The 57,671-nt window shown below is 46.8% G+C and carries 50 protein-coding genes (2 of these 50 cut by a window edge); 9 read left to right on the top strand and 41 right to left on the bottom strand.

The window, feature by feature from the left end; all coding sequences use genetic code 11:
- From kdpA to ytxJ, 3 genes are all read right to left on the bottom strand, one after another.
- On the bottom strand, positions 1-79 hold the start of the coding sequence (gene kdpA, locus gpAD87_RS23575; protein WP_063566450.1) for a potassium-transporting ATPase subunit KdpA. 1,601 nt of this gene lie to the left of the window's left edge; the window shows 79 of its 1,680 coding nt (coding positions 1-79); it begins with the start codon at positions 77-79; the stop codon falls past the left edge of the window.
- Positions 80-142: 63 nt separating this feature from the next.
- Positions 143-205, bottom strand: coding sequence for a potassium-transporting ATPase subunit F (locus tag gpAD87_RS31585; protein ID WP_231952816.1), 63 nt, complete (start codon positions 203-205; stop codon positions 143-145).
- A gap of 309 nt (positions 206-514) precedes the next feature.
- On the bottom strand, positions 515-1,054 hold the full coding sequence (ytxJ, locus tag gpAD87_RS23570; RefSeq protein WP_177031293.1) for a bacillithiol system redox-active protein YtxJ: 540 nt from the start codon (positions 1,052-1,054) through the stop codon (positions 515-517).
- A 369-nt stretch (positions 1,055-1,423) separates the two neighbouring features.
- Here ytxJ and gpAD87_RS23565 point away from each other — a divergent pair, with 369 nt between their 5' ends.
- Entirely contained in the window at positions 1,424-2,302 is an 879-nt protein-coding gene (locus gpAD87_RS23565) for a hypothetical protein (protein ID WP_064641273.1), read from the top strand.
- Between the two features lie 122 nt (positions 2,303-2,424).
- Here gpAD87_RS23565 and gpAD87_RS23560 read toward each other — a convergent pair whose 3' ends face one another.
- The 30 genes from gpAD87_RS23560 to gpAD87_RS23420 all read right to left on the bottom strand — a co-directional run bounded on the left by gpAD87_RS23560 (position 2,425) and on the right by gpAD87_RS23420 (position 37,385).
- The gene (locus tag gpAD87_RS23560) at positions 2,425-2,856 is read right to left on the bottom strand and encodes a VOC family protein (RefSeq protein ID WP_064641272.1); all 432 of its coding nucleotides are present in this window, start codon (positions 2,854-2,856) and stop codon (positions 2,425-2,427) included.
- Between the two features lie 216 nt (positions 2,857-3,072).
- The gene (locus tag gpAD87_RS23555; protein ID WP_064641270.1) at positions 3,073-3,639 is read right to left on the bottom strand and encodes a hypothetical protein; all 567 of its coding nucleotides are present in this window, start codon (positions 3,637-3,639) and stop codon (positions 3,073-3,075) included.
- A 79-nt stretch (positions 3,640-3,718) separates the two neighbouring features.
- The gene (locus gpAD87_RS23550; protein WP_053782996.1) at positions 3,719-3,946 is read right to left on the bottom strand and encodes a hypothetical protein; all 228 of its coding nucleotides are present in this window, start codon (positions 3,944-3,946) and stop codon (positions 3,719-3,721) included.
- Positions 3,947-4,129: 183 nt separating this feature from the next.
- Positions 4,130-4,564, bottom strand: a complete 435-nt coding sequence (locus tag gpAD87_RS23545) for a DUF3995 domain-containing protein (protein WP_064641268.1) — start codon at positions 4,562-4,564, stop codon at positions 4,130-4,132.
- Between the two features lie 12 nt (positions 4,565-4,576).
- Positions 4,577-5,131, bottom strand: a complete 555-nt coding sequence (locus gpAD87_RS23540) for a TetR/AcrR family transcriptional regulator (RefSeq protein WP_064641266.1) — start codon at positions 5,129-5,131, stop codon at positions 4,577-4,579.
- A 138-nt stretch (positions 5,132-5,269) separates the two neighbouring features.
- Positions 5,270-6,142 (bottom strand): sugar phosphate isomerase/epimerase family protein, encoded by an 873-nt coding sequence (locus tag gpAD87_RS23535; protein ID WP_064641264.1) that lies wholly within the window; start codon positions 6,140-6,142, stop codon positions 5,270-5,272.
- A gap of 12 nt (positions 6,143-6,154) precedes the next feature.
- Complete coding sequence (locus gpAD87_RS23530) at positions 6,155-7,030, bottom strand: sugar phosphate isomerase/epimerase family protein (RefSeq protein WP_064641263.1); 876 nt, start codon at positions 7,028-7,030, stop codon at positions 6,155-6,157.
- 139 nt (positions 7,031-7,169) lie between these two features.
- On the bottom strand, positions 7,170-10,271 hold the full coding sequence (locus tag gpAD87_RS23525) for an alpha-mannosidase (RefSeq protein ID WP_064641261.1): 3,102 nt from the start codon (positions 10,269-10,271) through the stop codon (positions 7,170-7,172).
- Positions 10,268-12,580 (bottom strand): glycoside hydrolase family 3 N-terminal domain-containing protein, encoded by a 2,313-nt coding sequence (locus gpAD87_RS23520; RefSeq protein WP_064641259.1) that lies wholly within the window; start codon positions 12,578-12,580, stop codon positions 10,268-10,270. The genes gpAD87_RS23525 and gpAD87_RS23520 overlap by 4 nt, the downstream gene beginning before the upstream one ends.
- A gap of 44 nt (positions 12,581-12,624) precedes the next feature.
- Positions 12,625-14,847 carry a helix-turn-helix domain-containing protein gene (locus gpAD87_RS23515; protein WP_064641257.1) on the bottom strand — a complete coding sequence of 741 codons (2,223 nt, stop codon included), beginning with the start codon at positions 14,845-14,847 and terminating at the stop codon, positions 12,625-12,627.
- A gap of 196 nt (positions 14,848-15,043) precedes the next feature.
- Positions 15,044-16,681, bottom strand: a complete 1,638-nt coding sequence (locus tag gpAD87_RS23510) for an extracellular solute-binding protein (protein ID WP_082935321.1) — start codon at positions 16,679-16,681, stop codon at positions 15,044-15,046.
- 125 nt (positions 16,682-16,806) lie between these two features.
- Positions 16,807-17,715 carry a carbohydrate ABC transporter permease gene (locus gpAD87_RS23505; RefSeq protein ID WP_231952803.1) on the bottom strand — a complete coding sequence of 303 codons (909 nt, stop codon included), beginning with the start codon at positions 17,713-17,715 and terminating at the stop codon, positions 16,807-16,809.
- Between the two features lie 15 nt (positions 17,716-17,730).
- Positions 17,731-18,711 carry an ABC transporter permease gene (locus gpAD87_RS23500; protein WP_024629462.1) on the bottom strand — a complete coding sequence of 327 codons (981 nt, stop codon included), beginning with the start codon at positions 18,709-18,711 and terminating at the stop codon, positions 17,731-17,733.
- Positions 18,712-19,024: 313 nt separating this feature from the next.
- Entirely contained in the window at positions 19,025-20,437 is a 1,413-nt protein-coding gene (locus gpAD87_RS23495; RefSeq protein ID WP_064641253.1) for an alpha-L-fucosidase, read from the bottom strand.
- Between the two features lie 297 nt (positions 20,438-20,734).
- Complete coding sequence (locus tag gpAD87_RS23490) at positions 20,735-21,793, bottom strand: Gfo/Idh/MocA family protein (RefSeq protein WP_063566462.1); 1,059 nt, start codon at positions 21,791-21,793, stop codon at positions 20,735-20,737.
- A gap of 260 nt (positions 21,794-22,053) precedes the next feature.
- Positions 22,054-22,920 carry a sugar phosphate isomerase/epimerase family protein gene (locus gpAD87_RS23485; RefSeq protein ID WP_064641251.1) on the bottom strand — a complete coding sequence of 289 codons (867 nt, stop codon included), beginning with the start codon at positions 22,918-22,920 and terminating at the stop codon, positions 22,054-22,056.
- A gap of 142 nt (positions 22,921-23,062) precedes the next feature.
- A complete protein-coding gene (locus gpAD87_RS23480; RefSeq protein ID WP_082935331.1) occupies positions 23,063-24,451 on the bottom strand; it encodes an alpha-L-fucosidase in 1,389 nt (462 codons plus the stop codon).
- A 170-nt stretch (positions 24,452-24,621) separates the two neighbouring features.
- Complete coding sequence (locus tag gpAD87_RS31945; RefSeq protein WP_157258557.1) at positions 24,622-24,792, bottom strand: hypothetical protein; 171 nt, start codon at positions 24,790-24,792, stop codon at positions 24,622-24,624.
- Positions 24,793-24,979: 187 nt separating this feature from the next.
- Positions 24,980-25,168: a hypothetical protein gene (locus tag gpAD87_RS23475; protein WP_024629467.1), complete on the bottom strand. Its 189-nt coding sequence runs from the start codon at positions 25,166-25,168 to the stop codon at positions 24,980-24,982.
- Between the two features lie 101 nt (positions 25,169-25,269).
- Positions 25,270-28,056, bottom strand: a complete 2,787-nt coding sequence (locus gpAD87_RS23470) for a glycoside hydrolase family 3 C-terminal domain-containing protein (protein WP_064641247.1) — start codon at positions 28,054-28,056, stop codon at positions 25,270-25,272.
- 421 nt (positions 28,057-28,477) lie between these two features.
- Entirely contained in the window at positions 28,478-29,566 is a 1,089-nt protein-coding gene (locus tag gpAD87_RS23465; protein ID WP_064641241.1) for a low temperature requirement protein A, read from the bottom strand.
- A gap of 58 nt (positions 29,567-29,624) precedes the next feature.
- Positions 29,625-30,587, bottom strand: coding sequence for a ring-cleaving dioxygenase (locus gpAD87_RS23460; protein ID WP_064641240.1), 963 nt, complete (start codon positions 30,585-30,587; stop codon positions 29,625-29,627).
- Positions 30,588-30,655: 68 nt separating this feature from the next.
- Positions 30,656-30,883 (bottom strand): DUF896 domain-containing protein, encoded by a 228-nt coding sequence (locus tag gpAD87_RS23455; protein ID WP_063566529.1) that lies wholly within the window; start codon positions 30,881-30,883, stop codon positions 30,656-30,658.
- A 201-nt stretch (positions 30,884-31,084) separates the two neighbouring features.
- On the bottom strand, positions 31,085-32,101 hold the full coding sequence (locus tag gpAD87_RS23450; protein WP_063566468.1) for an SPFH domain-containing protein: 1,017 nt from the start codon (positions 32,099-32,101) through the stop codon (positions 31,085-31,087).
- A 39-nt stretch (positions 32,102-32,140) separates the two neighbouring features.
- The gene (locus gpAD87_RS23445) at positions 32,141-32,917 is read right to left on the bottom strand and encodes a TPM domain-containing protein (RefSeq protein WP_064641317.1); all 777 of its coding nucleotides are present in this window, start codon (positions 32,915-32,917) and stop codon (positions 32,141-32,143) included.
- 23 nt (positions 32,918-32,940) lie between these two features.
- Positions 32,941-33,972, bottom strand: coding sequence for a TFIIB-type zinc ribbon-containing protein (locus gpAD87_RS23440; RefSeq protein WP_064641238.1), 1,032 nt, complete (start codon positions 33,970-33,972; stop codon positions 32,941-32,943).
- A 46-nt stretch (positions 33,973-34,018) separates the two neighbouring features.
- Positions 34,019-34,723, bottom strand: coding sequence for a PspA/IM30 family protein (locus tag gpAD87_RS23435; protein WP_197521508.1), 705 nt, complete (start codon positions 34,721-34,723; stop codon positions 34,019-34,021).
- Positions 34,724-34,927: 204 nt separating this feature from the next.
- Complete coding sequence (locus gpAD87_RS23430; protein ID WP_064641235.1) at positions 34,928-35,881, bottom strand: alpha/beta fold hydrolase; 954 nt, start codon at positions 35,879-35,881, stop codon at positions 34,928-34,930.
- Positions 35,882-36,079: 198 nt separating this feature from the next.
- Positions 36,080-36,934, bottom strand: a complete 855-nt coding sequence (locus gpAD87_RS23425; protein WP_064641233.1) for a class I SAM-dependent methyltransferase — start codon at positions 36,932-36,934, stop codon at positions 36,080-36,082.
- Complete coding sequence (locus gpAD87_RS23420; protein WP_064641231.1) at positions 36,918-37,385, bottom strand: MarR family winged helix-turn-helix transcriptional regulator; 468 nt, start codon at positions 37,383-37,385, stop codon at positions 36,918-36,920. The genes gpAD87_RS23425 and gpAD87_RS23420 overlap by 17 nt, the downstream gene beginning before the upstream one ends.
- A gap of 174 nt (positions 37,386-37,559) precedes the next feature.
- Between gpAD87_RS23420 and gpAD87_RS23415 the strand changes: the two genes are divergently transcribed.
- From gpAD87_RS23415 to gpAD87_RS23395, 5 genes are all read left to right on the top strand, one after another.
- Positions 37,560-39,269 carry a sigma-54-dependent transcriptional regulator gene (locus gpAD87_RS23415; protein WP_231952801.1) on the top strand — a complete coding sequence of 570 codons (1,710 nt, stop codon included), beginning with the start codon at positions 37,560-37,562 and terminating at the stop codon, positions 39,267-39,269.
- 166 nt (positions 39,270-39,435) lie between these two features.
- Entirely contained in the window at positions 39,436-40,422 is a 987-nt protein-coding gene (locus gpAD87_RS23410) for a 2-keto-3-deoxygluconate permease (protein ID WP_064641229.1), read from the top strand.
- 62 nt (positions 40,423-40,484) lie between these two features.
- Positions 40,485-41,780: a four-carbon acid sugar kinase family protein gene (locus tag gpAD87_RS23405; protein WP_064641227.1), complete on the top strand. Its 1,296-nt coding sequence runs from the start codon at positions 40,485-40,487 to the stop codon at positions 41,778-41,780.
- Positions 41,777-42,778 (top strand): 4-hydroxythreonine-4-phosphate dehydrogenase PdxA, encoded by a 1,002-nt coding sequence (gene pdxA / locus gpAD87_RS23400; protein ID WP_064641225.1) that lies wholly within the window; start codon positions 41,777-41,779, stop codon positions 42,776-42,778. Before gpAD87_RS23405 ends, pdxA begins: the two co-directional genes overlap by 4 nt.
- 184 nt (positions 42,779-42,962) lie before the next feature.
- Positions 42,963-44,606 (top strand): sulfatase-like hydrolase/transferase, encoded by a 1,644-nt coding sequence (locus gpAD87_RS23395; protein ID WP_064641313.1) that lies wholly within the window; start codon positions 42,963-42,965, stop codon positions 44,604-44,606.
- A gap of 201 nt (positions 44,607-44,807) precedes the next feature.
- On the opposite strand, the gene gpAD87_RS23390 is transcribed toward gpAD87_RS23395, so the two are convergent.
- The 6 genes from gpAD87_RS23390 to gpAD87_RS23365 form a co-directional block, all read right to left on the bottom strand.
- Entirely contained in the window at positions 44,808-45,935 is a 1,128-nt protein-coding gene (locus tag gpAD87_RS23390; RefSeq protein WP_064641223.1) for a glycoside hydrolase family 88 protein, read from the bottom strand.
- A 33-nt stretch (positions 45,936-45,968) separates the two neighbouring features.
- Positions 45,969-48,302, bottom strand: a complete 2,334-nt coding sequence (locus tag gpAD87_RS23385; RefSeq protein WP_064641221.1) for a helix-turn-helix domain-containing protein — start codon at positions 48,300-48,302, stop codon at positions 45,969-45,971.
- A 49-nt stretch (positions 48,303-48,351) separates the two neighbouring features.
- The gene (locus tag gpAD87_RS23380; protein ID WP_064641220.1) at positions 48,352-49,236 is read right to left on the bottom strand and encodes a carbohydrate ABC transporter permease; all 885 of its coding nucleotides are present in this window, start codon (positions 49,234-49,236) and stop codon (positions 48,352-48,354) included.
- A 31-nt stretch (positions 49,237-49,267) separates the two neighbouring features.
- Positions 49,268-50,194, bottom strand: coding sequence for an ABC transporter permease (locus gpAD87_RS23375; RefSeq protein WP_064641218.1), 927 nt, complete (start codon positions 50,192-50,194; stop codon positions 49,268-49,270).
- 81 nt (positions 50,195-50,275) lie between these two features.
- On the bottom strand, positions 50,276-51,964 hold the full coding sequence (locus gpAD87_RS23370; RefSeq protein ID WP_197521506.1) for an extracellular solute-binding protein: 1,689 nt from the start codon (positions 51,962-51,964) through the stop codon (positions 50,276-50,278).
- Positions 51,965-52,188: 224 nt separating this feature from the next.
- Entirely contained in the window at positions 52,189-53,043 is an 855-nt protein-coding gene (locus gpAD87_RS23365; RefSeq protein WP_064641215.1) for an aldo/keto reductase, read from the bottom strand.
- Positions 53,044-53,239: 196 nt separating this feature from the next.
- Here gpAD87_RS23365 and gpAD87_RS23360 point away from each other — a divergent pair, with 196 nt between their 5' ends.
- The gene (locus gpAD87_RS23360) at positions 53,240-53,566 is read left to right on the top strand and encodes a helix-turn-helix domain-containing protein (protein ID WP_064636170.1); all 327 of its coding nucleotides are present in this window, start codon (positions 53,240-53,242) and stop codon (positions 53,564-53,566) included.
- Positions 53,554-54,390 (top strand): IS3 family transposase, encoded by an 837-nt coding sequence (locus gpAD87_RS23355; protein ID WP_064636168.1) that lies wholly within the window; start codon positions 53,554-53,556, stop codon positions 54,388-54,390. Before gpAD87_RS23360 ends, gpAD87_RS23355 begins: the two co-directional genes overlap by 13 nt.
- A gap of 89 nt (positions 54,391-54,479) precedes the next feature.
- Here gpAD87_RS23355 and gpAD87_RS23350 read toward each other — a convergent pair whose 3' ends face one another.
- Positions 54,480-55,730, bottom strand: coding sequence for a macrolide family glycosyltransferase (locus tag gpAD87_RS23350; RefSeq protein WP_064641213.1), 1,251 nt, complete (start codon positions 55,728-55,730; stop codon positions 54,480-54,482).
- 226 nt (positions 55,731-55,956) lie between these two features.
- Positions 55,957-57,210, bottom strand: a complete 1,254-nt coding sequence (locus tag gpAD87_RS23345; protein ID WP_064641211.1) for a mechanosensitive ion channel family protein — start codon at positions 57,208-57,210, stop codon at positions 55,957-55,959.
- Between the two features lie 243 nt (positions 57,211-57,453).
- Here gpAD87_RS23345 and gpAD87_RS23340 point away from each other — a divergent pair, with 243 nt between their 5' ends.
- On the top strand, positions 57,454-57,671 hold the start of the coding sequence (locus tag gpAD87_RS23340; protein ID WP_372829537.1) for a hypothetical protein. Its footprint extends 463 nt past the window's final position; 218 of the gene's 681 nt are visible here — the first part of the coding sequence; its start codon is at positions 57,454-57,456; the stop codon falls past the right edge of the window.

Below are 57,671 nucleotides of genomic sequence, written 5' to 3'. Positions count from 1 at the left end.
CCAGATAACTCCCCACTGGCTTCACCAGTAGTATGATGATCAGCAGCGTCACCGCCACTTGTAATAAACCGCTACTCATATCCGCATTTCCTCCCTAAAATCGACGATCCGAGTGCTTCTGGTTTCGTGCCCCAAGCGACCATCAGAACTTCTCCGGCCTCACTAGCACGTAACCAAGATAGACTACCAGTGCGAGCACTATCATGCCGATGACGATCATACGGCTTCTCCCCTTTCATGCCCTATGCATTCATGCTTTCTCACAAAATTTCACAAAGCCCCAGAACACCACAAACAACAGCACGACCAGCCCAATGATCGTGGCATCATTCACCATGTGCTCCCCTCCCTCTCTCTACCGTTCTTGCAACCTTCTACATATGAAATCGTAATACGAAACGCTGTAAAAAGGGGGTAAAGAAATACCCGCCAGGGTGTAAAAAAAGCGTAAAAAAAGACCCGTTCCCCTCAGCGATCAGCTGAAGGAAACGGGTCTATGTATGTTGGATGCCCTTTATCCAAACGGATTCTGGGCCCATTGCAGCAGTCTCTTCCGGGTAATTTTCCCGTGTGACGTATGTTGAATAACTTGGCCGCCGTCCAGCAGCAGGACTTGAGGCGATTCATGGTGAACCTCGGTGTCTTCCGCAATGCGGCGGGAAAGCGAGCGGCTTTCGATGACTTTGACGATCCGGTACTCCATCTTCTGTGCGGGATCTGATGCATTTGAGCCCACAAAGGCCATAAACTCCCTGTATGCTCTCGCACTGACTGGACAAGTCGTACTGTGTTTCAGAAGCAGGACCGGATGATCCTGCGACCGCTCAAGTACCTCTTCCCATTCCTCCTGCTTATACAATTCCTTGACATGTTCACTCAGCATATCATCCAGCCCCGAGCCTGCACGTTTGCTAACGACAGATCCAACCACGACGCCCATTGCCACACCAAAGGCAACCCCCAGAGCGATCTGGTTTGTTGCCACGCCAATACTCGTTCCAATGGCAATACCCACCCCAAGCCAAAGAGTTTGAGGATTCACTTTTTTGTCCATGGAGATCATCCTCCTTGAAGATATTTATAAAAAAATATTAACTTTAATGTAGGAACAGCACTCATTTGCCTGTATAAAATGGCTATGGTAACATAAGAATAGACAACATGGAGAGGTGAAATCCTCTTACGGCGCGCGTCTGCTCAGATGCAGAGCAAATCCCACCGCAGGCGGTCAACCTGTTTAACGGTGGGTTTTTGTTTATGACTTCATTACGGTAATGCCCACCCGTTGTCTACCAAAATTATACCATAGGCGCCTACGCAGGCGCTTTTATATTCCTCATCGAAGGGTCCACTTTTGTGATACACTGAGTGTAATTTGGCAACGATGAACATGAAGATATGATTGGAAAGGCGGAAATTCGTTATGGCATATGCTTTTATGATCGAACCGCAGTATTATACCGCTTTGGAGAACGAAGACGAGTTGATTGAGAAGTGCCAGGAATGGGGCTTGCTTTCGGAAAAAGCAACGAAGGTCAAAACGTTCTATTATAAAGGGAATGGGCTGAATATGCCTTGCACCATCATTGGCTTTGTCGATCATATGGCAGCAGTCATTCAATTGGACAATAACCAGAAACACTGCATTCATCCGTCTTATCTGAAAGAAATGCAGGCGTCCAGCTATAATGTAAAAAGTCCGGTTGGAGCGGGCACGGCAAAGGACAAATCTAATGAACCAGTCGCTACAACCAACTTAGAAGAGCTCCCTAGCTCTGATGCTGCACAAGATCCTGTTACTGCTTCCTATTCGGATAAGATTCCATCCAGTATGAGTGACTTTGATTCCGAACTGGATGTGGACACGGATGACGATGATACCTCCTCCGAGCTAAAAGGTGACCCTGATGGTCTGGTGGAAGAGTATGTTGGACCCGCTAACGCAACAAGCAGTGCTGCTAAACCAAAGGCAAAAACCGCAGGTAAAGCTAAATCGCTTAAGATTGAATTGCCGGAGGGTAAAGTGAAAATGTCCGCTGTTGTGAAGGAATTTACGACCGTGCCGAACCATTTCTCCGACAATGATGATGAAGTCATTATCTATGAAGCTCTTACGATCACCGAGCCCGAAGTTATTGACGTTGGCGAAGCCTGGTCCAGCCACAGTGCCACGATCAAGAAGCAGGAGCTTGAGGTTGGCGATGTGCTTACTTTTGAAGCAAAAATTATCAAGAAAAAGCTGACCAAGAACCCTGTTCCCTACAAAATCAACAATCCTTCCAAGATTCAGAAAGAAGTCTAATTTTCAGATTAGCAAGTATACACACTCCTTGCAGGAGTCACAAAAAAAACCTCCAGACACGTTACTCATGTCCTGGAGGTTTTGTAGTTTTATCTTTTATGTTAGAGACACTAGCTTACATTTTACTGATGGTTGGCTGCTGTACAGCTGATCTGGAACTGAACGCCAAATTTATCGATAACCATGCCGTAGGCTGGACTCCAAAATGTTTCCTGGATCGGCATTTTCACTTCGCCACCGTCTTGCAACTGGTTGAAAATTGCTTTGGCTTCATCCGCAGTATCCGTGTTCACCGTGACATTCACATGATTACCCACAATATAAGGCATGCCAGGGAATGTATCGGATAACATCAGTACAGAACTGCCAATCTGCAAAGAAGCATGCATGATGCGGTCTTTCGCTTCGGGAGGTACGGGGTGATCTGGGTTGGAAGGACCATCGCCAAATGTCTGGAGAGCCAGCACTTCCGCTCCAAATGCCTTTTTATAAAATTCTACTGCTTCACGTCCGTTACCATCCGTTACAAGATACACATTCAAGCTAATCGCCATTCGTGCTTCATCTCCTTGATATCATGTAATTGAACCATTCCTGCCACTTGCGACAAGAGTATATACGAATAGGTTGTCCATTGACAAGAAGGTATTTCCACAAACTCCTCTAAGAACAAATTCCCCCTCTCCAAAGGGGCTCTGACCACTATTCATTCCACTTCCAGCAGTACTGGGGCACAAAAATCATCCAGTGGTAGGATTGTCCTGTATTCCTTATTTTATCCCCGGTTTGTGCGAGCGAAATGAAAGAATTGTTAGGATAATCCCCGGTACCAGCGCAGCAAAACTGGCAGAGATGAGACACCATTTCAGCAGAGTAAAAATCGGAGTCAATTCCGCTACCACGGGAGTATGTACAGGATAACGATACATCGTCAAGGAGGCACCTGCATTTTCAAGCATATCTAAGGCCCATCCTCCAACTGGAAGCAAATTAAGCCTTCGCCAGCGATTCTCTGGCGGAATCACTCGATACAGAATAGACAACAAAACCAACAACAGGAACAGATAAACGAGCGGCCAGACGAGATCAAATGTAAAACGTGCCTGGATATAAGCGCTACGCCCTTCTTCCCCATATTGTTCAGCCATCTGGTAGAGATCATTTGACGAATACAGGAAGGATGTATCCGGTGATTCTCCACTTCCTGTTACTTCTTCCGACTTCGCCGCCTGCCAGGGAAGAATGAATGCAATAAAGCATGCAAAAATAACAACTGAAGCCACCACCCATTTCCAATTCACCCAATGGTATAGCCCTCTCGAGAGTTTGCTCAGCATGGTCTGTTCCTCCTATCTCCAAAAAAAAACCACTCTCCCGAATCCTGTCGGTAAAATGGCTGCGGTCGATCCTATGAGGTTAGCGCGTTTTTACGATGCTATCTATTTCACTTTTCAACAAGAGGTATCGGTGAACACTTCTCATGATCGGGACCTTAGTTAGTTTATTCTTGTCTACATAAAGTTTCATCTGATCTTTGGTCAGACCGAGCAAACTCCCTGCTTCAGATACCGTCAATACAACCTCGGGATTCGTAGCATTAAACGTTTTTTTCACTTTCTGGTTCCAGTCCTCGAATACCTGCATAGATCAGTGATCTCCCCTATCCATAGCCAGTCATTTTCCAGGCTGAATAGATCTATTATACCATACTTGTGATGATCGTAACTTAATCCTTATGGAGAACCAATTAATGTTAGAAATGGATTCATTCCTGGCATTGCGTTAACTGGAGAGTTCACTCTGTCAGCAGGATGGATATCCGATGATCTAGTCTGTGCGAAGGAACATGATTATCAAGGTCGCTGAAGTCAGAAAAAGACATAGCGGAGAGAACAGAATGCTATCCCATTTTGCAAACGTCGTCCCCTTCTTTCTCTTAAAAAAACCAACCCATCTAAAGTCCCCTACAGCACGAATCATAAATAGAATGGACAGGACCCATGCCCCATAGGACAAGAGAGAGAGGGAGAACAGCACTCGCACCACTCCGCCCAGCTCCAGAACGAACCACGCCGCCAAAGCCAACAGTAACGCAATAACCAATGTACCTATCTTCCCCGGCTCAAAGAGTCTGTCTTTCCCCGTGTGTGGGATGGCTGCTTCACGCCCCCACGTTCCTCCAAGCACCCAATAGACATGCAAACCACTCAGTATTGCAAAAATAACACCCACCATCCAGGTCAGAGTCAGAATCGCCAACATGTCACTCTCCCCCTAACTGAAAATCCATTCCTTGTAGATCACTTCAACATGTCGCTGAACCCCTTCATCACTCAACGTCTCCTGCTTGTGGCGCTCATACCAACCCAAGTAGTAATGGTACAACATCCATGATTTCTGATAGGCCTGCTCCGATTGAAAACCTCTTTGGACCAGCAGTTGCTGCATAAACTCCATTCTCAGCTGCTCCACTTCATTCAGGATCGATCGATAAGCATCATCCTTCAATGACAGTTTCCGCAGATAAAAAAGAAAATCTCCCCGCCCGGTTGTTCCAAACATCCGGCTCAACACCACAATAATTCGTTCATCTGCAGTCGCATGGACATTGGAATCTGCAATTATCTGCTGGGTGGTTCGTTCTCTCCACTTCTCAATAATCTGTTGAATAAAGATAGCTCGACTACTGAAATACCAATAAAAGCTGCTTTTGCTGCATCCCAACGAAACTGCCATTTTCTCTATAACGAGCTCTTCTACCCCGCCTTGTGCAAATCGTTCAATACCTTGCTGGACCCATTGTTCCTCGGTAACGATAATTTTAGGCATACTCATCCTCCCCTCTTATGTACGGTACCGTCTAGATAATTATGATTCTACAATGATTCGTAGTCTATGTACACCTATGGATGTGAGGCATATCAAAAAAACCACCTTACAGAAAGGTGGTCTCGTCGTTGTTATGCCCTAAGCCTCTTCCCAGAAGCGGCGCAGGTTGCTCATGGCGATTTTGGAAGCAGATTTGCATTCCTCCATGCCCTCAAACTCAATCGTAATGTTACCATCATAACCGGAGTCTTTGATCAGCCTCACAATTTTGCGAATTGGAATATCCCCTTGCCCAACAATGGCACCGCGCAGGAAGTTGCCGTAAGCGGTTGTGAACCATTCCCCTTCACCGGGATGCTCATCATAAGGGCGGAAATAGAAGTCCTTGAAGTGAACCAGAGAAGCGTACGGCAGATTTTTCATGACCCCGATAATCGGATTCTCATCCACGCACATGAAGTTGCCGATATCGAGTGTCGTTTTGAAGTTGGGACGATCTACGGCATGAAGCACACGCTGCACACGGTCACTGGCCTGCACACTGAAGCCGTGATTCTCAATGGTTGTTGTAATGCCAAACTGTGCAGCATAATCAGCAATGATTTGGCTTCCTTTCACCATCAGCGACAAATTTTCCTCAAACCAGGCAATGGTCATTTTCTCCTTAGGCAAAGTAAACGCCGTTACGTCATGACGCATATGCTTTACACCCATCCGGTGTACAACATCGACATGTCTTTTGACCCGAGCTATCTCTTCTTCAAAAGCTTCTTCCGTCTCCTGCACGAAATTCGCAGGCATCGAATAGTTGGACAGCTCAATACCCGCAGAAGCAGCCCGCTCCCGAATGGCGTCGGCGAGATCAGGATTGTCCTCCACGGTGTAGCCATACGGAACCATCTCCATATGCTCGCCACCATTTGCAGCAATCCAGTCGATGATATCCAGAACCGTCATTTCACCCGAATTCAGATCGTTCAACAAGCTATAAGTACTCAGGCCCACTTTCATCTGCTCAGCTCCCTATCGGTATTGTTGGATAAATTTAACCGCTTTGCGAATGTCCTGTTCCGGCTGGTCGCCTACCTCGCGTTCAATCGTCAGATAACCTTTGTAGCCAATATCCCGAAGGGCTGCAAAGTATGCGTCAAAATCCACACTGCCCTCGCCCAGCGGTACCTCACGGAAGAACGTTCCGGAAGAGACCATTTCGGCAATTTTCTCATGATCCATAGGGGCATATCCCACTGCACCGTATACGTCCCTCGGGTCTACTTCCTTCAGGCGCACACCATCTTTCACATGGGTATGCACAATATAATCCTTGAGCAGATGAACACCTCGTGCAGGGTCATCTCCAGTAACCATCACCATGTTCGCCGGGTCAAAATTCACCGAAACCCCGTTAGTCGACAGGGTATCCAAAAACCCTTTCAGGTCTGCAGCCGTTTCCGGTCCCGTCTCAATCGCGAAGTAGGCTCCTGCGCTTTTAGCATATTGACCCAGTTCCTCACATGCGGTATGCAGTGTGGCATACACTTCGGAGGAAGGATCGTGCGGAACAATACCGATATGTGTTGTGACGATATTTGTACCTAGATCCAGAGCAAGATCCACGATGCGCTTGGACTTCTCTACTTTCCACGGATTATCTTCCTTGACCTGGAACCCGTGACCGCCCAAATCGCCAACCAGGGCAGAAATTTCAAGACCAAGAGAATCGATATAACTTCTTAACTCCTTGCGGGCCGCCGGAGAGAGGTTCTCGGGGTCCATCTCTCCATGGACTGCATAGATCTGTACGCCTTCTGCACCTACATCCTTCGCTTTGCTTAATCCTTCACGTACACCTACACCGAAGCTATCCACGATCACGCCAATCTTGTTTGTTAATTTCATGCCATACCCTCCCGTTAAATCGGTATTTGATTTTTCATTCCTGGTGAGCCTTCATGATGAACGGAATGCTCTATTAAATTTTCGACCCCTACCCGGTCACTCCTTTTTCTCCGATCATTTCTTATCCGGTTTCTTGAGACTAATCTGCTGAGACCAGCTTCACAGTTTGAATTTCATATGGCTTGAACGTCAGCTCAAACTTCCCTTCATGACAAGCTAGTGGTCTAATATCATCCTCCAACAGATTGACTACAGACGTCTGTATACGCGCGTCAGCCCATTGAATCTCAACCGTTTCTCTTCCACCAGATGACTCATAGAAACGAAGTACCGTTCCCGTACCGTCTTCGGAAGCCTTAATCGTATCCAGAATGACATGTTCACTATGGAAATGAACCCAGCTGTGCTCTGCTGGCAATGTGCCAGAGTGTCGTTCACTTGCAACAACCCGAACCGGGTGGTTCAGTTCCATCGCACGTCGTACCACACCCGCTTCCCGCCAATCTCCCTGATGCGGTAGCAGGGAATACGTGAATTCATGCTCACCCTGGTCAGCATGTTCATCCGGCCATTTAGGAGCACGGAGCAGGGAAAGACGGATCGTCTGATCCTTGATGTCATATCCATATTTACAATCGTTCAGCAGGCTTACACCACTGTTGCCCTCGGAGATATCCGCCCAGCGGTGACCACACACTTCAAACTGGGCTTGCTCCCAACTGGTGTTGTTATGAGTAGGGCGCTCCAGCGCACCAAACGGAATTTCATAGGCTGCTTTCGCTGATACCAAATTAACGGGAAAAGCCACTTTAAGCAGCTTATGGCTCTCCGCCCAGTTCACCTTTGTCTTGAAATCAACACGTCGTTGATAACGATATAGAATGATATCCTGGTGAATCTCCGACTCGTTTAACTTCCAGTGAAACCGAAGGATATCCTGCGTTACTCCACGCTGTACTACTTCTCTGGAGATCAGCTCTGCCACTCCTGCTCGCTGCGATTCAAACCGCGGATCAATATCCCAAGCATCCCAATACGTTGGCCTGTCATGGAAAAACTGTAACTCATTCGCTTTATCGCCCGGCTTCAGCCACTCCCGTTGCATGGATTTGTCATACCATCTGGTGATCTCTCCTACATCGTTAAATTCAAGCGTGTAAAAGTCCGTTTCCCAGACAGAATGAAAGGATTCATCCTGCTTCAATGTAGGAAGATTGGCATCCGGTTCATGGCGTAGCCATAACGTGGCATACCCAAAGGCCGGAATAGACGGGACATAGACGGACAAGGTCAGCACGTCTCCATTTGCCTCAAGGTCACTCGGCAGACGATTACCCTGATGGTCGAACGCTGCTAGACCGCTCAGTTTCTCGTCGCCTGTAATCGTAACGACTTCTCCCCGTTCCCAGCCTAGGCTATTAAATACAACATAGGGCAGACCGTCGAAGCCATCTGTCGCAATGCGGTCCTCAATACGGCCAAGAGTACCATCCATTGCCGATGTCCCCAGAGCGAATACTTTCGTATACTCTTCCATAGATGTTACGTATACTTCGGGAATGGACGTGCCCGGGATAATATCATGGAATTGATTCAGCATAATCAGCTTCCAGCCTTCATCCAGATCACTTTTCGCCTGTGCTGCTTCAACTCCGGCAAACTGCCCCCAGATTTCCGCTTCCCGATACAACACCTCCGCTTTGCGATTGCTCCGTTTGTTGCGCGCATGAGTTGTATAGGTTCCACGATGCAGTTCCAGATATAAGTCGCCATGCCATTTTGGCAGCTTAGGATTGTTGTTCGAAATTTCTTCGAAAAACGCGCCAGCTGTACTGAAATTGCTGATGGGCTGCCCAACCATGAAATGGGATCGCTCTGCGAACGCAACCATTTCGTTCGTTACCCCGCCTCCACCATCGCCATTCCCATACAGCAGCATTTGCTCGGGGTGTACATCCTTCTGCTTGTAGGATTGCCAGTGCTCATCGACATCCTTGGGCCGGGTATGTTCATTCACTCCATGATTGAGATACGCAAGCACCGAGGTGCCGTCAATGCCCACCCAGTGGAACAGATCATACGGGAAAACGTTGGTATCATTCCAATTGAGCTTGGTGGTCATAAAATAAGGAATGTCAGCCAGCTTGAGCAGTTGTGGCAGCGAAGCAGAGTAGCCAAACGTGTCAGGAAGCCACTCGATGTTTGAACGCTTGCCGAACTCCTCCTGATAAAAGTTCTGCCCGTATAAGATCTGCCGCACCAGCGACTCGCCACTCGGAATGTTCAGATCAGGCTCTACCCACATGCCACCAACTAGTTCCCAGCGGCCTTCGGCAATTCGGGCTTTGATTCGTTCGTACAGCTCTGGATAGTGCTCTTTCACGAATGCATACAGCTGTGGTTGACTCTGCGAATACACGAACTCCGGATACTCATCCATCAAAGTACACATCGTGGAGAAGGTGCGGCTGGACTTGCGCACGGTCTCACGCACAGGCCACAGCCAAGCAATATCGATATGGGACTGCCCAACCAGATGCATGAATCCGTCCCGGTACTCTTCCGGGTCTTCCTCCTGCACCGACTGTGCGAGCCATTCTTCCAAATGCTGCACCCACGCCGCTTCACTCCAGCGCTCCGGCTCATTGTACATCTTATCCATCACCTGATGAACATCCCGAATAAGACGGGTGCGTTTTAAGTCTTTCTCCGGCAATGCTCTGAGTGATTCTGCAAGTACCGTAATGCTATACATTAGACTCTGTAAAGGCGAATTAACACGAACCAAAGCGGCTCGGATGCCCTGAATTGGCGGCTGGATGACCGCCTGTCGATTCAAGGGGTCATGTGGTTCCGGTATGGGATCATATAGCTCAATCTCCAGCAAAGGCGTAGTTCCCACACGGATCTTCGGTAACGGTACATACCCATGATTGCGGTCCAGTCCGTGATAAGGCATGCCATTTACCTTCAGCAGACCTTCACCCCCGGCCTGGAAGATCAATCCGACCACATCTTCCTCCCAATTAGCCGGAATCTCTACGGTTTTGCTCAGAAAATAAGTCGTTCCATGGTTGCTATGGAGCGGATTCAAGCTTTGAACAGCCGCATTCTCCTGTTCATACTCATATTCCCCTGGCCGGATATACTTGGCCTTCTGCATCTGCCACTCTGGAAGCTCAAGGGTATCCTTCCATTGCTGCTGAGCCAGATCCTGAATGAATCTCTGAATTCGAATCATACCTCCACCCCCACCTTCTGGATGTGTAAACTACAAGCAGTCCAGTCTCTGGAGCTGCTACCAACCATCAGGCTGAATTCACCAGGCTCCACAACAGGCTGAAGACGGGAGTCGATCAGCTCCAGATGTTCTTTTTGCACAGGGAACGTCACCGTCTGGGTCTGTCCCGGCTCCAGATGAATTTTACGGAATCCCTTCAGTGAAATTTCGGCTCGGGTGACCGAAGCCGATGCATCCGTAATATACAGCTGCACCACCTCATTTCCCGGAACCACTCCCGTATTTGTGACCTCTACCTGCACCTCTGCTTCATCGTCTGGTCCGATCACTTCCGGCACAACTCTTACATTCTCGTACTTAAATTCCGTATAACTCAGCCCAAAGCCGAACGGATATTGTGGTACCAGATCGATCTCCAGATATCGCTTACCCCGAGTGCGTTTGGCATTGTAGCTGACCGGAAGCTGACCTACATGCTTGGGAATGGAGACGGTAAGACGACCAGATGGATTCACATCACCGAACAGAATATCTGCAATAGCGTTGCCTCCCTCCTGCCCCGGATACCACGCTTCCACAATGGCATGGGCATGCTCATCAATCCATGATTCAGCAATCGGCCGGCCGTTAATATATACGACAATAACCGGTTTCCCCAGCTTATGTACTTCCTGCACCAGTTCCAATTGAACACCCATCAGGTTCAGAGACGAGCGGTCTATCCCCTCGCCGCACTCCATATCGTTCCATGGATCATCCGTAACAACGGATGCCCCCGTCCGCAGATCAATGGTCCCTTCGCCAAAATCCCGGCTACTTGACCCTCCCATCACCATAATGATGGTATCTGCTTCTTCAGCACAGGCGAGCGCTTGCGCAAAGCCCTCTCTGGAATCCCCTTTGATCCGGCAGCCGGGTGCGTACAGCACCTTTCCGGTGTCAGCACCAAGCTTGCGCGTAATCCCATCCAGCACCGTAACGATCTGTCCTCTCGGCTGCGGCGAGGTGTAGTCGCCAAGCTGGTTGTAGACGTGGTTCGCATTCGGTCCAATGACCGCCAGTTTTGTACCTGTTTTACCGAGCGGAAGGGTGTTGTCTTCATTTTTGAGTAAAATGATTCCCTCTTGCGCGACTTTTCTCGCCAGCTGAATATGTTCTTCACATCCGATGACCTGCTCTGCAAAGTCAGGATCAACGAAAGGTTGTTCGAATAAGCCCAGTCTGAACTTCATCTCCAGCACCCGCCTTACCGCTGTATCCAGATCCTGCTCTTCAATTAATCCTTGCGACAGGGCCTGCCCGAGATGCTTACGGTACATGTACCCGGACATTTCCATATCCACCCCTGCCTTAAGCGACTGAGCGACGGCCTGCTCCCCGTTCTCCGCGGTGTTGTGTCCATTAACGAGCATCTGAATTGCACCAAAGTCAGTAATGACAAATCCGTCAAAACCCCATTGCTCGCGCAGGAGATCATTCAGCAGATACGAACTCGACGTACAAGGCACACCATCAATCTCGTTATACGCCGTCATGACAGAACATGCTCCGGCTTCCACTGCTTTCTTGAACGGCAGCAGATCCACCTCGTGCAGCTCTCGCAGTCCCATATGCACCGGAGCAGCATTGCGCCCACCCTCCGAGCTGCCATAGGCTGCAAAATGTTTGAGTGTCGCCACAATCGTCCGATTAGAATCGAGCCGGTCACCCTGTAAACCTTTTATCGCTTCAACCGCCAGTTCACCGATCAGGTATGGATCTTCGGCAAAACATTCCTCCGTCCGTCCCCATCTCGGGTCCCGTACTACATCAAGCACAGGCGAATATGTTGCCGCTCCTCCCTGGCTCCGAGTCTCCACAGCAATCGCTTCACACATCTTGCGGTACAATTCCGTGTTCCAAGCACTTCCTACTGCTAACGGCACCGGGAATACGGTTGCCCCAATGGCCATATGCCCGTGAGAACACTCTTCCCCGAACAATATGGGAATTCCAAGCCGGGAGTTCTCCATGGCATACCGCTGAATTTCATTGGTGGCAACAGCTCCCTGCCTAGGCGTCAGGCCAGTCTCCAGCGTCACTTCCGTCCAGGGATCAGCACGAAGTGCTCCATACAACGACCCAATCCCGCCCTCTGCGATGTCCTTTTTAAACTCATCTGTAACCTGAACCGTACTATCTGCTTCCTTAACATAAGTCTTCCACCCCATCGGCTGGATCAGCTGCCCTATCTTCTCCTCCGTGGTCATCCGCCCGAGCAGATCTTGGGTCCGCTCCTGAACGGGAAGTGAAGCATCTTTATAGTCCATATGCACATTCTCCTTATGAGTTCGGCTTAGTCTGGTGCATGGGCTCACATGGCTTTTCGGTAGTCGCTAGGCGCTACACCCACCACATTCTTGAACGCCCGATTGAAGGAATTGTAATTCGTATACCCAACTTCCTCACTGATCTCCTGAATGGCCTTATCCGTCTCCAGCATGAGCTGCTTCGCCTTCTCAATACGGTGACTAATCAGAAGATCCACGAACTTCTCACCAATTTCGTCCTTAAACAGCTTGCTTAAATATTTCGGATTGATATCAAATAGATCACTTAGATAATTCAGCGACAGCTCGGGGTTGTTGTAGTTCTGTTCAATATACTTGCGAATTTCAAGAATATGAGATCTATGTTTTCTGGAGCGTTGAAGCGTCTGCATCTCATCAGCCAGCTCACGGAAGCCTTCCCAGCACAGCGCGCGTAAATCATCCAACGTCTCCCAACCTTCCAACCTGGGAAGAAGTGGTGTAAATACAGATGCCACTCGCTCCTGATACTCTCGTGGAAGTTCTGCGAACTCCCGGTTATAGTGCTGGAACAGCAATTGGACCGTATTCATAATCTCCTGGCGCGAGAGCACGGATTCATGGATCTGTTCGAACAAGCGGTCAAAATGCTTCTCCCACACATCTTCCGAGAGTCGCATCGCCTGCACCAGCAAAGAGATCGTCTTCAGGAATTCATACACATCATTCGTTGAGTTCGGTACCTCCCCGCATGGAATGATCCGATTCATGCCGAGCACAGCCTTATATTCCAAGGCATGCACCGCCTCCTTCAGCGAAGCTCTCAGACCACGGACATCCACTGCCACTCTTCCAATACCAATGGTTACGGTGAAGTTCAAATACTGCCCAACCCTGTCCAGATAACCGGAGAGCAGTCTCTGCTCGGTCTCCTCACCTTTCTCCATTTCGGGAATCCAGAGTATGGCATACAGACGCAGATCCGATATCCACTCAGCCCACACTTCGGTGCCCTCGTGCCTTGCACTCTCCTGCAGAATGCTGGATAACACGAATTTCAGGAGGGATTGATCCTGATTGTGGTACTCCTCCATGAACCGGGAATACTGATCGATCTCCACCACCATTACAGCCCATCGATCCTCTAACTGCGGGAGCTTGAACCTGCTCATCTCCGCTGTAAGTTCACTACTGGTAAAGTCCCGCGTACCCTCCAGCAGCTCCTGAAAGAAGTATTTCTTCTGCAAAATCAGGTTCTCTTCATGCTCCTCCTGATATTGCTTGGTTTGATCAATCATTCGCTCCAGCGTAGTCTGGATAAAACGGAACTCGTTATCCTTCGTATAACCCGCCCCTGGCTGTTTCTGCGAAGCCACCGTTTCAATTAACGTGACAATCTGCTGAATGGGCTTGTAATTTCTCCGTGTCACATAGATCACCCACACCACACCAATCAGGACAACGGCAACGGCAAAAACGAACCAGATATTATAAAATTTCAGAGCGAATTTGACGATCTTGCCATTGTTCAGTCCCGTCTGTACCTTCCAGCCGCTGTAGCTGGATGTAAATTCGGAGAACACTTCACCTGAAGCTGTTTTGGGAGAAACTGCTGTAATGCCATCCTGCATTCCTCCGTCCCACAGATTGCCGCCCGAGCGATTGAAGATATTCACGAAGGTGAATTCAGGGTCATACATCTGCATAATGGATTTCTGCAAGGTCGGCAGATCGACGTTAACAACCACGAGACCTGTGCCGTTTCCAACACCACGAATGAGTGTAATGACCTGTTTTCCTTCCTCTGTCGGGAATGCCTTAAAGGATCTCGCCCCCACCCACTTTTGCGTTGCCGCAGCACGACTGTCTTTAATAAACGGTGCATCCGGAAATTCCTCAATCGGCACTGCCTTGCCGTTGCTGAATACCGTATCGTCGTTGTATCTCACCAGGTATATGGAATCAATCAGCGGATACTCTATTTTTAATTCATCAATAACCTGGACTGCTTGAATTCCGGCATACACATCCTCGCTTCCGGTTACCGAATAATAATTTTTCAGGTTGGGATTGGTCAAAATATCACGCAGCACCTTGAAGTCAATGGAACGTAGTGAATTGTCCAAATATTGTGTTACCTGTGACGCCAGAAATTCATTGGCCTTGAGTGCTTCTCTCCGGTTCTGTTCATTAAATACCTGAAAGAAGATAATAAACAGGATTGTGGTCACGATAAAAAAAACAGGCAAATACGATAGCAGCAAACGTCTAAACCAACTGTTGTTCATCTCCGAGGCCCCCCACCACTGTTTATACGCATGAGCATTTTGCATAAGCTGGAATGACAACCGTGCCAATCTGGTCGCTAATTTTCCATAAATATTCAGTAAATTATATCGGATGAAGTGGGGTTGTCAAAAGGAGAAGACCGTCCCGATTCCTGTGTTGGCATCGGGACAGCCTCATTCATGAATCCATTAATCTTTATTGATTCTTCTCAATCGCACGCTGGTAAATCTCAAGGTAATTGCTGAGTCCCAGACCATCAAAACCTTTCACGTACGCGTCCCATTCCTTATCGATGCTCTTGCTGCCGATAATGAATTGAGCCATATTGGTCATCACGTAATCCTTGACGGCTGTCGTGAGCTGTGCAGCGGTTTCTGTATCTTCAGGACGGATAAATACGTTCGCAGGGTAGACTTCTTTTGGTGCATAAGGTTCATATACATTGGTTGCTTGCGCCAGACGTGTACCGTAACCCTCCGCTTCCAGTGGGTTCTGACCTTCTGCAAACAGATTACGGAACGTATTGGACAAGTCATGTGCTCCGATCTGTGACCAACTCTCGTTGACTACTACATTTGGGTCACGCTCAGGCAGGTTGTAGTAGCTGTATTTGGCAGGCTCACCATTAATGTTTTTCTCATCGGCATCCGCCTTCTTCCAGCCCTTGCCTTCTGTCGGTCCGTACTCTGCATACAGGGCACCTTCTTCACTGAACATGTAATCTACAATTTTGATCGCTGCGATCTGTTGTGCTTCGGTCGCTTTATTGGTGATGGCGAACTCAAACTCACCTACGCTTTGCGTAGCACCTGTCGTCTGCACACCATCCGGCCCTTTCAGCGGAGACACGATGTCCCAGTGCTGGTGGCGGGTGATATCTTTGTCATACGTGTTCACGAGGTAGCTGACCAGCGCTGTCGTTATAGAGCCGACCACCTCATCCCCTTCCTTGTTACCCAACTGCCCGATTGCCTGATCGTTCTGTGTAAAGGAAGCCGGATCAATCAGGCCTTCTGCATACAGCTTATGCATGTACTCCAGCCCTTTTTTCCACTCTTCCTTATTCGCTGCAAAATCAACCTTTCCATCATTCACAATCAAATATTTATCGTTGTCATTATAGATAAAGCTGTTCATCAAATAGGCATCAATGTTGCCGTTCCATACGTACTTGTTGGGTGCACCTGTGAGTGGAATCTCATCGGCTTTGCCGTTGCCATTCGGGTCTTGTTCCTTGAATGCCTTCAGAACCGTGTAAAGTTCATCGGTCGTGGTAGGCATTTGGAGACCCAAATTGTCCAGCCACTCGGTGTTAATCCAGTATTTCTGAGCGTACGTACAGTGGTAACATTCATTGAAAATCGGCAGAGCGTAGATGTTGCCATCCGGCGCAGTTACCGCTTCTTTGAAGTACGGCTTCTCCTCCATCATCTTGGACAGATTCGGACCGTACTGCTTGATCAGATCCTGCAGCGGGAGGAACACGCCCTGTTTTCCGTACGTTTGAAGGTCTGAGGTCGTGAACTTGCCATGGAGGAACACTTCGGGATAATCCCCACTCGCCAGCAGCAACTGTCTGCGGTCTTGCAGAGCGTCCGTCGGGGCCAGATCCCATTTCAGGGTAACATCGAACTTGTCTTCGATAAATTTGGTGAACTCATTTTCTTCCATGGACGCTTTACCTTGTGGGGCAAAGAAGGTCATCGTTACCGGGCCACCGCTCTCCCCGCTACCGTCGCTCCCTGTACCCGCATCCTCGGATGAACCACATGCGGACAACAAAGCCATCGAAGCAAAGACCAGAAACAACATCGAAATCCAAGATTTTTTCAATCTGACTCCTCCTTTTTGTTGAAAACGGCATAACATTCTGATTACGTACTCGTGTTAAACCTTATCCCGGAAGCCGGAGTGTTCCCACCTCCTTTCAAATGGCTTATGGGCGCAGGTTACAAAGATCATCCTTTGAGCGAGCCAACCATAACCCCTTTAACAAAATGCTTCTGCACAAACGGGTACATGATGAGAATAGGAATGCTGGCGACTACGATGAGTGCGTATTTCAGTACCTGCTCGAACCCCTGATCTCTCAGCTGCTGGCTCGTATTGGCCAACATTGCCGGGTCTGCGGCGTTTAGAATTAGCAGATTGCGCAGCACATATTGGAGTGGGAACAGCTTCTCGGAACGAAGATAGATCAGAGCATCAAAGTATGCATTCCAGTGACCCACCGCATACATCAGGGTCATGACCGCCAGAATCGGCTTCGATAAGGGAAGAACCACGCTGATCAAATACCGGATGTCCCGACATCCGTCCATTTCCGCCGCCTCCCCCAGCTCTTCCGGGATGGAAGATTGGAAGAAGGTTCTCGCTACGATCACCTGAAACACGGCGAGCGCCCCTGGCAGCCACATCGCCCAGCGTGTATCCAGCAGATGAAGGTCTTTCATCAAGAGATAGGTTGGAATCAGACCGCCATCAAAGAACATCGTGATCATCATGAAAATAATGATGGCACCCCGTCCGTAAAACGACTTGCGCGATAGCGGATACGCGAGCATGACCGTTAGCGCCACATTGATAAATGTGCCTACAACGGTATAGATGATCGTGTTGTAGAAACCGAGCATGAGCTGCTGGCTTTTGAAAATAGAAATGTAGGCTTTGATGTTAAAGTCTACCGGGAACAGCCACACCTGACCGGATGTAACGGCACGCGAGGAGCTGAACGAAGAACTGATGATATACAAGAGCGGGTAAAACACCGTTAGAAGTATGGCGAACAGAAAGATATAGTTGAATGTCATGAAGATACGGTCACCGAGCGGGTCCTTGATCCGGTTACGATTCATCAGGTTAAACATGGATGAGCTCCTCCTTTACCACAAGCTGTTCTGGGATACTTTGCGGGAAATGCCGTTGACGATAACCAGCAGGATCAGGTTGATAACGGAGTTGAACAATCCTACCGCCGAGGAGAAGCTGAAGTTGGCCCCGATCAGACCGACCTTGTACACATACGTGGAGATGACTTCCGAAGCACTCGTGTTGAGCGGATTCTGCATTAGATATATTTTTTCAAAGCCCACGCCCATAATGCTGCCCAGACTTAGAATCAGCATGATGACGGTAACCGGCACGAGCGTTGGAAGATCGATATGCCAAATTTTTCGAAGCCTTGAAGCGCCGTCCATCTTCGCTGCCTCATAGAGAGATGGATCAACCCCAGCGAGAGCCGCGATATAAATGATTGATGAATAGCCCATGCCCTGCCATACACCCGACCACACATAGATGGATTTGAAGTATTCGGGAATACCCATAAAGTTGGTCATCGGGAAACCCAGGAAGGTAAATAGCTTGTCTACAACACCCACATGCGGTGACAGCATCAGAATGATAATGGATACCATGACGACTGTGGAGATAAAATGCGGAGCGTACGTGACCATCTGGACGGTCTTTTTAAAGTAACCTGTTCGGATTTCATTCAGCGCGAGCGCCAGCAGGATCGGAATGGGAAATCCGGCGAGTAACGAGTAGAAACTGATACCAATCGTATTTTTGATCAGCAGCCAGAAGTTCGGGGATTCAAAAAAGGCTTCAAAGTGTTTCAGTCCAACCCATGGGCTGCCCCAGATTCCTTTGACGACACTGAAGTCTTTGAAGGCAATCTGTACACCGACCATTGGAATGTACTTGAAGATCAATAGATACAATACGGGAGGAAGCACCAGTAGATAGAGCTCCCAATGCTTTTTGAGGCTTCTGATAAATGGATGCTGTCGCTTGGGTTCTGCGTAATTCCTTCCTTGCTGGAGCTCCACCGGTGCAGGTATGCTTTCCGTAGCTCGACTCATTCGCGTCACTCCTTCTACACCTTAAGTGTAATAATACATTACATTTACATCCCTTAAACATCCTTTTCTTTGACTCATTTTTCTGTATTAGCGTCATCCGTGTGAGTAATAATGTCAGGTAACGCTTTCTTAAATCGATACTACCTTGAGCGGTGTTCTTTTATCAATTTGCAATTTTCCCCCACCTCTCCTTATTCCCAAAACCCTTGCCGGACAAGGGAAAATCGTCCTTTAGCACAGGTATTTCGCAAAAATCACCAACCAAAAAAATCCCGAAGGACTGTAAAAGTCCCCCGGGATTTGAATTGTAGATTTATTGGTTTGTGAACAATCTGAACGTCAGCGTGATAGGTGCTACTTCCGTAACTGCCGCTTGCGGCAACTCTACAGCAAGTCCATCTTCCGTCCGTTGGAATGACAGCACATCATCTGTGCCGACGAGTTCAATTCGCTCCACCTTTTCCACACATGGAATGATTACCTGTGATTGTACTGCCTCGTTCTCGTTTCTATACAAACGGAAGGCATACGATACGTTGAGATCTTCCTTACGTGTAAAGGCCCAATCTCCTGTGAAGTATGGTCCGCAAATTCGCGTGCCATAGATGCCTTCCCCATGAGTACCGATCCATTCTCCGAGGGCTTTAATACTTAGGACTGCCCCTTTTGGAAGACGCCCGTCCGGTTGTGGTCCCACATTCAGCGCCAAATTACCGCCCTTGGATACTACTTCAAGCAGAATATGCGCCAGCTGTCTTGCTGACTTATACTGATCATCATATCCAAACGCAAAGGAATTGCCCACCGTGATACAGCTCTCCCAAGGAATATTCATTGGATGCTCCGGGATGGTCTGCTCTGGAGTTACGATATTCTCATACGGTCCACCTACCGTGCGATCTGCTGCGAGGAGCCACGGTTGAGTTGTCTGACGTGCCCGCTCCACCACTTCGCCCAATCGAATATCCTGACCGTGACGGCCTTCACGTACCCAGCCTGCATCCAGCCACAGACATTCGATTCGTCCATAGTTGGTCAGCAGTTCCATAATTTGCTCATGCGTGAACTCCACGAATTTCTCCCACAGCCATGGATACGCTTTCGGATCATAGGATGGTCCACGCCACATATGGCTTCCCCGCTCCATGCCAGGTGTCCAGTAATATGGCGTATGCCAGTCCGCTTTGGAGAAGTAAGCCGAGATGCCGAGCCCCTTGGCACGAAAAGCGTCAAAAAGCGCCCGGCAAATGTCCGCATACTTATGGGTGTGAAAAGGAGTATCTTTGCCCGTGATGCGATAATCGGTGGTATGTGTGTCCCACATGCAGAAACCATCATGATGTTTGGTGGTGAACAGGAAATATTTGAACCCGTTATCAGCGGCCATCTGTGCCCACTCTTCAGGCTGAAAGCGAATGGGATTGAAGGTTTTGTTGAGATCAAAGTATTCTTGCTTGAAATGCTCCATGTCCTCAGTCCAGTCGATATCATTGCGCGACCAATCGCCATCCTCGTCACTTAGCGCCCAGGACTCCACAAGGCCAAGCTGAGAATAGGGACCCCAATGCATCATCAGCCCCAGCTTCTGATCCTTGAACCACTCCAGACGTTCATTCAGCAACGGATCTTCAGGCTTCACCCATTCCTCTTCTTTGCTAAAGTTATGCACGCCTGCTTCGACAACCTGCTCTTCCTGTTCCAGCACCGTATCTTTGGTTTCGCTCATCCCGTTCATCTCCTTTGGATCAAATGTCACACGTTGAAAAGGTAGCTTTACACAGGTCACTGCGCGGTCAAAACAATCTTCCGATCGCTGTTATCCCCGGATTTTTTTGATTCCCTTTCCTAAGGGGAAAATCCGGGGATAAAGGCGAGCGCTTCGCTTCTTCAGATTCGTTCTGCCCTCTCCGTTATTGTGTAAATGTTTCGTTCAACTAAGAAAGACATATTAAGCCCAGTCATTTCGATTGCAGTGCCTCACTACTTCGAGTGGCGTTGCCCTTTTCGGATCGCAACACCATATCTACAGTGAAATTTCGCGTCCTTCACGTGCGGACTCGTAGATGGCACAAAGGATTTTCATGATTTCAACGCCATCCTCAACGGGGCTTAGTGTCTCTTTGCGCCCTTGGGTACTGTCGATAAAATGATTGACTTCATTACGGAAAGAACCTGCGAAATCAAGGGATTTGAAATCCACCTGTGGCGTCATGTTCAAAATGGTATCGAATTTCTCACCAATCAGTGAAATTTCCGGTTCCAGTTCAGCTCCACCTTTATCGCCATATAGTCTGACCGAAGTTTCATCCTGCTTCGCGTGCAGTGTGAAGCTTACATCCACCAGCAGGCTTGCCCCGTTCTCGAAACGAATCAACGCATTAGCCATATCCTCCACGGTGTTTTTGTTCGCATCATAATCCGCTGCCTGATAGAATGACAGATTACGGATATTTGCACGGTTACCCAATCGATTGGAGACATTCGCAGACACGGTTTTCACCTTCGGTTTGCCCATCAGGTACCAGGAGATATCAATAATGTGCACGCCAATATCGATCAACGGGCCGCCGCCAGAACGTTCCACATCTGCAAACCAGCCGCCCGGATTGCCCAAACGCCGCAGACAGGATGCCTTGGCATAATAGATCTCTCCCAGCTCGCCTTCATCAATGAACTTCTTCAGGATCTGCGCATTGTCGCTATAGCGGCGTACAAAGCCAACCTGAAGCAGCTTTCCACTGCGATGAACAGCCTTCTCCACCTCTAACGCATCTTCTACCGTCTGACAGAGCGGCTTCTCGCAAAGTACGTTTTTACCCGCATCCAGAGCAGCAATGCTGATCTCGGCATGTGTATCATTCCAGGTACAGATGCTGACCGAATGGATTTCAGGTAGTGCCAGGAGCTCCTTATAATCGGTGAATACATGGGTAGCGTTATATTTTTTCGCCGCTTCCTGGGCACGTGCTTCATTCAGGTCGCATATAGCGTATATTTCAACTTCGGGATTACTGTCATACGCTTGTAAATGAAAATCGGAAATTGATCCTGCACCGATAACGGCAATTTTAAGTTTGGACATGGATTTTCCCCTCCATAATCTGTTGAATGATGGTCATATCAGTTGATTCAAAACATATGATAATCGGCTTAACGTAACTACGGTGAATGTTTGGACTTTCGGCCGCTGTTGTCTACAGATTTCTTGTATCAACTGCTCTCAGCAGTTGAAATCCGCAGACAAAGGCGGACGCTACCGCCCCTACAGTTCCAAACTTCACCTCTGTTACTTCAGCCTTACATATAAAAATTGATTCCACTTATATAGTAGTAAGTAGCTGCTTATGCTTCCTCCCAGAAGCGGCGGACGTTATCCATCGCGATTCGGGATGCTGTTTTGCAATTTTCCATACCTTCAAATTCTACAGATATATATCCGTCATAACCGGACTGCTTCAACACACGGAATACTTCCGGCATGTCGATATCTCCGTGACCCACAATCGCACCGCGCAGGTAATTGCCGTGTGCGGTCTGGAACCAGCCCTCTCCGGGATTGCGGTAGGAAGGTCTCCGATAGAAATCTTTGGCGTGCACCATGGATGCATAAGGAATATTGTTTTTCACAGCGCTAACCGGGTCTTCATCCACACAAAGGAAATTGCCAATATCCAGCGTTGTCTTGAAGTTTTCTCGTGCCGTCTCATGCACCAACCGCCGGACACGCTCACTGGACTGCACATAGTAACCATGATTCTCCACACTTGTGGTAATGCCGTGACTCGCTGCGTAATCGGCAATTCGCTGACAGGCCTTCACCAGAACAGGCAGGTCCGCCTCAAATTGGGCGACAGTGCCTTCCTGTGCAGGACGAAACGCAACATCATGGCGCATTCTCGTAACGCCAAGTGCGGCAGCGACATCCACATGCTTCATGACAGCAGCAATCTCATTTTCAAGTGCATCCGGGCCTTCTCCTGTAACGAAGTTGGCACCTATTGCGTAATTGGAAATATCAATTCCCACGTCTTGCGCAGCCTCTCGAATCCGATCAATTAATTCCGGTTGGTCGATCAGGCTGTACCCGATCGGAACAATCTCCACATGTTCTCCGCCCTGCTCGGCGATGTAACGGATGGCGTCGGGTACAGTCAGTTCCTTGGCATCCAGTGCCTGTTGCAGACTGTATGTGCTGAGTCCTACTTTCATATCCTCTCATCCTCTCCTGCTGGTGTGTGGCTCTACCTTACATATACCTTTTTCCATAAGATCATACAATTACCAATAATCGTTTGCTACTCTATTTTCCATGGGATGAATCCAAAATCGGCTTATCTACAAATGTTACGGCTCAATCGCCAGCTTCATGCACCTCTTGTTTGCTCAGATATACACCCAGCCAGGACAACGTTGGATACCATCTGGATTCATGAATGGTCAGACGAATAGTTCTGGCGGTAAAAGGTTCGAAACTACAGATTCGTTTGTGACCAACAATCGTGCCGCGATACAGCTCCTGCCAATCCCCACTCTCACCCTTTGCCTCCAGCGTAAAGCGCTCAATTCGTTGGCCTGAACGGATATGCTCCATAAGAACGACTCGGTCGAACTGCTTTTCCTCCGGCAGTTCTACCTCCAGCCAAGCCAGTTCAGCTCCTTCAGATGGGCACCAGAACATATCCGATTCCTCACACAATACCTGGGTAGCGGCATGTTCTCCATCCATGGTATCCGATGCGTGAATTCTCGCCCCAACAGCCAAACTTTGCCGATAAGTACCGCACAAAAAGTCTCCGAGCTGCTGCAGCCGCTCAATATCCTGTTCGTGAATAAGGCCGCGTCGATCTGGTGGAAGGTTTAGTAGAAAATTGGCGTTGCCGCCAACCGCTCCATCATAGATGCCAAGCAGTTCCTCCAGCGATTTGACTTGATCGTCCTCGCTTGCATGATAGAACCAACCCGGACGGATGGATGTATTCACTTCTGCGGGATACCAGATGAGCTTGCCCTCATGTTGCCGGATCACTTCCCGACTCCCCAAATCGGCATCCTGTGTATTAATTCTGCTGGCAAACTCACCATCATCCACCTGCTGCGATTGCTCCTGGATCTTCTCATTATCTTGCAAGTAGGCAGGTACGACGCTCCATTCCGAAGTCCGGGTATGACCTGCCTCATTGCCGCACCAGCGAACATCCGGTCCACATACCGAGATTACAGTCTCTGGCTGCAACTCCCGGATCAGCGCATAATAGGAATCCCAATCGTAGACCTGCCTTTTCCCATTCGGCCCCTCTCCGCAAGCTCCGTCGAACCACACGCAGAAAAGTTCACCATATTGGGTTAACAGCTCACGCAACTGATTTTTGAAAAATTCGTTGTATCGCTCTGAATCTCCGTAGGATGCTTCATGACGGTCCCAAGGAGACAGATAGATACCGAACTTCAACCCGCCTTCACGGCAGGCATCGGCAACTTCTTTCACTAGATCACCCGTACCATTTCGCCAAGGGCTGGCGGCTACCGTATGTTTCGTGTACTGGCTTGGCCACAAACAAAACCCGTCGTGATGCTTGCATGTGAGAATTAATCCGGTCATACCGGCAGATTTGCACGCCTGAACCCATTGCCGGGCACTCAGATGAGAAGGGTTAAAGATATCGGGATCTTCATTCCCCGTTCCCCACTCCTGATCTGTAAACGTATTCATGGTAAAATGAATAAATGCATAGAACTCCATCTCCTGCCATTTCAGCTGACGTTCTGATGGCACGACCTGTGCTACTGCCTTCACCCAATCGGTTGTATTTACTGGATTCCTCTCCTCTCATGCCGGTTCTCTGTCCGCTTTCCGTCAAATGCCATAAAGGACCGACAGAGCAGAGCATCTCCAGCGGTCCTTAATTATGTTCATCTGTCGTTGAAAGTCAGCTGCCTGATTGCAATTTGATCCCTGTGCCACGAAGACTCTACCAATCTCAGCGGAACGATCCACGAACCCTCCTGCTGTCCCCACATCCTGCTCACCACATCCATTGCCTTTTCATGCTTGCCTGCAAACCATGCCGCCATAACCTTCATGAATGGGTCTCCTTTCGGAAAATGATGGGTTAGCCATTGGAGTAATCACATTTGTTATTTTCGTTATCATAAAAATGTTATTGTTTCATTCATAAACAGTCTAAGACGTTATGAATGAAACGTCAATACACAAAAAAGACACCCCTAAGGGTGCCTCTCTCTTGATCAATATCGAATATTATTATGTTCATTTTCGCTTTGCCTTTGTCATTCGATTAAACATTATCAGTGCAGCAATCAACATGGCAACAATTGCGATATTACTTGCTGCATCATGCGACATGCCGAACAGAACGCCCAGATTGGTAACCAGGCCTCTGACAATCAGCGCAACCGCAATTAGCAGAATGGGGCTCCAAAAATTATACCTTCTCATCCTTCGCAACACTCCTGACCAGATTGTTCAGAAATTCCGGATCTCATAACACAATCATAACAGTCGTCATGTTCAGTTACAACAGATCAGACGATCCTGCGTTACACTTGTTTGAATTCGATCCAGTCGATCTGCAGACCTGGTTTGGTGAAGTCCAGCTTCAATTCGTACAAGCCTGCTTCCAACTCCACTTTAACAAGTTTCTGTCTGATCCACTTACCTTCAGTACCATTGGTTTGAATGGTTGTCATCAATTGATCATTGAGAATCACATTACATGCACTTTGTGCCAGTTCCGGCTCAGGAGACATGATCTGTACAATAATCCGATATTGACCTGCTTCATCCACTTTCATGTAGACAGGTTCGCCCACAACGGGTTTGACCTGTGCATTATCAGCCAGCGCTTGTGCCTGCTCTGAGGAAAGTGAAGCATTCGCTTGGAATGAAGCGACATTCTCTACAATCTCATGTTTTCTGGAGAAGACAGGTGCATTCATGATGAACTCACAAATATTCATAGCCGAGCGCTGAAGCTCTCCGCGTGTCAACGTCCCATTTTCCAGAGATTCGATCGTGTTATCATCCCAGCCGTTGATTTCTGCGCCATAGTTAGGTACAACCATGTACAGATCGTTTTGAGCGCGAACCATCCAGTTGGTGTTTTTCCGATCTGCTGGTCCACCTTCAACGCCATCGTTCATAATAGCCCACCAGTCGGTCATCACGATACCTTGGAAGCCCCACTCCCCACGAAGAATGGTCGTGTTCAGATCGTAGTTCGAAGCCGCCCAATGTCCATTAATCGGATTGTAGGAGGTCATGATCGAGTTCGCACCGCCTTCTTTCACGGCAATCTCGAACCCTTTCAGATAGATCTCACGCAATGCACGTTCAGATACAACAGCATCCACTTTACTGCGATGTTTCTCTTGATTGTTGCAGGCGAAATGTTTCAGCGTAGCATTAGAGCCACCCTTCATGATTCCTTTTGTGCAAGCAGCAGCAAATACACCAGAAATCAACGGATCTTCTGAGAAATACTCAAAGTTACGTCCATTCATCGGACTCCGGCGAATATTCAATCCAGGCCCGAGCAGTGCATCCACCTGATTTCTCAGCAATTCTTGACCTTCCATCACATACAGCTCTTCAACGAGTTCTGCATTCCATGTTGCTGCCAGCAAAGTTCCAATAGAAACTTGTGTAGCCTTCTCCCCGCTATCCATACGAATACCGGAAGGGCCATCCGCAGTACATGCAACAGGGATTCCGTAATTGAACAGACTGTCACTCACACCGCCAAATGCGGAAGCTGTACCCGATGTAACGAGTGGGCTGCTCATACCTTCGCCTCTTACGATGGCTGCCAGATCCTGATCACTCAATTGGGCGATAAATGCTTCCAGGCTGATTTTGCCATCCTTCACATCTCTCAGCTTGTAGCCCTGATTTCCAGTTTGCTCCAGCGTTTGCGGTAAGCATTGTTCAATTCGTTCAGCCATGGATACTTGGCGCGTCGGTACATCTGCATAGATCAGCTCGTAAGATCCGTCTTCTTTGCGCGCTCCCGGCTTCATTCTCGTAAAGCCTTCAGTCGGTGCCATTGCCTCCTGGAGCTGTTCCACGAGTTGAATCGTTTCTACGACGTAGCCATCTTGGCCATCAATGCTGACATGCTCCACATTTTTGACACTGGTTCCTACGTACAAACGATATGTTCCTGCCTCAAGTACATACGCCGATGCATGTCCAGTTACGCCAGCATCATCATAGGAAGCCATGGAATCCACAGGGAAACTCACGGTCAGACGCTGAGACTCACCCGGCTGAAGCAGATTCGTTTTGCCGAATGCCACCAGAGCTTTTGCAGGTTTCCCTAATTGACCTTGTGGGGCTTCATAATAGATCTGCACTACTTCTTTACCGGCATAGGTCGTGCCCGTATTGGCTACGGTTACATTCACCTTAATGCTATTTTCTCCGTCTTGGGAGATCCATTTTGCGTCTTCTGCCTTGGTTGTGAACGTGGTATAGGACAAGCCGTATCCAAATTCAAATTGTACTTTTTCAGGTCGAAACGTTTCGAAATAACGGTAGCCTACGTAGATATCTTCTTGATAAAGGTTCTTAAACTCATTGCCATAATTGCTTGTGGAAGAATAATCTTCAATGGAATACGCAATCGTATCCGTTAATTTACCACTTGGTGTAACGTCTCCGGCCAGTACATCGGCGATCGCATTACCACCCTCCATACCGCCATGCCACGAGTAAATGACACTTTGGATCGGATGAACGTAAATTTCATCATTCAACCAGCTCATGTCCATGATGTTCGATACATTCAACACGACGATTGTTTGTTCAAAATGATTCGTGACCTGCTTCAGCATCGCTTTCTCATCTTCCGTCAACCGGTAGCTGCCTGGTGCATCCACATTATCCTGATCTTCGCCTGCTGTACGTCCAATCACTACGATCGCTTTGCTGGATTTACTTCTGGCTTGAGATACCACTTCATCGGTTAAAGGCATTTCTTTCTGATTCCAAGGCTCTGCCGCCCATACTTTTCCACCGTCATCAAACGGGTTTTCTTCAATCCATTTTTCATAGACAGCTGCCAATTCTTCATTAACTGTAAGTCTTTTTTTGCTGCGCAGACCATCCAGCAAATTGGTTGTATACGCTACATGAACGCTGCCGCCTGAGCCCGTACCACTGCGATAATAGTTGACTTGAATCCGTCCAAACACTGAAACGTTTTCGTCTTTTTGAATCGGAAGCGCCTGTCCTTCGTTCTTCAAAAGCACTGCGCCTTCAGCGGCAACTGTGCGGCTAAACTCTGCAAACCCTTCCAATGGAACTCCGATTTGATGTGTGCTCAATGATTTCCCTCCTGATTGTCATCTCCATACCCACGAATCACTATATATAAAATGAATTTATGAAACTCACACTTGGGTCACTCCGATGACAGAACAACCTTCCGATCACTGTTATCCCCAGATTTCCTTAATACCTTTTTAAAGGGTTGAAATCAGGTGATAAAGGTGAACGCTTCGCTTCTTCAGGTTTTTTCTGTCCTCTCCGCTATCGTGTAACTCTTCTTTGGTTCATTTTATAAAGAAAGATATTCGTTAATCTGGTAGATTCACTTGTATCTAGTCTCATATTAACAGATTCTATAGTAGAAAATAAATCAGGTTAAACGTTTTTTCTCACAGTGGACATGATTTTACGATTATCCAACTTAAAAAGCCACGAACGTCATTCGTTCGTGACTTTTATTCTTGTGCGACCTATGCATTAGGTTGTTAATTTGGCATAGACAAGGAAGAACAACATGTTCTCTCCCACGATAGCATAATTAGGCACCCGATAGATCAGATCCACAACGATAAACGCGGCCATTATCCCCAGCATAAACACCAAGTGACGCGGACGTAGCCGCAGATGAGCATGCCTGTATCGGTGGAACACCAGCGAGGTGGACAGAAAATACAGCAGAACTGAACCAAAAACAAAGGCTAACATGAAACCATAATTGAGTTCATCCAGGTATAACAGTTGAATAGAAGCGGCAATCATGCTCATGGATATATAGATGAACAGATGGCCGTATATGATCGCTTGCCCGGCGGTCTGGATCTCTTTGCTGACCTTTTTCTCAACATTATCAAAATACTGCCACCACATCGCAATCACGAATATGGATGTAAACGCCGCGAACAGAACAGATCGTACATCCCAGTGATCCATTTGCAGCACAGCAATGATACTGACGACCGACTCACCGAGCAGGATGAGAGTAAACAGAGCGAAACGTTCCAATAAATGATGCGTGTGTATCGGCACCTTCACCAGATTTTTGCGTCCGATGAGCGGGAGAATGATATCCACGGCAATTCCGACGTACAAAATCGCATATCGCAGCCATGAATCAAAGAACAGGGAACCTGTTGAGATCAATATGCCGATGATGAAGCATACACCCAGATAACGAGCGGCTTTTTGTTGATGTTCGCTTTTGGAATTATGAATCATAAAATATTGAATGGCAGTCAATGCCCTCGAACCGATATAACCCGCAAAGAAAGGAAGATAGTATTCATCAAAATCAACCGAGAGACTCGCCGTCATCACCAGAACAGACAGGAGTTGAAGGATAAGAAAGACTCGATGGATGAAAATGTCCTGACCATAACGGTTAATAAATAGGGTCTGACCGACCCATGCCCACCAGACAGGAATAAAAATCAAAACAAATTTCATCAGATATTCAAAGGAAATCACGCCGTGTTCGGCATGCAGCAGGACATGTCCCGCTTTGGAGACCGCTGCTACAAAAAGCAAATCATAGAACAGCTCCAGCCAGGTAACCTTTTTCTCCATCATCCTTCAATGCTCCTTTAGTTGAACTCATATCAAAAAGATTGCTTGTTCTGGCCCTTCTTTAACGTGCCATCATAGAATGCGAAGACTCCAACGTTCTTACTTGGATCGGCTGCAAATTGCCTTCAATTTGGGCACGATATGGCTCAAACCACTCAGGCAGCATGAGTTTCTGTCCGAGCGACTCCGCTGGCTCATCTTTCGCGAATCCAGGAGGATCGGTAGCAATTTCGAACAAGATTCCGCCAGCTTCTCTGAAATAGATTGCGTTAAAATATTGACGGTCCCGAACTGGGGTTGGCTGATAGCCGTACTGTTGTACAGCTTCTCTCCACTGCTCGTGTTCTGCAAAATCTTTGGCACGCCACGCAATATGGTGGACCGTCCCTGCTCCGCCTGCCCCCAAAGCCATCCGGGTGACAGGAACATCCACGATATTGCCGATATCTCCGAAGGACCGGAAACGTACATACTCCTCATCTTCATCTACTTTGGTGAATCCGAGTATTTTGTCCAGCGCATCCATCGTTCTCTGCGGATTGACGCTGAACAGCACGGCACCTCCAAATCCTTTGATGGCTTTGTCCGCTGGAATGCCTTCATGCACCCAGGTGCTGGCTGGGCCCTCTTCACGTTCAACCAGTTCCAGACGCAAGCCCTCACTGTCTTCGAATTGCAGCAGCTCTTCGTTAAAACGACTTGTTTTGGTTACCTCAATGTTATACTGCTCCAGCCGATCCTGCCAGAAGCCAATAGTCCCAGGTGGAATCACATATGAGGTGATGCCGACCTGACCGCCACCAATTTTGCCTCGCGGTGATCCGGCTGATGGGAAGAATGTGATAATGGTACCCGGACTTCCGTTCTCATCCCCAAAGTACAGATGGTAAACGTCTGGTGCATCGAAGTTGATTGTTTTTTTCACAAGCCGAAGTCCCAGAACTCCAGCATAAAAGTCGACATTAGCCTGTGGATCTCCCGCAAAAGCTGTAATATGGTGAATACCTGCAGTTTGAATGGTCATCATCATTTCCTCCTAGGTTTATAGATCATTTATATTATCTTAATATTAAGATATTAAACCGAACTGATTCAGTTATTATTTTGTTGGGCCTGTTCCTGTTTCAGTTTATCCGGAGTGACGTCATCGCCGTTCGGATCATAGATGGTTACATTCAGCAGAATATCGTTGATCGAACCGCGAAAGGTTTGCAGATATTCCTGGCGCAGACGAATTTGTTCTGCTTTCTCCATCTCCGTCAATCCTGCCGCGTTGGCTTTTCTTGAAAGTTCATTTATTCTGGTCAATGTTGGAATCATCATCTTGATCTCTCCTTGTAAATCGGAATTAAGATATTTGCTTTTCTCGGTGTAATTTATATTCAAATTAAATATCTTAATTTAAAGATAAATGATTTATGATCCGTTGTCAATCGTTTTCTCCCATTTAAAATAGAATGAAAAAAGGGCCTACTCCAAAGTTTGACCATAGAGTAAGCCCTTCTTATATTTAGATATAGGTTAACCCAACTTCTGACCACAGTTTGGACAGAAATTTGCTCCTTCATTCTTAGCGCCACAGTTCGGACAGAAATTCGGCTTTTTATTGTCTCCAGACGAAGAAGATGCACCTGCATCGCTGTTTTGATTAGCCGCAGGTTTTTGATCCGAATTCTGATTCTGGTTGTTCTGGTTCTGATTCATGTTCTTCATCATTTCATTCGCCATGTTCATGCCCATCATCATGCCCGCCATATCCGAAGCAGCGCCACCACCCTTAACTTTACCGGATGAGATACCATCAGTCATGCTGACCTGCTGATATTTTTGCAAATTGCCGATCATTTCATGTGAAGCCGTCTTCGTAATCATATCCTGGATCTCCTGCGGATAATTGAAGCTCATCACCTGGAAGCCTGTAATTCCGATTCCGATGTCCATCATTTGCATATCCAGATCTTCCTGAATTCCTTTGGCAATATCCGAGGCATTCGCCTGCAGGTTGAACATGTCCTTACCCTCACGGCTAATCCATTTCATTAGCAACTGATCCAGCACAGACGTAATTCGGATTTTAACATCCTCGACCAGATAGCTCTGCTTGATACCCGCGATTTTATCGATCAATGTAACATAGTCACTCACTTTAAAATTAAACGTACCATTCGCACGAACCGGCATTCCACCTGGAAGTTGAGGAGTTGGAATCAATACCGGACTTTGCGTACCCCATCGAACCGTAAACTCCTTCGTATTCACAAACAGCACTTCGACCCGCATGCCGCTGTTGAATCCGAACTTGAAGCCTTTTAAGGTAGACAGAAACGGAATGATCTCGGAATCAATATTAAATGAGCCTTCGTCCTCAAAAATCCCTTCCACCTTGCCGTTATTCAGGAAGATCGCATCTTGCCCCGAACGGATAATCAATTTACTTCCCTTCTTGATCTCACGATTACTCCACTTCCAGAAAATCATATCATCTCTGAACTCTTCCCATTCCACCACATTCGAAAATTGATTTTTGAAAAATCCCATACTCGTTCCCATCCCTTCTATTTGGTCTTACTTCGTATCTTAGAAAGATCTGCTGCTACCACTGTGCGAATGACCGCCTCGGCTGGTACCTCCGCCGCCGCCACCTCCGCCACCATTATTGTTGTTCTTCTCAATTTTGCGTTTGGTTACGGTAGTACGGATATACCGATCCTGACGATCGATTACACTGGAAGTACTTGAATCCTCATAAGTAGCACGATTGACTGTAACTCGCCCACCGGAACGATAGGCCATTACCCCAACAGCAATGCCTCCAAACGCTACTGACGCAGCAAGTTGGAACCAAATATTGAAGAGGATATTATCAGGATTTACTCCCGGTCTAATTCCCATATATTCGTAGGAAAGCTTGATATACTTTTCAAAAGCCAGTTTATAATTACCGTCCGTTACATCTGGTGCAATCTTAGCTGTGATTTTATCTGCTCTGCCGTTGTCGATATAATCTTTCCCTTTATAAAAACCAGCAAGATACATCTTCCGGTTATACATATCAATTGTCAAAATAACTGCATTGCCATGAGCCTTATCGTAACCAAGCCCCTGATCATCATAGAAATCCTCAGTCAGCAGTATTTCACTCTTTTGCTCCTCATTATTTGAGGTGTAAATAACAAAATCCGTCTGTCTTTCAGCCCCATACTCATTCGCCAATGCATTCAGTTCACTTTTCTCCTGCTCGTTCAGCAGATTAGCTTCATCGTATATCAGGTTTTTGCTGTCTGCTGCCGATACCACTGACATTGGAATCAATGGAGACACGAGAGTAATCACAAATAAAATGAGTGTTGCCATCCATGCCAGATGTCTTCTTTTCCTCACAGGAATCCACCTCCCATCATCCAGGCGACCAGTTTCAATGACAAAAAAGAAACGGCTGAAATTCCTGCGAACCATCCGGCAACTTTAGCTTTGCTAATAGGCGGTTTACCAACCACTTTACCTGTCTGTCCATTCATGGCAAAGGTATACTGCGAACGATTGTAGTCATAGTAAACCATCCATACCGGGAGCAGCACATAGTCTGCATTTTTTAACGTAGTATCAATCTGTTTGTCCGTGTAACTAACACTGTTATAACCTGAAACCGTTGATGCAATATAAGAATCGATATAAGAACTCGTTTTTTCCTTGGCGCGCGGGTATAGTTCCTCATCGGTATAACTATATTTTTCCGCAATGTACCCGGCGAGATACGGGGTTTTGAAAAGCTTTAACTGGTTATACGGAAATGGCTCCAGCTTATCCATCAGTTCATCTTTCATTTTCTCCGAAGCATCAATGGGCAGATTCACATAATTCAGCCGGATTCTCCGGTAAATATCAAAATGCTGCGTTTCCGTGTAATGATAATCACCCTGCGTGTAGGTTCTGATTTTTGTGCCACGGCCATGAACTTCGATTTTGTTATGTAACTCATATAACCAGAAGGGCACGTATATCCCGGTAATGCTCTTGACTCGGTCAGCTGTCATGAATCCGCTAGGTGTCAGCAAGCCGTTTCTACACCATTTTTTGAACGCCTGCTTGGCCTCATCCTTACTGATCGAAAAGGGTAAGACCATGGCCGGTGCCAGATCTCCCGTCAGTCGATCACTCAGAACAACGGCAGCTCCACAGAAGCTGCATGTCGTTGCACTTGTCTCCGGCTCAGTCACAATATCCGCGCCGCAGCTGTTACAGTGATACTCCTTGACCTCATTCTCCGTGAACACCTGTTTCTTCAGCGGATCGGGGATCTGTTCGATATTATCCTGTCGTCCGCAGCTGGGGCAGGATAACGCTCCAGTTGCACTATTAAAAAGCATTCCACTGCCGCAGTTGGGACACTTGTACTCGATTACCGGCATTTGCTCACCTCAATGTTTAACGAAATGTATTACATGATATATATCGTTATTTATCTTCCAATTTCTTCTGAATTGCTGCAAGCTCTTCCTCTGGAGTCGGCGTCACCTGTGCATGATTACCCGCTTCGGCATTCATTTTCTGCTCCAACTGCGCAATGAGTACATCCAAATCATCTTCCTGTGCCCCAGCACGAAGTTCAGCCAAAGCCTCAGCTTCGTTAAGTGCCTGATTCGCCTTGTCTTCCATCGCTTTCAAAGCAGCATTCGCATTGGCAGCCGAAGCGTTCCGTTCATTGGCCTGTTGTTGCGCATTGGCAGCCGCCATCCTGCCCTTCAGCTCCGCATGCCGAGCTTCCAATTGCCCCATATCCGCAACCAGCTTCTCGTGCATATGCTTCATCATTTTGGCTTTGGCTGAAGCCCGATCATAAGCAGCTTGTAATTCGTTCAGTTTCACAGTCTGCGCTGCCTTCTTTTCCAGAAATCCACGTGCCTTGTCTTCATCACCGGACTCCGCAGATTTCTCTGCATACCGCTGTAATTTCTTAATCTCTGCATTGCATTCGTCCAAAGCCCTCTTCGCCCGGCTCTCATCCGAGAGAACCGCAGCCGTCTCTGCCTTCACCTGACCCAGATCACTGCTCAAGCTCCGCATATATTCATTCACCGTCTTCTCCGGATCTTGCGCCCGAGCCAGCACATGGTTCACATTCGCTTTCATCACGTCCCTAAACCTCGATAAGATTCCCATCATTCGTTCCTCCTTCGATCAGTTCATATGTACTATAATACATGAATATGAGGTTGAAGGTTTCATTTACTGCCACTGCAACAATAAATTTGAAGTAATCCAAGCGTGACATAATCCCCTTACGTTATAAAAGAAAAGACGATCGCCCATGGCGTCGCCTCATTAACTAAAACTCTTCGAAATCATTGTGTTCCTTTTCGTCATTTACAGTTCTTCTATAAATTTGATACTTTCCTCTGCAATTAGATCGGGATCAGCATCATGAATGTAATGACCGTTATGTAATAATAGATATCGCCCATTCTTCACAGACTCAACGTAATTTACTAAGTAATTTTTCCAGTCCTCGACAGGTAATTCCTCTCCATTAGATATAAAAAAATACATGGGCACATCGGGGATACCTCGTTTTAAAACTTGTGCTGCATTATTCCTAATCATTTTAACTTCTTCATTCATGTTCAGTGTCTGCGTCTTCTTATAAAATAATGCCCTATAGATCTCCTCCTCTTGGAAGGATAGCCTCTTCTCTTCAATTGCGGCGGATGAGTTAACAATGTCGGGGAAAAAACGGGTTATTCCGACACGAGCTCCTAGGCCAGTAAGACTCCTCATACCAAATGAAGGTAGAGGATACTCTTCATAAACTTGTGGAATAGCAGGATCAAGACCAATGATAGCCTCAATTTCATTTGGATACATTTGTGCCCAATATAGTGCTTCTATGCCCGACATAGAATGCGGAAATAACACATATGGCGGTTTTTCTCCCGCTAACGTCAGAGCTGTTCTGGTCTCTTCCAACATTGTATCGATATCACGTGGGACCTTTGCCGTTGCACTGAAACCGTAGCCCGCCTTCTCAACAACAGCAACCTTGTATTGATCCGACAATCTGGAATAGAGCGCCTTGAAATCCAATACAGGAGAAGATGTGCCCCCACCTGACATAAAGACCAGTGTATGTTCTCCGGAACCTTCTATATAGACATGCATTGGGTGATTATTAACATCAACCATTACACCTGGGGGTGATAATATGGCCGATTCTATCTTTAATTTAATTGTATGATTCGCGAAACTAATTGCTATGAACAAAAGCAGGATACCCAATAAAGCCAATGAACCATAACCCATTCGTTTGAGTACAATTTTCATTATATTCCACCAACATTCTGTCCCATTTCCAATTATTATAGCATGTGTTCATAGACGTATACTTTACTAGGATTCGACAGGAAGGCTACTGGAGCTGAAGGCATCGGGTACCTCCAGAATGTTGATGATGTCATCACCGTTATCATGGCAAAACTACGGTTTGGATTGATTGGTGATCCAATCTGGCAAGGAGTCCATCTAGGATGGATTCCTTGAAGAATGAACAATTCTGGCATTTGTACAAGAGAACATTCCAGAAGCTTTGCTAATGTCTATCTTCCCATTTGATTCTTTCATTTTCCCATCTAAAAAGACTTTAAACGCTTCGGCCTTCTGAAGACTTATGACTTGTTCATGTCCTTCCAACCCATTCATGGATAACACATATTCGACGATTGCGTCTGAGTCTGTTATGGAAAGCGAATCTTCATACACATGTAATTGTACATCAGTAAAGGCGTTTTCAAGTTGTTGCTTTCCGTTCTCCATGGAAAATTTTGACTCAATCATGCCAAGAATACGGTCATATTGGCTATCAGGATTAAATTCTTTTACCAACTCTTTCATCTCGGCCATATTTCGTGAACCGATGGTACTTGCATAAAAGGTCCCGTTCTTCTTAAGCACTCTCCCGATTTCGGACAATGCCCTCTCCAGATTCCCGAGATGATATAACATATGATTCGCGATTACGATATCAAAGCTTTCTTCGGGATAATGAATTTCCTCTGCATCCATGACACTCCATTGGACATGTTCCCCAAGGTGAGCAAGATTGCGCTGGGCATCCTGAAGCATCCCCGACGATTTGTCTGTAATGGTTATATCCCAATGATCAGGAATGCGCTCGGCATTGGCCATCCACAACAATCCGTTTCCACCACCCAATTCTAAAACCCTGAGATGATCCTTCTTTGGAAATTGATCAAAGACCCAAAGAGGCCAGGGATATGGATTCGTGCTATATGTTTTATGCAAATGAATTCTCGCGTTGAACTTACCCGAATTAGCATATTGCTTACTTTGGTCAGGGTTTTCATTTTTGGCCGACATTCGAGTCCGCTCCTTTAGCCAGACGCCACGTACGCATGGAATCCGCATAGTTTAATAACTGTTCGGCAAACATCTGAACCTCACTGTCGTTCCAATCGCGCAAGATATGTGCCAAACCATCAATACTCACTTTCAGGAAATCAGACAATTCCTCTTCTCCCAATGGAGACAAGGTAACCAAACTGGACCGTAAATCATTCGGATCTGAGACCGCAACGATATGACCAGACAGTTTCAACCCCTGAATTCTCCGGGTGATTGATGAGGGATTCAAATCTAGTTTGCTGGCAATATCCGTGATCCTCACAGCTCCCTGTTCCTTGACAAAAAGCAGAATTTCAAACGTTAGACGATCCAGATCTGACCGAAGATTTTGTGCATGCGTAAATTCTTTAACTATTCTTAACGTACCGTAAGCCAACTTCTCCAGCTCATCTCGATTACTTGCCAAAAATGATCACCTCCAGTTTGATCATAATTTATTTGTTTGCGCAAAGCAAATAAATATTTTTTTGCGCTTTGCTAGGTTGCTCTAATAACTCCGCTGGTCCAGGGATGCCATTCCTCTGCAAGTTGGCTATAATAAGGAAAGCCCTCTGGTCTGATGTACCAGCAGGAACCATGAATGATTTTTATAAAAGGCAGGAAAATTATGCGTACACGAGTTCATATTATCGCTCCTTACGAATCCATGACTACTATTATAGAAGAATGTATTCCGCTATTTCCCCAGTTAGCCATTCAATATGAGGTGGGCGACCTGATCAAAGGCGCCGAATTGGCGGCCCGGGCTGAACGAAACGGAGCGGAGATTATGATTAGCCGCGGCGGTACTGCCCAATTAATCAAGGAAGCCGTAACCATTCCCGTCATTGATGTGCAGTTATCCGGATATGACATGATTCGTTCGCTAACGCTCGCAAGCCAGTTCAACGGCCAAACCGCTATCGTTGGCTTTGCCAATATTACTTCAGGAGCGCAGTCGATTATCGATCTGATGGAATTACCTTTAAAGGTGTATACCATACGCAGCTCCGAGGATGTGGCAAGGCTGCTGCTGGAGCTGAAAGCGTCAGGGTACCGTCAGATTGTTGGTGATGTTATCACGGTCAACACAGCCAAAACCTATGGAATGGAAGGATTACTGATCCAGTCTGGCAAGGAATCCATCCTCAGAGCGCTTGAAGATGCACAGTTGGTATATCGGTACTTGAGCAAAAATCACGCGATATCCGTCATACTGAACAATCTGGTCACCCAAGAGCATCCTAATCTTCTTGTTTTAAACGAACAGAACGAGGTTGTATTCGAGAATTTGACCGATTTTGAGCAGAATCCACTAACCGATAATCACATTTATCTCACCAATACCAATCTGGATTTCCATCAATCCCAAGTTCAAAATGTGTTCATCGTGGATGATTACCAGCTTACGGTAACGGCCTATGAAACGACGTTAAGTAACAAAACCTATAAAGTATATTCCCTTGAAAAAGGACAGCCCTATGCTTTTGCACAATTTGGCATAACGGCTTATACCGATATATCCATGGAGCCGATCGTTGCCGAATCCCCTGCCATGCAAGCCGTACTGAAGAGCATCCAGGCGCTTTACGAGAACCATGAACCCATTTATCTGCTAGGCGAAGCGGATTCAGGCAAGTCTTTTCTGGTCAAACATATTCATCAGATGTACTCCAGCGGTGGGCTAATGCTCCAAATCGATCTTGCTCAGGTTCCTCCAGGCCATTTGCACAAAATCCCACTCTCCAAAGTGCGCAACGTAGAAATTAATCATTTGGAAAATGGTTCGAAAGATGAGGAATTGATCTCATTCGTTCAGACCTGTCTACAGAGGCAGATCGGAGTATTCATCCTGGGGGAACAGGGATTGAATCCAAACAGAACGCTGGATGTCGAGCTGAATACGATCATTATGCCGAGCCTTGTGGACCGGCAGGAGGATCTTGCTCCACTGATCCAGCATTTCCTCAGCGATTACTACCAGAAGTATGGGACAGTTGCGGTGAAGATGAAAGAGGATGCGTTACAGCTAATTAGGGAACAAGTTCCGCATATGACAGTGAACCAGCTGAGGCATCTTATCAAACAGGCTGCACTGAATGAGCAGGACTACGTGATCTCAGCCGAGACCTTGTCACATCTGCTCGGTGAACAACCCTCACCCAATACGATGAAGCTTAGTGGTACGCTGAAAGAAATCGAAAAAGAGATTATTCAATTCGTTCTAAATGAGGAAAACAATAATCAATCCAAGGCGGCCGAACGCTTGGGGATTAACCGTGCCACGTTATGGCGTAAACTTAAAGAGTAACTTTAGGTTTACGCTTTTTTTACGATCACATGTGTTGCATAATTAAACACTAATAACTATTACTTAAAATTTACAATAATTAAGTGTTGCTAAAATAAACAATTTGGGATAACATTATCCCTGCAAACGCTTTATAAAAACGATTACTTCATAAGGAGCCACTACTATGAACATTAAAGCAACATTAGATCGTATTCCTGGCGGTATGATGGTTGTTCCCCTGTTGCTCGGCGCAACCATTAACACATTCTTTCCGAATGCTTTGCGAATCGGGGGTTTCACGGAAGCCCTGTTCGTAAATAGCTCAAGCACATTGATCGCCCTGTTCCTGTTGATTGCAGGTACGCAAATCACGTTCAAGACGGCCGGTTCTTCGGTTGGTAAAGGCGTTACATTGCTTGTGTTCAAGTGGGCAGTTGGTGCAATATTAGGTTTGATCGCTATCTATTTTGCGGATTCCAATGGTTTATTCCTTGGTTTGGCACCGCTTGCCATTATCGCTGCAATGACGAATTCCAACGGTGGACTGTACATCGCGCTGGCCGGACAATACGGCAAAGAAGATGACAAGGCGGCTTATCCGTTCCTCGCACTCAGCGACGGACCGTTCCTCACCATGGTTGCTCTTTCCATTTTCGGTGCTATGGGCTTCGCCAACGGCATGTTCTCCCCGATGGCTTTTGTAGCCGTACTGCTTCCACTAATCGTCGGTGTTGTTATAGGTAACCTCGATCGCAACCTTGCTGAATGGCTGCACAAAGGCAGTGACAAGCTCGTTCCATTCTTCGCCTTTTCACTGGGTATGGGAATCAACTTCTCGTCCATCATTCAAGGCGGACTTAGCGGCATCATGCTGGGTGTAATTACTGTATTGATTACTGGCGGCGTCGGCTACCTGCTCTTCAAAGCCATTGGCTGGAATCCCATTGTCGGAGCTTCGGAAGGTTCCACAGCCGGTAACGCTGTAGGTACACCTGCTGCCATCGTGGCTGCCAATGCTTCATTTGCTCCAATTGCTGAAATCGCTACCGTGCAGATTGCGGCGAGTGTTGTGACAACTGCCATTCTGCTGCCGATCTTCATCGGATTCCTCTCCAAACGGCTGGAGAAATCAGGCGGCGTCGAGAAATACAATCAAAGACCGTCCACATAAATGCATTGAATTTAGCTGACCGGACTTATATTTAATTTTGATTTTCAAGGAGGGATGACTGCATGAAATTAGCCATTATTGCAGATGATTTGACCGGCGCCAATGACAGCGGGGTGCAGCTTGCCCGTCATGGATTAAAGACAAGCGTGCTTTTCAACATGGACGAAGATAACATTCGTCATTACGATGCGGTCGTGTTTGATACCGATAGCCGTTCCATCACACCGGAGGATGCGTATCAGCGGGTTAGTCGAGCAGCCGAACTGCTGCTCAGGAACGGATTTGGCACCATTTTTAAAAAAATGGATTCAACCATGCGCGGAAACATCGGGATCGAGATCGACGCTTTGTACGATGTGATCAAACCGGACTTCATGATGATTGCCCCAGGCTATCCCAAGAACAACCGCACCATTCTTAATGGCACGCATTATCTGAACGGCGTTCCACTGGCCGATACGGAGATTGCGAATGATCCGAAGACACCTGTGACCCTTTCATATCTTCCGGATTTGCTCAAGCTCCAGACCAAGTATGAAGTGGGCGAGATTACGGTGAGTGATCTTGAATTAGGGACAGATCATATGAAGACGAAGCTGGAAACCTTTAAGGTAAACGGCATTCCCTATATCCTCGTCGACTCGACGGATGAGCAGCATTTGGAGCAGGTTCTGAGCATCACCAGCGAGCTGGATTATTCATTTGCCTGGGCAGGCTCGGCAGGTATCGCGAACTACCTTCCTACTCATTACGGCTTGGGAGCCAAGTCTGCGGAATTGACCATTCCGGCGAATCCAGGTCCGATCCTCACTGTTGTAGGGAGTGTGAACAAAAACTCTCGTGAGCAGCTCAAGCAGTTGCTACAGAAAACCAACGTATCATCCATCCCGTTCCACTCGTTCAAAGCCGTATCGGGATCGGCAGATCGTAAGCAAGAAATCGATCGTGTGTATGAGGAAGTGATGGCCAAAGCCGTGGAAGGCAATGACGTTGTCCTCTATTCAACCGCCGAACAGGTAGATATTGAACTAGCACGTGCTACGGGTGAAGTCCGAGGGCTTAATCATACCGAGGTCAGCAATGAGATTGTACGAGCCATAGGTGAAATCTGCGCCAAACTGCTGGAGAACGGGTACTTCAAAGGTGTATCCATGACGGGCGGAGATACAGCTAAACAAATCTGTATGAAGTGGAATATCAGCGGTTTCGAACTGCTCGATGAGCTTGAAATTGGTGTACCGATATCGAAGTTCATTGGAATTGAGGATCTGCACGTGATTACCAAAGCGGGCGGGTTCGGCAAGCCCGACGTCTTCATCCATGCAATAGAAAAATTAAAAGGAGGAGTTACCGTATGAAACCAACCGTAGGAATTACAATGGGCGATGCAGCAGGTATTGGACCCGAGATCATTATGAAAGCATTGGGCCATCAGGAGGTCTACAACCATTGCAAGCCACTCGTCATTGGCGATGCCAAAATATTGGAGCGTGTCCTGCCTGTCATCGGATCGAGCCTGAAGGTACATGCTATTCATGAGCCATCCGAAGCCAAGTATGAATTCGGTACTGTGGACGTTATTGATCTGGATCTTGTTCCTGCAGATCTGGAATATGGAAAAGTATCTGCCGTTGCGGGAGATGCAGCATTTCAGTTTCTGGCGAAAGCCATTGATCTAGCGAAAAAACAGCAAATTCATTCCATCTGCACGGCGCCTCTGAACAAGGAAGCCCTGCACCTAGGTGGGCACTTGTATCCAGGTCACACCGAGATTTTGGCTGATTTGACCGATACCGAGGATTTCTCCATGATGCTGACTACACCCAATCTGCGAGTAATTCACCTTACGACACATATGGGCCTGATTGATGCCATTGCGAGCATCAATCCGGAAAGAACATACACTGTGGTGAAACTGGCTCATGATACATTGAAAAAAGCAGGCTTCGAAAATCCACGTGTAGCTGTTTGCGGTATCAACCCGCATGCAGGTGAGAACGGATTGTTCGGTAATGGTGAAGAGGAAGAAAAACTGCAGCCCGGCATCGAACGTGCGCAAAAGGAAGGCATTAACGTCGTAGGTCCACTTCCGGCGGACACGTTATTCTTCCGCGCTGGTCGTGGCGATTTTGATATCGTTGTGGCTTGTTATCACGATCAGGGACATGCGCCAATTAAGGTTATGGGCATTGAAGAAGGTGTGAACATTACGGTAGGTCTCAAAGGCGGCATTATCCGTACTTCTGTAGACCATGGAACAGCCTTTGACATCGCAGGCAAAAACATTGCCGATGACAAAAGCATGTTAGCCGCCATCCGTTCCGCCATTGAGCTTGCACCCAGAACGCAGATTTAAAGAAAACAAAGAGATATGTTAGAGTAACGACCGCTTCCCATTCTTCTACTGGGAAGCGGTCGTTTTGCGTACAAGTGTAGCCAGTGGAGATGGACTTTTCGTAATCTTCCTCACATATCTTAAAGTAAAAAACGATTGAGGGTGTGTGAACTCCGTGAACAATACTTCCCTGCCATCTTCTACTATGGAGAAACCCAACTTTCTCGTCATTCTTGTGGATGAAGAGCGTTATCCTCCTGTATATGAGAGCACAGAAATACAGGCATGGCGTAGAGAAAATCTGATTACCCAAGAACGTTTAAAGTCCCACAGTATGGAATTCCATCGGCATTATATTGGAACAACCGCCTGCTGTCCCAGCCGGGCTACCATGTTCACAGGTCAGTATCCATCACTGCACGGTGTAAGTCAGACTGTCGGCATTGCCAAGGAATCGTATGACTCTGACATGTTCTGGCTGAATCCCAATACGGTGCCTACGATGGGCAATTACTTCCGAGCAGCAGGATACCAGACGTACTATAAAGGAAAATGGCATATATCCAACGCGGATATCATCTCTCCCGGCACCCACCAAAGTGTTCCCAGTTATCACCCCTTGACCGGGGTTCCTGAGCCCCAGTTGGAAAGCCTGTACCTTCACGCGAGCCGTCTGGAGGACTTTGGATTCTCCGATTGGATCGGCCCTGATCCCATAGGCAGAAACCCGCGAAACTCCGCTTCCTCCGCCGCTTTCGGCTTAAGTGGACGGGATGAGGTATACGCCGCCGAAACGGTTCATCTCATTGAGTCCCTTGATCGCAGGAAGAACGAAAATCAACAAGTTGAGCCCTGGCTCATTGTCTCTTCCTTTGTGAACCCGCATGATATTACGCTATATGGTGATCTCGCCGCGCGCCTACCCAATTTCAAATTCGAGGTAGATCCGATGCCCGCAGTCGACGCTCCGCCGACAATACACGAGTGGCTGGACACCAAACCGCGTTGTCAGGCAAGTTACCGGGACTTGTATCCAAGAGCTTTACAGCCTATCACCGATCAGAGTTTCTACCGTCAGCTCTATTACCAATTGCAAAAAAATGCGGATCGCCAAATGTCCAAAGTGTATGAGGCTCTTACGCGCTCCTCCTTCTATGACAATACCATTGTTATTTTCACATCCGATCATGGCGATCTGCTGGGTGCTCACGGTAATCTTCATCAAAAATGGTACTGTGCCTATGAGGAATACCTTCATGTTCCTTTTTTGATTCACAATAAACATCTGTTCCCCGAGCAACAACATGTGCATAGCCTAACAAGTCATGTCGATCTGCTGCCAACCATGCTGGGTCTGGCCAATATTAACATTTCCGAAATCCATGGACGATTGCAAAAGGAATTCAGTGAAGCCCGCCATTTGGTAGGACGGGATCTCACGCCTCTTGTTTATGGAGACAATAACTTGGAGCTGACCCAGCAACCGGTCTATTTTATGACCGACGATGATGTCACACGTGGTCAGCACCAAACCAATCCATTGGGCATACCCTATTCGTCTGTTGTACAGCCCAACCACATCGAGACCGTAATTACCACCCTTTATAAAAACAACAAACCGGACATCTGGAAGTTTTCCCGCTACTTTGACAATGCTCAATTTTGGAGTCAGCCGGTACATGATGAATATGAATTGTACAACTTGACGGACGATCCGCTGGAGACATGCAATCTGGCCCATTCTGCCTATTCCACTCTGCAGACGGTGACCATTCAGCACTGGATGATGCAACTACTGGAGGAACAACGGAAACAAAAACGTTTGTATCCTCATCAACCTACGATATAGAGGGTCGGGGAAATAACATCTCTATGATTTGTTAAACAAACGGCAGACTTATCGATTTTGCAGCTAATAATATGTGCTCGGTTCAATAAACACTGTTAACGCTAAAATGGATGTCCTCGTCATGTTCATGACTTATCGGACATCCCCTTTTTGCGTATCGTCGACTTTAATTATTCAAAAAAATCCCGCAACAGTCTTCGCCTATCGATCGTACCAGTAGCCAGGAATACCTCGTTCAAGACGCATTAACGCTTCAAGATAAAAATAATCGCCCCAGATCGTGTAATCGTCAGGCGAATCTCCACCTCTTACAGAGTAAGAACCATGCTTCAGCAGACCCTCCGCTGTATCGGAGCCCTGCGTGGAATAATGAGTAATTAAGGATTTCATGGACGATTCCGCTGCTTTCCGAAAAGTCTCACGCTCAGGATCGGCTTCATCAAGCTGTCCGGCAATTTCCAGCAAACCACATGCAACAATGGCCGATGCAGAGCTGTCCCGTTTCGTTTCAGGCGTCTGCGGGGCATCAAAATCCCAATACACTACTTCATCCTCCGGAAGATGGGCAAGGAAATAACGGGCAAGACGTTTGGCTGTCTCCAGCATCTCTGCACTTTGCAGATAGCGGCTGCACAGTGCAAAACCATAAATTCCCCATGCCTGTCCGCGAGTCCAGGTAGAACCATCATTGTAGCCTTGATGCGTACCGCCTCGAATAGCCTCTCCGGTAGTCTGATCAAAATAAAAAGTATGATAACTTGAGTCATCCCCACGAACGAGAAAACGGCGGCTTTTCAGCGCATGCAGCTCGGCAACGCGACGATACTCCTCGTTATTGGTCTGCTCATACGCCCAGAACAGCAGCGGAAGATTGAGCAGGCAATCAATAATAATTCGCCCTCCGTTATTCACATCACCTTTCCGCCCCCAAGCCTGAATCAGTCCAGCTTCCTCCCGCCAGCGTTTCATCAGCATATCGGCTGCTTCCAGCGTGAGTTTCCTTGCGGCGGTGTCATGCTCCACAATCCATTGTGCCTTAGAAGACAACGAATAAAGGAAACCAATATCATGATGCTCGAAAATGATTTTCTGTTCCATTCGCCGACGGAAGTTATCGACGCTATTCACGGCTGCCTCACGAAACCTCGGGTCCTGAGTATACTCCGTGCATAACCACAGAATGCCTGACCAGAATCCTGCCGTCCACTCCGTATTATCGTTAAGCACATAATGCTCATCCCCATTACTAACATGGGGAAAGCTCCCTCCAAATCGATCTATATTACGTCGGGTGACATTCAAAGCATCTTCAATAGCCTTTTTCCACATGGAACAGTTCCTCCTCTAGGCAAGTCATATTCTTCAAGCCTCTTGCTGGACAAGTCTGCTATTTTGCTTATATTGGCCGGGTGTAATTCCCTCATATTTCTTAAAGACACGAATGAACGAATTGCTGTTCAGAAAACCCACCCGCTCGGATACGTCCTGGATCGTCAATTCCTCTGCCTGTAGAATTTTCTTGGATTGCTCAATTCGATATTGGTTGATGTAATCGATCACGTTGACTCCAGTCTGTTCCTTAAAGTACTTGGAGACATAGGTTGGATGGAACCGAAAGCGCTCGGATAAATGGGTCAAGCCTAGATTGACATCTGCATAACTCTCATGAATGAATTCCACCAGTTGATCCCTCAATTCCTCACTGCGGGAACGCTTGCGCTCATGCACCGTCTGGCATACCGTCTCCAGTATCCGAAGCAATTCGGACTCGATCTCCTCAAAGGTCTCACATGCAAACAATTGCCGAATCAGATCGTTGCGCTGCGTCATCTCGTTCTGGTCGTCCGTCTTGATCTGTTCTGTAGCCTTCAGAAAGGTACCGATCAACTCAAACATCAGACAGCGAGCCAGTTCAACAGACAAGGGTTCTCCTGCAAAATTGGTCATGAGAATTTCGTTCATCACTTCCGTGGAACGGGCATAATTGCCTGTAGCGATATAATTGATGAGCTGTCTCTCCAGATCGAGAGGGTAATACAGCTCCTCCTTGGGCCGACGAATCCGGTTCGGATCAATAATCTGACCGATCCCCAGAATCAGCCTGTATTCCAGCGCTTCTTCCGATTCCCTGAAACAATCCGCGATCTCCGCCATACGGTGATGAATATGGCTGACGCCAACAGAGAAGTACACGCAGAATCGGGAGCCGATGAAACGCTGGGCTTCTTCGACTGCACGAATTAACCGATGACCGGTATCCTCCTCACACTCCCGAATATTAATCAGGAATGCAATTCTTCCATCAATGTCGGCAGAGTATACATGACCGATTGAGCCGATCATCTCCTCCAGCACATTGGTCAGAATTAGGTGAACAAATTGATGCTTCTCCTCCTGGTCCTGCTCACATACTCTGGAACGGAACAGCCCTTCAACATCCTCAATGTGCAAGAGCAATACGGTAAACGACTCCGTCTCAAATCGAATACCTGAACGTTCCAAGGTGGATGCAAAATCCTCACCCACCTGTACCCTTCCCTTCATCAACTTGGAGAGCAAACTGCTCCGTATAACGCTTTGCTGATCCTTAAGCCTGTTCGCAAATTGGTCCTGCTCTTCCCAGGCTTGAATCAGAACAGATTGCAAAATGCCATATTCATCGTCCGGCTGTTCCAGTTTCCATTTGACCTTATCCGAGATAATGTTCATGATCCGTCCCAGCGGACGGTAATTCCGTCTGGTGAACCACCAGGCTGCCACCCCGCCAAGGATAAGCCCTGCGGCAACGCCTCCAAGCGTAATATCGCGGATAACCGTCAGCTTCTTGGCATAGATTCGGGTAGGTATGATGGATACATACTTCCAGTCCTGGATCTTGGAAGAAATCTGCGATATGGTCACGGATTCTCCGTTCCAATCGATCGTTTCCGTTCTTTTCCCAGCATCATCGAAAAGGTTAAGGTCTTCCCCATTCATGTAAGGGGTTTCAAGAGATCCGGTAGAAAATAACGTTTGACCGTCGTGATCCAGAATGAACACGGTGCTCTCTTTTTCCAAACGTACGTTATCAATGGCTTGCTGGAATCGGTTGGAGTCCAGGTTAACAACGAAGGTCGCAGGGCTGTCAGCGCCATTCTGGATAGGAAACGGCTGAATATAGACCAGCGTGTCTTCAATCCGTCGATCTTCACTCCGAACCTCCATCTTTCGGTACATGCTCTTACCAGAATCATGCATAAGCCGGGTCCATGCTTCCTCGGTTACATTGGTGCCCTGATAGAACATGTCATATAGATAATTTTTTTGAATAAGTGAAGACGAAGACAACGCGATATCCGGTTGTTTGATATAAATATACAGTTCACTAATCAGGCCGTTTCCGACGCGTGTGGATTTCAGGTTTTTGATCAGATCAATCCCCATGAACCTCCAGCGGGCATCCTGATCAGATGCATGATTAATGAAGCTCATGAGTTGAGAGTCAGCCATTAATTGATTGCTAATGCTGCCAATATCACCAATCTGGTTATCAATGGTTTCCTGTACCTGAGATAACAGCACCATGTTAGAACGATTCACTTCTTCCTCAAGCAACATGCGAGACTCGGCAAAAACAGCAGCACCGATCAGAATCGGTATGAGCAGAATGACCATGTAAGAAATGCCCCAGGATAACAGGATGCTTTTTCTCTTCATGCGTCTCCTCCTCACCGTTTGTTATTTGGTATGGCTTGATAAGGCAACTCTATTCTTTGATTGCTCCGATCATAACACCTTTAACAAAGTATTTCTGCAGAAACGGATAGATGAACAATATAGGCAGGGTGGCTACCATGACGGTTGCGTATTTTACACTTTCCCCGATGGCCTCTTTGTCCATCGCGGTCGCTCCTGTGGTCATCGAGTCTGTACTGTTTTGAATCAGAATTTCTCGCAGCACCAGTTGAAGTGGAAACAGGTTTCGGTCTCGAATATACAGGATCGCACTGAACCATGAATTCCAGTGACCAACGCCATAAAAGAGAATCATCACCGCAATAACGGGCATGGACAATGGCACGACGATCCGCCACAGAATGAGCATCTCTCCAGCTCCGTCTATACGGGCCGACTCTAGTAGGCTTTCCGAGATTTCCGCAAAGGAAGTTCGCATAATAATCAGATTATAGCTGCTGATCAGACCGGGTACAATCAGAGCCCAGAGGCTGTTGCCCATATGGAGCGTGTTATTGATCAACAGATAAGACGGTATGATTCCGCCGTTAAAAAACATCGTAAATACAATCGCCAGCATAATCGGATTGCGGAGCATAAAGCTTTTGCGGGACAACGTGTACGCCCCCAGAATGGTAAACAGCAGATTAAGCGCCGTGCCCACCACCACAATGAATATCGTGTTCCTGTATCCGGATAGGATGTTGGGGTTGCTCAGCACCAGCTTGTAGCTCTCCATCGTAATCCCTTTGGGGAAAAGCAGCAGACCTCTATGAGCCATGAGTTGACTTGAGTCGCTGAGCGATGCATTTAGCACATGCAGCAGTGGATACAAGGTTACGATAATCAGTCCTGTCATTAGAATCGCGTTGGCACTGCCAAATAGCCGCTCTCCAATGGATCTTTTCATTCGCAAAAGAAATCCCCTCCCTTCACCTCGTTCTTGGCTAGAACAGCTTGGTATTGGATATCGCCTTGGACAGGCGATTGGCACCGATTAGCAGCGTAAAGTTAATGACCGACTGGAAGAGACCCACCGCGGTTGTATAGCTGAACTCGGCACTTTCACTAATCCCTTTGCGGTAGACAAACGTTGAGATTACATCTGCCGTATCATACACATTCGGATTGTAGAGTAGAATAATTTTCTCGAACCCAATTTCCATCAGTCCACCAATGCGGAGTATGAGGAGAATCATAATCATCGGAATGATGCCGGGAAGCGTGATATGCCACACCTGGCGAAGCCGACTCGCTCCGTCCACGTTGGCAGCATCGTAGAGCTCGGGGTTAATGCCGCTAAGTGCAGCCAAATAAATAATGCTGGAGAAGCCAAGCTCCTGCCAGATCGATGAGGCAGTATAAATGGTACGGAAATTGGCCGGATCGCTGAGAAGCGCACTGCTCTGACCGCCAAAATAACCAATGATGGTGTTAAACAGTCCATCCCGGGACGAGAAATCAACAATCATGCCGCAGATGACAACAATGGAAATAAAGTGAGGAATGTACGAGATCGTCTGCACCGTACGTTTGAAGATTTCATGCCTGAGCTCATTCAGTAGAAGAGCAAGAAGAATGGGAGCCGGGAAACCGAACAACAGCTGATAAAAGCTTAACAAAAGCGTATTCTTCAGAATCCGCCAGAAATAATAGCTCTGAAAGAAATCCCGAAAATGCTGCAATCCGACCCAATCACTGCCCCAGATACCTTTGCCCACCGAGTAGTCTTTGAATGCAATGATGGCTCCGTACATCGGCAGGTATTTGAAGACGAGAAAATATAAAACGACGGGAAGAGCCATCCAATAGATGGCTTTATTCTTTTTGTAATTGAGCCATAACAAGGAAAGCTTGTGCGACAACTCCTTCATCCCCTTCCTTTTTCATTCCAAAGAGGGCATCCACGGCGGTAAAGCCGTAAAAAGGCTTCACCACCCGTGGACATCTCTTCCTTATCTGGCGTTATAACGGTCCAGGGCAGCTTGCTGAATTTCAATAGCCCGTTTCACGTTAAACTTGTTGATCTGATCCACAAACTTGTCAAAGTTCTCAATCGGCTCAACCCCAATGACAAATTTGACGAACATCTCGTCCCGGTAGGTTCCAATATCACTCATGATCTTGCTGTACTCCGTGGATTCTTCTGTCGTCAGACTGGTCGGAGGAAGGCCTACCTTCAGCGTATTCTCGCTGTATTTGGAGAACAGAATCGCTGCATCCTTCTGCTGTTGGAGCTGATAATATTGCTCGTTGTACCGATCGTCATCCTCCCCCACGAAGGGATAGTTCGCAATAAAATGTTTGGCCATGGCCTGAGCAACCGACAGACCGTCCGGATTTTTCAAAATCTCATCAGTATAGGTCGGGTAACCGTCCTTCATCGTATAGGTGAGGCCCTCCATACCGAAATTTTTGAGCATGTGTCCTTCTTCACTGAAGAAGTAATCGAGTGCTTTGACCGTTTCCTCCGGATGTTTGTTGCTATTGGTGAGCACAACACCGCTACTGCTCCACTCCCAGGAACGTCCGGTAAACAGTGGTTCATCACCCTTATTCAGCACCGGATATTGAGTGGCTGTCAGGTTGGCGTTCGGATCCGTTTCCTGCAGAGCGGGCAGGTAGCGGCCTACACCTCCCCCGATGAAGGTGAAAAATGTACCAGCCTGACTGCTCAAAATTTTGGCATCGTATGTTTTCTGGTCATTGGTAGCAAAATCGGGATCAACCAATCCCTCCTGATACCAGCGATGGAACATCGTTAGAAATTCCTTATATTCCGGCTCGATTGGTCCATAGACCACCTTGCCATCTTTGATAAACGTATTATTAGTGATGCCGTAAGCCTCCAGATATGTCGGTGCGGCTGGTCCCATCGTGCTCATTTTTGGTGGTGCACCAAACAACAGGGGCGCTGCTACACCTTTCTTCTCCTTGAAGGCCTTGAGTACCGTCTCCCACTCTTCCAGCGTTTCCGGTTTCTCCAGCTTCAGCTCATCCAACCAATCCTGACGAATGAATGTACCGCCGAAGGTTTTGTATTCCCCCAGACGCAGATGCGGTATCGCATAGATATCTCCGTTGTCGGCTTTTAACTGTTTGGCAACCTCGGGATTCTCCTCCAGGATCTTTTTCAAATTGGGAGCGTATTCATCAATGAGTTCGTTCAGTCGAATGATGATACCATCATTGAATAGTTTGGCGTAATCTCCATTTACAAACATGGCATCAGGCAGCTGATTTGAGGCAATCATGACATTGAACTGTTCAGTCTCGGCACCCACAGCGGGATGCTGGAATTCGATTTTGGTATTGGTTTTCTTCTCCCATTCCTTAATCGCCGTAATTTCATTCATGCTCTTGAGTGTGATGGAAGCATTGGTATTCATCGACATCCAGATTGAAATGGGGGTAGGTCCATCTCCTCCTGCTTCACCTGTACTTCCGTTGTCTCCTGAACAACCCCCAATAGCAGCAATGCTCATCATTAGGCAGATTCCGATTGTCAGTCGTTTTCTCCATGACCTTTTCATCACTTCACGTCCCCCCATTGAATTTGTATCGTGGATAAGCAGCCCTGTCATCGCTCTCCATAAAGTTACCGTTTGCCCGCTATATTGGCTATCCTCCATTCTTGCCGACATATCCAAAATTTGATATTTCCCTATGTGGCGCAGGATTTACACATGAATTCAAGAGATCAAGATCATATATCCAGATTGAACGGTGAGCAAATAAGTGATGAACGTTTGTAAAAACATACAACAAAAAGCCTCCTAATCTACATCCCTGTAGGTTAGGAGGCCATATTTATTTTATACCCATTCAACTCACCGTAAGGTGAACCGAACTTTTTATGATAAGCCTTTTAAAATTCTTCGTATTCACTCGGGTCCTGATTCCACAAACGTCCATCCTTACGATTATAAGAAGAAATGACTTCCATCTCCTTCTCGCTCAGCTCGAAATCGAAAATATCGATATTTTCTTGCTGGTGTTGAAGAGAGCCTGCTTTGGGAATAGGAATGGACCCAAGCTGGGTATGCCAGCGCAAAATAACCTGCGTACCCGTTTTGCCATGAGCTTCGGCAATACGAAGGATCTGCTCATCTTTTACGATATCCTGTACTGCATCATTGCCACGTCCAATTGGACTCCACGATTCGTTAATAATGCCATGCTGCGAATCCTTCTCCCGCTGACCGGCTTGATCAAAGAATGGATGCAGCTCAATCTGATTCAGACTTGGCGCTACTCCCGTCTCTTTAATCAGGCGTTCATTGTGTTCCGGAAGGAAATTGCTAACTCCGATGGAACGGATATATCCGCGTTTCTTCGCCTCAATAAGTGCCTGCCACGCTTCCACATACATATCCTGCTTGGGATTCGGCCAGTGAATCAGATATAGATCATAATAATCAAGATCTGCTCTGTATAGAGATTCCTGGATGGCTACAATCGCCTTTTCGAAGGCATGGTAACGCCCTGGCAGTTTAGATGAAATGAGCAGGTCTTCTCTGGAAACGGAGCTCTGCTTGATGGCCTTACCGACAGTCGCCTCGTTCTCATAGTTATACGCTGTGTCAATCAGTCGGTAACCTGCATCCATCGCGGATGCTATGGATTTGACGCCTTTTTCACCTTTTAAGCTATAGGTACCGAAGCCAATGGCAGGTACCTTTAAGCCATCATTCAACGTATATTCCGGAATTGTATGATTCATCTGTAAACTCTCCTTTGCGAAAGATATACTAAAACGATATGGAAAAGGTGATATGCCCTCTCCGTTTATTCTACCCCTCCATACGCGGATGAATCAAATATAAGCCACCACCCCGTTATATGAAGTGCACCCCTTAGAATAGACATTGGAAAAACCCCTAGGTTTAACCGATGAAATTCTAGGGGGTGCATTTTTTATGGCGATAAAGGGACAAAAGTTTAATACATATTCGGAGAAAATTAAAAAAGAGGCCATTCGTCTACATATTGTTGAAGGATGGACTTATCGAAAGATTAATGAACATTTGGGGATTCATGACCCGGGACGAATGAAGAGATGGATGCGGAAATACCGGGAGCAAGGCGAGTTCGGACTGATGGATCAGCGAGGTCGTCGAAAAGAATACATGGATCAAGACCGCTATGTGCAAAACCTGAAACGGGAGAATGAGTTGCTAAAAAAGTGCTTGGTAATCTGGAAGGAGGAAGCAAACAAGAGAGATTTCAGATCATGGAAAAAGTAGCGGCTTACGGTGATATCCAGAGTCTATGCCATGTGTTTGGCGTGTCCCGGAGTGGGTTTTATGCCTATGTAAAACGTAAACGAATTGATCGCGATGCAAAGGCGAAGAAACAGGTGCTTCAAACGTATCAACGATATGAAGGCAAATATGGTTATCGACAGATCCAGTTGTTCCTTTGGCAAGATCAAGGGATTTGGATGAATCACAAAAAGGTGCTCCGCCTGATGCAAATGCTCGGTATTCAATCTCGAATCCGTCGTAAACGACGCTCCAGCAGCTCGTATGCACCTGCGCAGCGTGTAGCAGAGAATCTCTTGAAGCGCGACTTCCGTGCGGAAAAGCCAAATCAGAAATGGGTAACCGACATTACCCAGTATCGTGTGGGCGAGCGCTGGGTTTATCTTTCAGCCATAAAGGATCTGTTTAATAACGAAATTGTGGCTTACGAAATAGGCGAACGCAACGACAATGAACTGGTGCTCCGCACATTTAGCAAGGCGTTTGTGAAGCAAAAAGACATGACCGGACTGGTCGTTCACAGCGACCAAGGATTCCAGTACACGTCTCATGCTTACCACGACATGCTGCCAAAGGTTGGCGCCCGGATCAGCATGTCTCGCCGAGGAAATTGTTATGACAATGCCTCTATGGAGAGTTTCTTCTCGCATCTCAAAACGGAAGGACTCTATCCTTATCATATCCGAACGGTTGCTGAAGCACAAAGCAAAATCGAAATATATATCCGTTTTTACAACCGAAAACGGCCACAACGAAAACTAAAAAAACTGACGCCGGTAGAGTACCGACGCCAGTTTGCAGCCTAGGGTCTTTTTATAATGTCTACAAAATGGGGTCTTGACCAATATGGGATGGTGGCTTTCTCGTCTAATATTAATAGAGGCAATTCGCCTCTTTATTCAAGCGAAGAGATGGGTGTGGCCGATAACGACGGTTCGCCCATAAAGTTCTTAATCGCTATAGCAGCCTGTTTGTACCCGCCAGCGTCACGTAACGTTTTCCCAATAACCTCAGCATGTTCCTTGTAGGAGGCATTGCCGAGCACTTCTAATACTGCATTTCTCAGTACGTCGGGTGTAAGGTTATTTTTATCCACGATGACTCCTGCTCCGAGCTCCTGTACCCGGCCAGCTACACGTGGCTGATCCGAGGTTAACGGGAGCATGACCAACGGTACATTATAATACAAAGCTTCGCTTGTACTGTTCATGCCCGCATGTGTCAGAAAAGCATCTACACCCTGCAGCACTTCCAATTGTGGGAGATAGGGTCTGATGATGAAGTTGTCAGGAATGAGATCCGCAATCGGCTCCAAATCAGTATCATTCCCTGAAGACAATATAAACTGCACTGGCAAATCACCGAAAGCCTTAAAGCACAGCTTATAAAAATCAAGATCCTTATTTAAAATGGTTCCCATCGAAATATAAACCGCTTGTTTATAAACGGCATGCAGAGATTCCTTGGCAAAGGATGGTGCGTCCTTGCGAGTTGTAATCGATGGGCCGGTGAACACAAAGCTCTCATCCAGCTTGTCCCCCATGGGTTGAAAATAACGGCTTGTATAAACAATCTTCAGTTGTCCTGGATGCCCTGAAAGTTCTGACAGAGAAGGCACAGCCACATTGAACTGGGAAGCTAATTGCTGGGACATCTCGATGATGCCATTATATAGCTCCTTAACCTCCTCATCGTCATCCTTCAGTTGATTTTGATTACCTGATCCGAGAGGCTCCACAAAAACAAAGGTACTGGTTGAGCATACTGCTGGGATACCCAGCCTTTCGCCTAAAATTTGTCCTCCCCAGCCTATTAAGGAGTCGAAAATTAAATAATCATAGGTTTCATTTTCGATCAGATTTAGAACATCCGGAATAAACCGCTGAATAATTTTTTTCAAAACCATATATAAAAATTGATAAGGGTGCTTGATTTCAAACGGCTTCATATCTGGGTTGTTGAGCAGGCTTGCCTCGTTAAAGGAGTATGCTTTAAATTGTGCGCCTAACGCTTCAATCTTCGTCCGATATTTTTCGGTACAACAGTAGACGACCTCATCGCCGTTCTCTACCAGTTCCTTGATTATTCCGAGCGTCGGATTGATATGCCCTTCTGCAGGCATCATTACAACTAATACACGTGCCATAAGATTCACCTCCATTAAATTTTCCAATCTTCAAAGCGGGACATTTTATTTCTAGCTTCAAGATACGATACGTTTAAAATAAAATCTGGAAGTCATGCCCATATGAATATACTATTAATTATTTCCATTTTTGTAAATAGTATATATGTCACTTTTTGAACAAAAAAAGCACCTTTACGGTGCTCTCTCTGATCATATTCATTTTGGATCAGGTAAATAACATATCTCAATATCCTCTCGAATATTGGGGGCTTTCTTTTAGTTGCACGATATCATGACCCGTTGGATTTTGGAAAGCACGAAGACCAAATGTCGGCGCAACGGCGAAGATGTGGTCAAAAATATCCGCTTGAACCGATTCATACACACCCCAGGTGATATCATTGCTGAATGCATAGATTTCAAGTGGTAGTCCGTTATCTCCCGGTGCTAACTGTCTCACAATCAACGTCATGTCCTTATGAATTTTCGGATGATTCCTCAGATATTGATGGATATATTCTCTGAATACACCCACATTCGTAAGCTGTCTACCATTCACAATGCTTTCCGTATTAATGTGGTGTTCCATGTTGTATTCGTTAATTTCATTTAATTTTGTCTCGATATAATCCGTAAGATAGTGGATCTTCTGAAATTCCCCAATCATTTCCTTGGTGCAGAAGCTTATGCTGCTTGTATCGATATAGACGCTTCGCTTAATCCTTCTGCCACCGGACACCTGCATGCCTCTCCAATTTTTGAATGAATCGGAGATGAGCGCGTAGCTCGGAATCATCGTGATCGTTTTATCGAAATTCATAACCTTTACCGTGTTTAATGTAATATCGATGACGTCGCCGTCTGCATTATATTTGGGCATTTCAATCCAGTCACCGACACGCACCATGTCATTCGATGATAATTGCACGCCTGCCACCAGTCCCAATATGGAATCCTTGAAGACGAGCATCAGAACGGCAGATAAAGCGCCGAGTCCACTGAGTATAATCAACGGATTCTGACCAATGAGGCTCGAGATGACGATAATGCCTCCAATGATGAAAAGAATGATCTTGGCTACCTGAATGTATCCCTTAATGGGTCTAATCTTAGAGACTTCATATGAACGATATATGGTATCAAAGGCATTAAGCAGCGCATTTAATACCGTGATGGTTATGACGATCATATAAGTTAAAGCTGCTTTTTCAATCAAAGCTTGATAGGACGGGAAGACATACGCAGAATAATAAATGATAATCGCCGGTACCAGATGCGAGAGGTTGTGGAACACTTTTTTCTCCACAATGATTTTATCCCACGTGTACCGATTGTTGTTGATGATTTGGATAATAATCTTCAGTACGATTTTTTTGGCTATAAAATTAGCCAGTATGGAGACCACAGCTATAAATACCACCATGATCAAATTCGAAAGATATCCAATGGTTTGTTCACTCATGCCAGTTCCGTCTAGTTGATTTTTGATAAAGTCCATTGTATCCTCCTGACGCGGTTTATATTAACTTATTATTATAAATTACATTCTAGTACGAAGTAAAATTTCAAAATAATACAGTAATCGGTTGATGGGTAAAGGGTACTTGCCCCCGCTCATGAGTATCACGTCACATAAATGGGCTAATGTGCATAGACTGGGCTAAATATAAACCAGACTCTTGCATTGGAGATGTGAACATTGAGTAATACAAAAAATAAGGCTAAGACTCAGCCTATTGCCATGAAAAAGCTTTCCCCCGTAAGCATGGTAACGGAGCTTCCTCCCGTCCGCGGTAATTTAAGAACCTCTTCCTTAAATCCAAATAAGGCCATTCATAATGAAAAGGACACAACATCCGCTATCGATGCATGTGTAGACCGTGCTTTTCGTATTCCTATATTTTTGAGTACAACCAACACGGTAAATGGCCCGCAAGAGCAATTTTTGAACCGTCTGAT

Source organism: Paenibacillus sp. AD87 (genome assembly GCF_001659845.1).
GTDB lineage: Bacteria > Bacillota > Bacilli > Paenibacillales > Paenibacillaceae > Paenibacillus > Paenibacillus marchantiae.
This window is presented reverse-complemented; position numbering and strand designations above follow the sequence as displayed.

Bases quoted from the DNA above. Each gene is read 5' to 3' on its own strand.
- ytxJ (WP_177031293.1), bottom strand. From the start codon at position 1,054: ATGGACAAAAAAGTGAATCCTCAAACTCTTTGGCTTGGGGTGGGTATT.
- gpAD87_RS23565 (WP_064641273.1), top strand. From the start codon at position 1,424: ATGGCATATGCTTTTATGATCGAACCGCAGTATTATACCGCTTTGGAG.
- gpAD87_RS23560 (WP_064641272.1), bottom strand. From the start codon at position 2,856: ATGGCGATTAGCTTGAATGTGTATCTTGTAACGGATGGTAACGGACGT.
- gpAD87_RS23555 (WP_064641270.1), bottom strand. From the start codon at position 3,639: ATGCTGAGCAAACTCTCGAGAGGGCTATACCATTGGGTGAATTGGAAA.
- gpAD87_RS23550 (WP_053782996.1), bottom strand. From the start codon at position 3,946: ATGCAGGTATTCGAGGACTGGAACCAGAAAGTGAAAAAAACGTTTAAT.
- gpAD87_RS23545 (WP_064641268.1), bottom strand. From the start codon at position 4,564: ATGTTGGCGATTCTGACTCTGACCTGGATGGTGGGTGTTATTTTTGCA.
- gpAD87_RS23540 (WP_064641266.1), bottom strand. From the start codon at position 5,131: ATGCCTAAAATTATCGTTACCGAGGAACAATGGGTCCAGCAAGGTATT.
- gpAD87_RS23535 (WP_064641264.1), bottom strand. From the start codon at position 6,142: ATGAAAGTGGGCCTGAGTACTTATAGCTTGTTGAACGATCTGAATTCG.
- gpAD87_RS23530 (WP_064641263.1), bottom strand. From the start codon at position 7,030: ATGAAATTAACAAACAAGATTGGCGTGATCGTGGATAGCTTCGGTGTA.
- gpAD87_RS23525 (WP_064641261.1), bottom strand. From the start codon at position 10,271: ATGATTCGAATTCAGAGATTCATTCAGGATCTGGCTCAGCAGCAATGG.
- gpAD87_RS23520 (WP_064641259.1), bottom strand. From the start codon at position 12,580: ATGGACTATAAAGATGCTTCACTTCCCGTTCAGGAGCGGACCCAAGAT.
- gpAD87_RS23515 (WP_064641257.1), bottom strand. From the start codon at position 14,847: ATGAACAACAGTTGGTTTAGACGTTTGCTGCTATCGTATTTGCCTGTT.
- gpAD87_RS23505 (WP_231952803.1), bottom strand. From the start codon at position 17,715: ATGTTTAACCTGATGAATCGTAACCGGATCAAGGACCCGCTCGGTGAC.
- gpAD87_RS23500 (WP_024629462.1), bottom strand. From the start codon at position 18,711: ATGAGTCGAGCTACGGAAAGCATACCTGCACCGGTGGAGCTCCAGCAA.
- gpAD87_RS23495 (WP_064641253.1), bottom strand. From the start codon at position 20,437: ATGAGCGAAACCAAAGATACGGTGCTGGAACAGGAAGAGCAGGTTGTC.
- gpAD87_RS23490 (WP_063566462.1), bottom strand. From the start codon at position 21,793: ATGTCCAAACTTAAAATTGCCGTTATCGGTGCAGGATCAATTTCCGAT.
- gpAD87_RS23485 (WP_064641251.1), bottom strand. From the start codon at position 22,920: ATGAAAGTAGGACTCAGCACATACAGTCTGCAACAGGCACTGGATGCC.
- gpAD87_RS23480 (WP_082935331.1), bottom strand. From the start codon at position 24,451: ATGGAGTTCTATGCATTTATTCATTTTACCATGAATACGTTTACAGAT.
- gpAD87_RS31945 (WP_157258557.1), bottom strand. From the start codon at position 24,792: ATGAAGGTTATGGCGGCATGGTTTGCAGGCAAGCATGAAAAGGCAATG.
- gpAD87_RS23475 (WP_024629467.1), bottom strand. From the start codon at position 25,168: ATGAGAAGGTATAATTTTTGGAGCCCCATTCTGCTAATTGCGGTTGCG.
- gpAD87_RS23465 (WP_064641241.1), bottom strand. From the start codon at position 29,566: ATGATGGAGAAAAAGGTTACCTGGCTGGAGCTGTTCTATGATTTGCTT.
- gpAD87_RS23460 (WP_064641240.1), bottom strand. From the start codon at position 30,587: ATGACCATTCAAACTGCAGGTATTCACCATATTACAGCTTTTGCGGGA.
- gpAD87_RS23455 (WP_063566529.1), bottom strand. From the start codon at position 30,883: ATGATTCCAACATTGACCAGAATAAATGAACTTTCAAGAAAAGCCAAC.
- gpAD87_RS23450 (WP_063566468.1), bottom strand. From the start codon at position 32,101: ATGGGATTTTTCAAAAATCAATTTTCGAATGTGGTGGAATGGGAAGAG.
- gpAD87_RS23445 (WP_064641317.1), bottom strand. From the start codon at position 32,917: ATGGCAACACTCATTTTATTTGTGATTACTCTCGTGTCTCCATTGATT.
- gpAD87_RS23440 (WP_064641238.1), bottom strand. From the start codon at position 33,972: ATGCCGGTAATCGAGTACAAGTGTCCCAACTGCGGCAGTGGAATGCTT.
- gpAD87_RS23435 (WP_197521508.1), bottom strand. From the start codon at position 34,723: ATGGGAATCTTATCGAGGTTTAGGGACGTGATGAAAGCGAATGTGAAC.
- gpAD87_RS23430 (WP_064641235.1), bottom strand. From the start codon at position 35,881: ATGAAAATTGTACTCAAACGAATGGGTTATGGTTCATTGGCTTTATTG.
- gpAD87_RS23425 (WP_064641233.1), bottom strand. From the start codon at position 36,934: ATGTCGGCCAAAAATGAAAACCCTGACCAAAGTAAGCAATATGCTAAT.
- gpAD87_RS23415 (WP_231952801.1), top strand. From the start codon at position 37,560: ATGATTTTTATAAAAGGCAGGAAAATTATGCGTACACGAGTTCATATT.
- gpAD87_RS23410 (WP_064641229.1), top strand. From the start codon at position 39,436: ATGAACATTAAAGCAACATTAGATCGTATTCCTGGCGGTATGATGGTT.
- gpAD87_RS23405 (WP_064641227.1), top strand. From the start codon at position 40,485: ATGAAATTAGCCATTATTGCAGATGATTTGACCGGCGCCAATGACAGC.
- pdxA (WP_064641225.1), top strand. From the start codon at position 41,777: ATGAAACCAACCGTAGGAATTACAATGGGCGATGCAGCAGGTATTGGA.
- gpAD87_RS23395 (WP_064641313.1), top strand. From the start codon at position 42,963: ATGGAGAAACCCAACTTTCTCGTCATTCTTGTGGATGAAGAGCGTTAT.
- gpAD87_RS23390 (WP_064641223.1), bottom strand. From the start codon at position 45,935: ATGTGGAAAAAGGCTATTGAAGATGCTTTGAATGTCACCCGACGTAAT.
- gpAD87_RS23385 (WP_064641221.1), bottom strand. From the start codon at position 48,302: ATGAAGAGAAAAAGCATCCTGTTATCCTGGGGCATTTCTTACATGGTC.
- gpAD87_RS23375 (WP_064641218.1), bottom strand. From the start codon at position 50,194: ATGAAGGAGTTGTCGCACAAGCTTTCCTTGTTATGGCTCAATTACAAA.
- gpAD87_RS23370 (WP_197521506.1), bottom strand. From the start codon at position 51,964: ATGTCGGCAAGAATGGAGGATAGCCAATATAGCGGGCAAACGGTAACT.
- gpAD87_RS23365 (WP_064641215.1), bottom strand. From the start codon at position 53,043: ATGAATCATACAATTCCGGAATATACGTTGAATGATGGCTTAAAGGTA.
- gpAD87_RS23360 (WP_064636170.1), top strand. From the start codon at position 53,240: ATGGCGATAAAGGGACAAAAGTTTAATACATATTCGGAGAAAATTAAA.
- gpAD87_RS23355 (WP_064636168.1), top strand. From the start codon at position 53,554: ATGGAAAAAGTAGCGGCTTACGGTGATATCCAGAGTCTATGCCATGTG.
- gpAD87_RS23350 (WP_064641213.1), bottom strand. From the start codon at position 55,730: ATGGCACGTGTATTAGTTGTAATGATGCCTGCAGAAGGGCATATCAAT.
- gpAD87_RS23345 (WP_064641211.1), bottom strand. From the start codon at position 57,210: ATGGACTTTATCAAAAATCAACTAGACGGAACTGGCATGAGTGAACAA.